We start from the raw sequence: 57,671 nt of genomic DNA, 5'->3' as shown, positions 1-57,671 counted from the left end.
GTCGCGGTGTCGTGGCGCAGGGCCCGTCCGAAGGCGAGGGCGGCACGCCGCACTGCCTCGGGATCGCTGCCGGGCGCCAGTGCCTCGACGGTGCGGTGCCACAGCCCGTCGGCGCCGGCGTCGGACGTACCCGCCGTGCCGTCGTCCGGTGGCCCGTACGGTGGCCCGGACGACCACTCCGGCGACGCCAGGGGCAGATCGCAGCACACCACTTCCGCGCCCCGCTCGCGTGCCCAGCGGACGGCGGCCAGTTCCGGCGAGAAGTCGGCGAGGGGGTAGAAGTGCAGCCGTCCGTCCTCGTACGCGCCGCTCAGGGCCACCGGCGCCACGGTCCGCGGATCGGCGAGGTACGGCAGCCACGGCTGGAAGTCGGCCGGCAGTTCCACGCAGACGACCTCGGCGTCCGCCGCGTCCAGCAGCCGGGGGACGGCGAGGGCCAGTGCCGGACTGTGGTGGCGTACGCCGATGAGGCAGGGCTTCGTGCGCGCTGCCGGTGCGGTCGGCCGGGTGGCGGTCTCTTCGTGTGCGGTCATGGGCCCAGGTGCGTGGGTGTACGGCGACGGGCGGCGCGGCCGGAGGGGGCGGCCGCGACGGGCGCCCCCTCCGGTGGCGGAAGTCAGCGGCGGCGCTTCCGCGGGCGCGGCACCTCCAGTTCCTCCAGGCGCGGTCCGTCCCCGTCCTGGACGCGCTGCCAGGCCGCGCGGTAGAGACCGGTGACGGGCCGGGTGGGCACGATCACTCCCATGACGGGCGCCTCGCCCTCCAGCAGGTCGTACATCGGCAGCTTCCACCGCTCCAGCGGGAGGTGCGGGTTCGGCGGCTGGGTCCAGCCGCCGGGCAGGAACAGCGAGCGCCCGGCCTTGGAGCGGCTGCCCTCGACGACGAGGTCGGTGGCGGCGAGTTCGGCGCGGGCGGCGCGGAGCCTGGCCGTTCCGCCGCGCTGCCCGCCCCAGCCGGTCCAGCGGGCGGTGTTGCGGTCGGTGGGGTCGGGCATGGCGAGCAGCATCAGGTAGAGGACGGCGGCGTCCTCGCCGATGCCGTACCGCTTGGCGGCCTCGCCGACCAGGTCGGGCACCGAACGGGCGGGGTCCTGGGGCCACCACAGGCCGTCCGCGTCACGCTCGCCGGCCAGCGGGTTGCCGGGGTCGGCGAGCAGCTCGGCGAACGGCCGGTCGTGGACCAGGCGCAGTGCCGTCTCCTGGGCGTTCGGCCGCTCTCCGGTGAACAGGGCCGCCAGGTGGGGGTCGTGACCGGCCGCGTCCAGCAGGGCGGGCCGGATGGCGGGGACCGGGTCCGTCCGCTCGGCGCCCAGGACGACCGCGCCGTGGCGTTCGTAGCCGTCGCCGGTCTCCGCGGGGTCTCCGGCGGCCCGCAGGAACGCCTCCCAGTCGATTCCCCGCCTCTCGAGGGCGAGCAGCAGGCCGGGGTGGGCCAGCCGCTCGCGCAGCGCGGTCAGCACGCCGGGCAGGGCGGCCCGGAGGGGATCGCCGGACGGAAGGCGGTGGGCGAGCCATGCGGCCAGGGCCACCGATCCCTTGAGGACCGAGCCGTCGAAGCCGGGGGTCTTCTCGGCGGTCTCCAGGTAGTAGCGGCCGAAGCTCCAGGTCCGGTCCTCGGTCAACCGCGGCTCGGTGGCGAGGTCCACGAAGCCTCGCAAGGCGTCGGCGGGAGCCCAGCCCACGGCTTCGACGGTGCGGACGGCGTCGTGGAGCACCTCCTCGGGCAGCGGGGTACGCCGGCCCAGCCGCTCGTTCCAGACCGCGGCCGCGCGGGCCGTGTCGGGGCCGTGCGTCCAGAGGCGGGACGGTTCGGCGGGCAGCAGAGCGGCCACGACGGCCCGCAGGGCTCCCGTGTCGAGGGACCTCAGCTCGTCCTTGGCCACGCGGGCGTCGGCCGACTTCACCCCGACGACCTTCATGGTCGCCGAGGGGACGCTCACGCGCTTGTCGTCGATCTGCGGCAGGCCGGCCAGCACCAGCCGGGCCGTGGTGGGGGTGATGCCGGTGAGCCGGGCGAACTCCTCGGCGGCCTCGGGACGCCAGGGCGCGGGGCCGCGCTCGGCCAGTTCGGCGCGGAAGGCGGCGACCCAGCCGGGCGCCCGGGTGGGGTCGGCCTGCGGCACGAAGGGCTCCTCGGACACCAGGGTGTACGGGGCCGGTGTCTCGAAGCGGCCGGACGGGTCGTAGTGGAGCGCGCCGTAGTGCCTGCCCTTGATCTCGTAGTGTCCGTACTCGCGGACGAACTGGTACCAGTCGTCGGGGAAGACGAGGAACGCGCCGCCGTCCAGGTCGAGCACGGTCCCTCTCCCGTATCCGGGCGTGCCGCCCGGCCCGTCGAACGTGTCGGGGTCGAAGGCCAGGTGGACCCGGCGCCAGTGGCCGGGGTCCAGCTCCGTCAGCCCCTGCGCGTCCACTTCGTCCAGGAAGGCGTCGAGGGCCTGCCGGTGCTCCTCCACGGTGGCCTGGGAGGCGGCCCTGAGCGCCAGGACGGCGGGCAGTTCGGGCAGGGCCAGCGCGTTCAGGTACTCCAACGGCCCCCGCTTGTCGAGCGACAGGTGCACGATGCCCGCGGGCGCGGGCTGGGCCAGGCCCTTCATCGACCGGGCGACGAGTCGGGGCAGTTCGAAGAGGTAGTGCTGGAAGTCGTAGTACGCACGCTCGTCGCGTTCCGTCAGGCCCACCCCGTTCAGCGCGGAGGCGAGCAGGCGGTCGCCGAGAGCCGGCCGCGGTTCCTCCGGGGCCTTGCCCTGGACCGCCGAGTCCAGCCGGGCGAGCGCGGCGTCCAGGACCAGTTGCTGCTCGGCGGCGTGCCGCGTCACGCCGGTGATGCCCTTGAGCAGCGCCTCGTGTCCGACCTGCGGCAGCAGGGTGCGGACGGGGGCGAGCACCGGGTCCCGGTCGTCGTCGCCGGGCGCCTCGGCGGCGGCCGCCGCCAGCAGGGCCGCCGCCGTGTCGTCGCCGACCTCGCGAAGCGCCGCGGAACCCTGGAGGTCGCGGGGCTGGAGCAGGGGCCAGTAGCGCAGGGGCGGCAGCAGGGGGGTGCCCGCGGAGAAGGCACCGGCCGTCTGACCGCGCCCGACCTCGGCGAGCAGCGCACCCTCGGCGTCGAGCAGTCGGATGTCGCTCGACGATCGCAGCACGGCGACGGGCCGGTCGGTGCTGGGGAACACCAGCGCGTGCTCCGGGTTCCCGATGGCCTCGTACGGTACGACGACCGAGCGGCCGGCCAGGTCCTCGCCCCGTCGCGTGCCGTCGGGCAGCGTGATCACACGCCAGCCGAGCACCCCGTCCACCGGTGCGCACAGCGGCCCGGAACCGGCGGAGGGTACGGGCAGCAGCCAGGCGGTGCCGAGGGTGCTGCCCTCCGGCGCGGCGCTCAGCCCCTCGCCGAACCAGTCCGGCACGCCGCGCTCCCGCTCCGTCGCGCCGGCCGGGTCGTAGGTGAACCACGCGCTGTTGCCCTCGTCGGACCAGTCCCTGACCCAGACCCAGTACGAGGTGCCGTCCCCGATCACCGGCCGCCGGTACGGGATGTGGGTGTCCCCGCGCCGCAGCACGCCCCCGCCGGTGGCCCGGCCGCCGCCGGGAAGCGGGAGGGAGGTGGGCGGCATGCCGTTGTTCCCGCCGCTCCCGTCGGCGTGGCAGGCGTACGGGGAGTGGACGTCGCCGTCCAGCTCCATGGGTGAGGAGGCGCCGTTGTCGGCGTCGTACCAGTAGCCGTGCGAGCCGTCCTGGTAGGAGTGCCCCTTCCAGAAGACGAGCAGTCCGCCGTCCACGAAGCGGGCGTCGGCGCCCCAGCGCTCCGACCGGGGCGGGAGGCGCATCTCGTGGTCGAGGACCGTGCCCTCGGGGCCGACCACCCGGGCTCGGCCGCCGCGGAAGACGATGAGGTGCGGCCATGCCTCGCCCACGAGTGTGCCCCGCGCGTCCTCGGACGACGCGGGCGAGCCGATCGCCTCGTCCCAGGCGGGCCAGCCGAGTTCGTCGATGATCCCGCTGCGCAGGCCCCTGGCGAGCCCCGGCGCCATGCCGGTGCCCAGTGCTTCCCGCACCTCGTGCTCGGCCGTCGCCAGGACCTCTCCGGGCAGCCACCTCAGCGACTCGAACACGTTTCTGAAGCCGGTGTACTCCCCCAGCCCGCTGGTGAGGTACCTGCGGGCTTCCCGGGCCACCCACTCGGCGAGCATCGGGCGTCCGCCCGGCGACTCGGCCAGCCGGGTCACGGTGCGCCGGTCGATGCCCTCGCGCTCGTAGGTGGGGCAACCGTCCAGGAAGACCCGGCGGAAGCGGGGGTCGGCCTCCAGGGCGACGAGGTCGCGCCGCTCGTCGCGGGCCGCCCAGCCCTGGAGGTTGAGCCACGGGCGTTCCGCGGGGTCGGCGACCGGGATGCGCAGGGCGAGGAGCTGGTCGAGGAGGTCGACGTCGCTGACGGGAGGCGGCAACGTAGCGCCCTCGGCCGTCAGTTCGGCGCGCAGGGTGTCGGCCATGCGGTCGAGGAGGGGGTACAGCCCGGGCGGTGCGAGGCGCCAGTCGTCGGTGCGGCACAGGGCGAGGAACCTGCGCGTCCAGCCGGCCGTGCCGTCGGGTGGGCGCACCTCGGCGGGCAGCGCCGCGTCGCAGAGTCCCTCGGTGGCGCCGGACTTCTCCAGCAGGTCGAGCCACTGGCCCAGCTCCTCCTGCTCCCAGCCCGAGGGCAGCAGTCCCAGCAGGGTGCCGCGGACGGCGGGTTCGCGCCGGGTCAGTTCGAGCAGGGCCGCCCGGTGGGCCTTCCACCAGCCGGGCGGGGCCTTGAGGGTGCCGGGCAGCGGGAGGACGTCGCGCAGGTAGGCCATCTCCTCGGCGAGCGCGTGCTTGCCCGCGACGGCCTTCGCCAGCCTGCGCAGATCGCTCGCGCCGGGGCTGGACGGGGCCACGCCGTGGGCGGCGAGCCGGACGAAGAGCCCGCGCAGGTGCCGGAAGGCGGTGGCGGCCGGCACGCGGGACGACAGCCCCTTGGCGTAACTGGACAGCACCTTGGTCGGCATGGCGTCGGCGAGGGCGAACTCCAGGAACACCGCGTCCATGCGGGCCTCGTCGAAGGGCAGGGCGTGGGCCGTCTCGGCCTTGCGGGCGTTGACGAACATCTGGGAGGCGTACGCCTGCTGCCCGGCGGCCAGGAACACCCGGCCGGCCTCCTCGTAGAAGGTGGGCAGGAAGTGCGGCACGGAGCCCGCGAGGCGCTCACCCATCGACTCGTAGGTGGCGCGGGCCTTCTTGGCCCGGGAGCGCACCGTCCGCGCGACCTTGTTCATCTCGTCGACCAGGGACATCGCGAGGTGGCCGTCGGACGGGTGCCGGACCAGCACCCATTCGGGGAAGCCCATGGCCCGGTGCTGTCCGACCCCGACCTCGACCGGCTCGCCCGCGGGCAGCAGCCCGAGGAATCCGCCCCCGGTGTCCCCGGCGGGCTCCGCCCCGGCCGGAGTGGCCGCGGTCGGGTCCGCGGGCGTCAGGCGTACGACGATCCGGCCGTCCAGGCCCGGATGCCGGTAGGCCCGGGTGAACACGGGCACCGCCCGTTCGCCTCCCCCGGTGGTGCCCGGCGGCAGTACCGCGCCGGCGCGCAGCAGCTCCTCCACCTCGGCCCTCGCCGCGTCCCGTGTCGTGCCGTCGCTCATGCTCGCGTGCCTTTCGTGGGTGTGCGTACCGTCGGCGTTCACTGGGCGTCGTCCTCGGGCACGGGGCGCCCGGCGTGCAGGGCCGCGGCCATGCGCATGCCCTCGGACCAGGCCACGGGGCCGACCTCGGTCAGCGGAAGAGTCCGCTGCTCGCCCTCGACGCTCCACGTCAGGCCGCCGGTCCAGGCCTTCTCCTCGGTGTACGGATCGCTCATGCCGACGACGGCGTTGACGATGCGTCCGGCGTCCCGGACCGGGCCGACGACACTGCTGCCGGAGATCCGGTAGCCGAGGGACGTGGCGCGGGCGGAGAGGTGGAACCACGAGCGGTACTCGGCGCCCTCGAACTCGGTGACCACGTCCTTGCCGCCGCCGTCGGTCTCCCCGGGCGTCGGCCAGGTCGCGCGGTGGATCTGCTCCACGCCCTGGACCACCCCCAGTTCGGCGGCGAAGGTGCGCAGTTCCTCCAGGCCGGGGAGGAGGACCGGGTGCGGCATGGTGATCGCAGGGGCGGTCAGGCGGACGGTCTCGCCGTCCAGGTTCACCACGCGCAGTCCGTCCGACGCGTCCGCGTCGCGCAGGAAGCCGACCTCGTCGGGGGCCTCGCCGACCACGACGATGTCGCGCAGCGCGGCCTGCCACGCCTCGTCGGGCCAGACCTGCGCGAGCAGCCCGGTCGGCACCGGCAGCGAGGACACCATCCAGTTGTCCACCTGCGCCGCGCACTCGGCGGCGTGCCGGTCCAGCCACTCGGCGAAGCGCTGGAGTTCGATCACCTCGGGACGGTCCCGTATCTCCGCGGGCAGGGAGCGCTCCCACTTCCCCTCCGCCGAGGCCGTCGCCGACCGCGCCACCACCCGGCCCTCCACCAGAGCGACTTCGTACCTGTCGCCCGCTGTCAGCCAACCCATCAGCTCTTCGCCTCTCTCACCATGAGGAACACACGGCACAGCACGCGACGCGCCCCGGATTCGGCACGCTCCGCTGTAGCGTTGGCCAAAGACTAGGGGCACCCACCGACAGGCCCGAGCGCCGCTCGGAACGGTACGTTTCGCGCCAGATTGGGCAGCGACGGTTTTCGGCCGGGCCCGACGGCGGCCGACGTGCCCCCCTGCCGGGCCCGGCACGCGGGCGCGGCCGGGCCCGGTGGGCGGAACCTGCGCTGGCCAGGACGCCAAGGGGCCGGGACGCGGAAACGGCTGCCGGTCGTCGCTTCCGCTCCGGACCGGAGGCGTCCGCGGATTGGTGGGTTATCCGCCCTCTTCACGTCGGTGCCGGGCCCCCGCCTCCCCCGGACGGAGCGCTGACGACGGCGAATTGCCTCCGGTGGGGTTCGCACGTGCGTACGCGTCGTGTTCCACCGGGCCGGATGGGGGCACATGGCCGGTGGCGAGGGGCGCGGGAGACCGGCTGTCCGAACGGGACCGCCGTCGGCAAGAGGGCTGACAAGAGGTGGGGGAGATGGTTCGCATTGTCGTGGTCCACGACGAGAAACTGCTGCGGTCGGCGCTGGTCGAGCTGCTGAGATCGGACGACACGCTGGACGTCTGCGCGCTGTGTCCCGATGCCGACGTCCCGGACCGCGAGGCGCCGTCGGCCGACGTCTGTGTCGTGGACGGCGAGTGCCTGACGGGAGGCGACGACGGACGCGGCGCGCGCCTGCGGGCCCGGTACGGAGACCGGCTCGTCGTCCTGACGACCGCCAAGCGGCCGGGGGTGCTGCGGCGGGCGTTCGACGGCGGCGCCCTCGGGCTGGTCGACAAGAACGCCCCGGCGAACCGGCTGATCACGGCGGTGCACACGGTCGCCAAGGGTGAGCGGTTCCTGGACGAGACGCTCACCGTGGCCCTGCTGAAGGGCGCGGAGATGCCACTGACCACCCGGGAACTGGGCGTCCTGACGCTGGCTTCCCAGGGGGCGCCGATCGCCGAGATCGCGGCCCGCCTGCACCTGTCCCGGGGGACGGTCCGCAACTACATGGCCACGGCGATCCGGAAGGTGGGCGCCCGCAACCGGGTCGACGCGATACGCATCCTCCAGAGCGCCGGCTGGACGTGACGAGGTCCCGCCCGAGGACGGCGGTCAGGGGCGCTGCCGTCGAGCCGGTGCGCCGTGCCAGTGCCCCGTCAGGTCCCGGTAGAGAGGGGAGCGCTCCAGCAGTTCGCCGTGCGTGCCGCACACCGCCCGCACGCCGTCCAGTACCAGGATCCGGTCGGCGCGTACGGCCGAGGACAGCCGGTGCGCCACCACGAGCAGCGTTCCGGGCCGCCGCGCGAGGGCGTGCTCCGCGCGGGCCTCGGACGCCGGGTCGAGGTGGCAGGTGGCCTCGTCGAGCAGCAGCAGCGGGGCGGGCGACAGGTACGCGCGGACCAGCGCGATCAACTGCCGCTCCCCCGGTGAGAGTTCGGCGGGCCGCACCGCGGCGTCGAGCCCGCCCAGGCGTCCGACCAGCGGCCCGAGTCCGAACACCGCGACGGCCGCGTCGAGTTCGCCCCGGGCCGCGTCGGGGCGCAGATACGCGAGGTTGTCACCGACGGTGCCGGAGAACACGTAGGCCTCCTGCGGGACCAGCACCCGCAGTGCGGCGAGTTCGGCGGGGGCGTGCCCCGCCACGGCGCGTCCGGCCACGCGGATGTCGCCGCGGGTCGGCGCGAGCGTTCCCGCGACGAGGCGGGTCAGGGTCGACTTGCCGATGCCGCTCGGGCCGACGACGGCGAGGTGTTCGCCCGGGGCGACGCGCAGGTCGAGCGAGTCGAGGACGGGTTCGGCGCGGACGCCGTAGGAGAGGGTGACGGAGCGCAGCTCCACCGCCGGGGCCGCCGGGGCCGCCTCGCGCGGTGCCGGGGGCGCCCGGTGGCCGTCTGGGGCGGTGTCCGCCTCGGAAGCCGCCGTCTGCGGCGGGTCGGCGGTGCTCGGTGCCGCTTCCGGTTGCGGGCCGAGGACCCGGTCGAGGACGACCAGCAGGCGGGCCCCGGCCGCGCCGAGCGCGGTCATCAGCGTGTGCAGGGCGGGCAGCAGGGACTGGACGAGGTAGGTGAACGCGCCGAGCAGCGCGCCCGCGCTCACTCCCCGCCCGCGCAGCCACGGCACCGCCGTCAGCAGCGCGAGGACGGGCAGGTGGCCGGCGATGCCGAGCGCGGCCGTGCGCACCGCCGCCCACCCGGCCAGCGTGCGGGCGTGAGCGGCGGCGTCGGCGACCAGGTCCGCGCCGCGCCGCTCCTCCTGCGGCCCGGTCCCGCAGGCGGTGAGGTCCCGCAACCGCGCCCGCGAGCGCGCCGCGTGGTCGCCCAGTGCCTCGTCGGCCGCCAGGGCGCGGCGCTGGGCGGCCGCCATGGGCCGCAGCGTCACCAGGAACAGGGCGAGACCGGCCGCCAGCGGCGGCAGGACCACCACGAGCAGCGCCGGATGCAGGGACAGCAGGCCGAGCAGTGCGCCGACGGCGGTGAAGACGAAGGACCGCAGGGTCAGGACGAGACCGGCGAAGCTGTCCCGGGCGATCTCGACCTGGTTCGTCAGCCGCGAGACGGCCGCCCGGTCCGTCCCGCCGGGCCCGCCCGCCGCCGCCCGGGCCATGGAACGGTCGACCGCACGGCGTACCAGGCCGTCGCGCAGCGGCTCCGTCAACCCGGCGAGCTGCGCGAACACCCCCCGGACGACGGGGGCGGCGGACAGTACGGCCACCAGGGCGACCGCGAGCCACAGCAGCCCCCGGCGCGGGTCACCGGCGAGGAACCCCTCGTCGACGGAGCGGGCGACCCCCTGGCCCACCAGGAAGGCCTGCGCCGACTCGGCCAGCGACCAGAGCGCGAGCCGCGCCAGGACGCCCTTGCGGTGGGCGAGGAAGCGACGCGCGGGCGGGGCGAGACGCCCCAGCGCGCCGGTTCCGTCGTCCCGGGGAGCGTCGTCCTCCCGGGGGGTGTCGTCCGGGGACCGGGCGGGGCGGGACGCGGCGGGCGTCACGGACGTACCTCTTCGGAATCGTGACGGCGTACGGGCACCTCGTCCGGCGCAGCCGCGCCGGTGCCGTCGGCGTCCGCGCCGAAGACCGCCCGGTAGTCGCCCGTGTTCCACAGTTCGCGGTGCGTCCCGACGGCGCGCACGCGTCCCTCCTCCAGCCAGAGCACCAGGTCCGCCCGGTCGGCGACCGACGGACGGTGTGCGACCACGACCCGGGTCCCGGGCCGCACCGAGCGCCGCAGTGCCAGGTTCACCTCGTGTTCCGTGGCCGTGTCGAGACTGGACGTCGCGTCGTCCATGACCAGCAGCCGTCCGGCGTGTGCGAAGGCCCGCGCCAGTCCGAGCCGCTGGTGTTCGCCGCCCGAGAGCGGAGCCCGCGGCAGCGGGGTGTCGTATCCGTAAGGCAACCGGCGTACGAAGCCGTCGGCGCCCGCCGCCCGGGCCGCCTGCCGTACGTGCTCGCGGGACGGCTGCCGCGACCCGGTGGCGACCGCTTCTGCGACCGTGCCCTCCCCCAGCGCGGGGCGTTCGAAGGCGTAGGCGACCTCGGTGCGCAGCGCCTCGCGGGTCAGCCGGTCGAGCCGGACGCCGTCCAGCAGTACGTGCCCCTCGTCCGGGTCGATCAGCCGCCCCGCGACGGCCGCCAGGACGGACTTCCCGGCACCGCTGCGGCCGACGACCGCGACCGTGCTGCCGCCGGGCACGCGCACGCCGTCGGCGCGCAGCACCTGCCTGCCGTCGCGGACCACGCGCACACCGCGCAGTTCCAGCTCCCCCGGGCCGTCCGGAGGCAGCCGCCGGGTGCCGTACGCCAACGGGGGCAGCCGTTCCAGCTCCAGGGTCCGGTGCCGGGCCTCGCGGGCGCGCACGATCGCGCCGAGCAGTGCGGCGGCGCCGCCGACCCCGGCGGTGAGCTGCGCGTACCGGCCGACGGCGAGCAGGTCCCCCACGCTCAGGTCGCCGGCCGCGAGGCGCAGTCCGCCGACGGCGGTGGCGGCCAGCATCAGCAGCGGGACGAGGACCCCGCTCCTGCCGAGCGCCCGTCCGTGCAGCGTCCACATGTGCCGGCCCTGCGCGGCCAGGTCCGCCAACGGTGCCAGGATGCGGGCGCGTTCCCGGTCGGCGGTCCCGGCGGCGCCGATCGTGGCCGTGCCCTCCAGGGCTTCGAGGAGCCGCGAGGCGATGAGGGACTGGGTGCGCTGGTAGGCGGCGACCGAGGAGCCCGTGTCGCGGGCGAAGGCCCGCAGCACCAGCGCCAGGGCGGGCAGGCCGGCCAGTACGCAGGCCGCGACCCACAGGTCGACGAAGACCAGCGCCACGAGTGCGCCGAGCGGCGTGATCAGTGAGGCCGCCAGCGCCGCCCGGGCCGCCGGGGCGCCGCCGGCGTCCGCGGCGTTGAGGGTCAGGCGGGTCCCGACGTCGCCCGGCGGGTGGGCCCGGACGTGGTCGGGGGTGGTGCGCAGCAGCCCGCGCAGGGCGCGGGAGCGGACGGACGCCGTCCACACGGCGTTGCAGCCTCCGGTGAACAGCGAGGTCAGGCTGTCCAGCAGCAGTTCGCCCAGGAGCAGTGCGGCGCTCAGCGGCAGCCACCGTCCGGCGTCGCCGTCGCGCAGCAGCAGGTCCAGTGTGCGGCCGAGGACGAAGGGCTGGGCCACCGCCGCGACGGCCGCCGCGACCGAGCACAGCAGCACGAGCGCTTCCCGTGCGCGCCCGGGTCCCGAGCCGTCGGTCCCGTCCCGCCTCCCGGGCGCCCGCGACCCGGAAGTCCGCTTCCCGGACGTCCGTGCCGCGGGTCTGCTCGTTCGCACCAGCGCAATCCTCCGTACGTAACCGAGCGGGCGGGCGCCGGCGCCCCGGGGGGTGGCCCGGGGCGCCGGTGTCCGGCGGGATGGCTCACCACGTCGCCGTGGCCGTCAACCCCTGCGTCAGTTACAGGTGGTGATGCTCAGGCTGCTGTCGCCGCAGAGCAGGAGGCTCGCGCGGCTCCCGGTCTCGACGTCCCCCATGGCCTCTTCCTTGGGGGTCTCCATCGACTGCAGGTCGAACAGGTTCATGACGTCTTCCTTTCGTACGGCAGCGGGTGTGCTCTTCTCACGACCCCGGGTGGGGCCGAGTCGGGGGCCGCCGCGCGGACGCGGCGGCGGCAGGAACGGCAGGTGGACGGGTACGTCGCCGAGGACGGAGGCGACGGCCAGCAGGCATCCGGCCGTTCCGGTGGAGAGGTCCATGGACAGGCGCATCATCTGCTCGCCGGGGAAGGCGAGCCGGCCGCGGTAGGACATGGCGTGCCAGGACAGGGCGTCGAGTTGGCGCCGCACGGCCTCCGGGCCGGTGCCGGGCGCCGTGGCCGTGGTGCGGCCCAGGTACAGGACCATTCCGGCCACGCCCCGGTAGAGGCCGGGCTGGGCGTAGAACATCGCCTGGGCGGCGGCCACGATCTCGGTCCTGGCCCGCGCGAACTCCTCGTCCTTTCGGTGCGCCAGGTAGTCGTCGAGGACCATGCCGATGCCCACGCTGCCCGCGCCCAGGTAGGGCATGGTGCGCCAGCCCTCGTCCACCTGCAGCGCGCCGCCCGCGCCGCGGACGCAGCGGGCGAGGTCCCGGCGCAGCGCGTCGCGGGCGAGGTCGAGGAGGGCGGAGTCCCGGGTGCGTTCGAAGAGCCGCAGGAAGAGGAGCGCGCGTCCGGCGCCGCCGTACAGCAGTCCGGCGCGGGTTCGGCCGCGGCCGGCGCGGTCGGCCGGCCCGCCGTCGGCGGTCAGTTCGGCGCAGCGCAGGGCGGCGGAGCGCGCCGCGGCCTCCCCGGTGGTGCCGGCCAGCGCGTCCAGGGCCAGGCCGATGCCCGCGGTGCCGCCGTGCAGGTCGGGACCGAGGTGGTCGAGGGGCTGGTCGAGGAGGAGTTCGGTGAGGTCGAGGGCGCGGTCGCGGTGCCCGAGGTGTTCCAGGGTCCAGGCGATTCCGGCGAGTCCGTCGTGGAAGCCGAGCGGCATGCCGGAGGGCGGCCGCTTGGTCCGTTCCAGCAGCCACTGCTCGCCGTCCTCGTCCCGTCCGGCCCCGCTGCGGGCCAGGGCGTACAGGACTCCCGCCGCTCCGTGGGCGAAGGCCAGCCCGCCGCCGGCGGTGGCGAACTGCGCGATGTCACCGGGGAAGAGCCGGTCCGTGCGGGTGGGCGTCGCGGAGGCCCGGATCGCCGCGGCCATGGAGTCCCGGCTGCGCGGCCAGTCGTCCGGCCGTACGGGCACCACCGGCCCGGGGGGCCGCCGGTCCGCGGGCCCGGCGGTCCGCCGCGCCGAGGGGGCGTCGTCGACGCGGGTGATCTCCTCGACCGCCGCGTCCAGGAAGGCCCGGTCCACCGGGAACCGGTCGGCCACCACGTCCGCGAGGTGCGCCGCCTTGTCCCGGTCGATCGCCAGCAGACTGGTGAGCGGGAGGAACAGCGCGAGCCGCAGACACGCCAGCGCGTACCGGTCCACCGCCACGCCCCGCCGGTCGGCGGGCGCCACGAACCCCGGGTTCGCGACGGTCTGCCGGCCCGCCTCGTCGACGTGGTGGGCGGCCTCGAAGTCCAGCAGGGCGACGCGGTCGTCGTCCCGGATCATGATGTTGAACAGGTGCAGGTCGTTGAAGACCACGCCCCGGGCGTGGACGTCCGCGACGGCGCGTTCCACCCGCGCGTGGACGTCGAGGGCCCAGGCGGTGTACTCGGCGAGTCTTCGCTCGCCCGGGTCGGCCTCGATGAGCGGGTGGCGGCGGGCGAAGAACGTGTTGAGCGGTTTGCCGTCGATGTGCTCGAGGACGAGGAAGTGGTGCTCCCCGACCGTGAGGTGGTCGAGCACCTCGGGCGTGCAGTCGAGGCCCGACAGCCGCTGCAGCGCCCGGCGTTCACGGTGCAGCCGGGTCACGGCGTCGGCGCCGTCGGCCGCCAGCCCGGCGTGGGGGCGGGCCTCCTTGAGGACGACCTGCTCACCGGTGCGGGTGTCGCGGGCGAGGTAGACGCCGCCGCCGTTGGAGAAGTGCAGCGCCTGCTCGACGGTGTACGGCAGGCCGGTCACGGTCACCGCGGAGCGGGCGTCGAGGTGCGGGCGCAGGAAGGCGGGCGGGGTCACCCAGTCCGGGACGCGGAAGACCGGGCCGCGCAGGTCGGGGACGAGTACGCCGTCGGGGCCGGTCACGGCCGGCCTCAGTTCCCCGTCCGCGTCGTAGCAGTCGCGGCGGGTGAAGCCGCCGTAGCGGACGTGCACGGGTCCCGCGCCGATTCTGAGGTCGCTCAGGATGTGCGGTCCGGGCTCGCCGGCCAGCAGCTCGGACAGCTCCCCCACGAGTCGCTCGAACTCCGCCTCGTTCGCGGGGTACACGGTGACGAACTTGCCGCTGCCGGCCCGGTCCGCGTACTTGGCGTTGCGCTGGTGCAGCAGGTAGCGGCCGGGCACGAACTTGAAGGCCGTACCACCGGCGACGCAGTGCCGCCACACGCGGTCGAGCACGGACTCGGCGTTGTCCAGGCAGGCGGAGACGTGGATCTTCCACCCCTGGTCGGGCAGGTCGGCGTCGACCGGGCGCAGCGCGAGCCAGTCCCCGCTCTCGTGGCGCTGCCATCCCGTCGGCACGGGCGAGGACGCCGCGGCGTACCGGGAGCGGGCGGCCCCGGTCCGGGGGGCCGTGCGGTGCGGGGCGTCGTAGAAGTACGGATCCGCGTCGCAGTACACGGCGTAGCCCTTGTTCACGCCTTCTCCCTCCCACGGTCGCTGACGGAGACGACGCTGTCACGCGGCGTACGGCCCCGCACAGTTGCCGCTGTCATCACTCCGACGTGCGGAACGCACGGGTAACTTCGCGTGGGAGGGAGTCGGAACGGGAGGATTCCCGCCGGGCGGAGGCCCGGTCACCGCCGGGCGCGGCCCGCCCGGTTCGGCGCGGCGCAGGGGTGCGCCGCCGCTCACGTCGTGGGCCCCGCCTCCTCTCCGGCCCCGGCCGCCCACAGTCCGCGTACGTGTCCCAGGTGCCGGGTCATCACCGCGCGCACGGCCTCCTCGTCGCGGCTCAGCAGCGCGTCGAGGATCTCCAGGTGTTCCCGCGCCGACGCCTTGAGCCGCCCCTGTTCCACCAGCGCGGTCAGCCCGTACAGCCGGGAGCGCCGGCGCAGGTCCCGTACGACCTCCACGAGGTGGGCGTTGCCCGCGAGTTCGAGCAGGCCGAGGTGGAAGCGGAGGTCGGCGTCGACGTACGCGATGAGGTCGCCCGCGGCCGCGGAGGTGACGATCTCCTCCGCGACGGGCCGCAGCGCCTCCAGGGCGACGGCGCCGGCGGTGGTGGCCAGTGCGGCGGTGGTCGGGATCTCGATGAGCGACCTGATGTGGGTGTACTCGTCGAGCTGCCGTTCGGAGACGGCGGTGACCCGGAAGCCCTTGTTGGGCACGGTGTCGACCAGCCCCTCCTTGGCCAGGTCGAGCATCGCCTCGCGGACCGGGGTCGCGGAGACGCCGAAGCGGGCGGCGAGGCCGGGCGCCGAGTGGACCTCGCCGGGCCGCAGTTCGCCCGCGATCAGGGCGGCGCGCAGCGCCTCGGCGACCCGCTCCCGGTGGCTGGGCCCGCGTCCGCCCAGGGCGGGCAGGCGGGGGCCGGGGGCGGTCACAGGACGAACCCGGCGGGGAAGGGGTCGTCGGGGTCCAGCAGGTACTGGGCGGTGCCGGTGATCCAGGCGCGTCCGGTGAAGCTGGGCAGGACGGCGGGCCGGCCGGCGACCTCCGTCGTGCCGAGCAGCCGCCCGGTGAACCGGGTGCCGATGAAGGACTCGTTCACGAACTCGGTGTCGAGGGGGAGTTCGCCCCGGGCGTGCAGCTGGGCCATGCGGGCGCTGGTGCCGGTGCCGCAGGGCGAGCGGTCGAACCAGCCGGGGTGGATGACCATGGCGTGCCGGGAGTGGCGGGCGGTGGCGTCGGGCGCGGTCACCTGCACGTGGTGGCAGCCGTGGATGGACGGGTCCTCCGGGTGGACCGGTTCGTCCTCCTTGTTGATGGCGGCCATCAGGGAGAGTCCGGCCGCGAGGATGTCGTCCTTGCGGGAGCGGTCGAAGGGCAGCCCGAGCCGCTCCAGCGGGAGCACGGCGTAGAAGTTGCCGCCGTAGGCGAGGTCGTACGTCACCGTCCGGCCGTCGGGCAGGGTGGCCTCGCGGTCGAGGCCGACGGCGAAGGAGGGCACGTTGCGCAGGGTCACCGCCCTGGCGGCGCCGTCCTCCACCGCCACCTCGGCGACGACGACTCCGGCGGGCGTGTCGAGGCGGATGGTGGTGACCGGTTCGACCACCTCGACCATGCCGGTCTCCACGAGGACGGTCGCGACGCCGATCGTGCCGTGGCCGCACATGGGGAGGTAGCCGGAGACCTCGATGTAGACGACGCCCCAGTCGCAGTCGGGCCGGGTCGGCGGCTGGAGGATCGCGCCGCTCATGGCGGCGTGGCCGCGCGGCTCGTTCATGAGCAGTTGCTTGACGTGGTCGCGGTGTTCGCGGAAGTACAGCCGCCGCTCGTTCATGGTCGCGCCGGGGATGGTACCGATCCCGCCGGTGACGACGCGGGTGGGCATGCCCTCGGTGTGCGAGTCGACGGCGTGCAGGACGAGTTTGCTCCGCACGGCGGTGTCCTCCTTACGCCAGTCCGGCCGCGAGGGCCTTCTCGGTGGCGGCGCGCACGGCGGCCTCCTGGGCGGGCAGCAGCGGTACGCGCGGCGGGCGGCAGGCTCCGCCGGGCCGTCCGGCGAGGTCCATGGACAACTTGATGGCCTGCACGAACTCGACCTTCGAGTCCCAGCGCAGCAGCGGGTGGAGCTGCCGGTACAGCGGCCCGGCCGTCTCCAGGTCCCCGGCGGCGGCCGCGCGGTACAGCTCGACGCAGGCGGCGGGCAGCGCGTTGGGGTAGCCGGCCACCCAGCCCTTCGCGCCCGCGACCGCCAGCTCCAGCAGGACGTCGTCGGCGCCGATCAACAGGTCCAGTTCGGGGGCGAGTTCGATGATCCGGTAGGCGCGGCGGACGTCGCCGGAGAACTCCTTCACGCCCTGGATGTGGCCCTCGCCGTGCAGCCGGGCGAGCAGTTCGGGGACCAGGTCGACCTTGGTGTCGATGGGGTTGTTGTAGGCGACGACCGGCAGGCCCGCCTTCGCGACCTCGGCGTAGTGGGCGAGGACGGAGCGTTCGTCGGCGCGGTAGGCGTTGGGCGGCAGCAGCATCACCGCGCCGCAGCCCGCCTCGCCCGCCTGCTCGGCCCAGCGGCGGGCCTCGGCCGACCCGTAGGCGGCGACGCCGGGCATGACCCGCTGCCCGCCGACGGCGGCGACGGCGGTCTCGACGACGCGGGTGCGCTCCTCGGGGGTGAGCACCTGGTACTCGCCGAGGGAGCCGTTGGGGACGACGCCGTCGCAGCCGTTCGCGACGAGCCAGGCGCAGTGCTCGGCGTAGGCGTCGTAGTCGACGGACAGGTCGTCGCTCAGCGGGAGAGCGGTGGCGACGAGGACGCCGCGCCAGGGGCGGTGATCGGTCATGAGTGTCCTTCCTCGGGGTGGTTGGCCGGGGGCTCGCGGTGGCCGGCCGGGGGCTTCGGCTGCTCGATCGGGGGCTCGGGGTGGCCGACTGGGGGCTCGGGGTGGCCGACTGGGGGCTTCGGCTGCCCGGTCGGGGGCTCGGGGTGGTCGGCCGGGGCCTGGGACTGGCCGGCCGAAGGCTCCGGCTGGTCGGCCGAGAGAGCCCGGCGGTCGACCGGGGGCTTCAGCGGCTCGGCCGAGAGCTCCAACTGATAGGCCGAGGGCCCGCGATGACCGGTCGAGGACTCCGGCTGCTCCACCGGGGACTCCAGCCGGTCCTCCGGGGGCTCGCGGCGGTCGACCGGGGACTCCAGCCGGTCCTCCGCCGGGAGCTCGCGGCGGTCGACCGGGGACTCCAACTGCCCAGCCAGGGACTCGCGATGGTCGGTCGAAGGCTCCGGCCGGTCCACCAGGGACTCCAGCCGGTCCTCCGGGAGCTCGCGGCGGTCGACCGGGGACTCCAGCGGCTCGACCGGGGACTCCAGCGGCTCGGCCGGGGACTCCGGCTGCCCGGCCGGGGAGCCCGCGAGGACGCCGAGCGGTACCGGGCGGGCGAGGGGGCGGCGGGACGGTACGGGGTCGCAGCCGGCCAGACCGGCGACGGCGGTGGCGCACATCCGGCCCTGGCACCAGCCCATCCCGGCGCGGGTCAGCAGCTTCACGGTGCGCACGTCGCCCGCGCCGAGGCTGCCGGCGGCCTCGCGGACGGCGCCCGCGGTGACCTCCTCGCAGCGGCAGACGACGGTGTCGTCGTCGACCTGTTCGGTCCAGTGGGCGGGCGGGGCGAAGGCGGTGGCGAGGGCGGCGGCGGTCTTCCGCAGCGCCTGGCGGGAGCGCGCGGCCGGTGCCCAGTCGTCCGGGTCGGGTTCGGTGCCGCGCAGCCGGGCGGCGATCGAGCGTCCGGCGATGTGCCCCTCGGCGAGGGCGAGGGCGGCTCCGCCGACGCCGGTGGCCTCTCCGGCCGCCCAGACGCCGGGGACGCTCGTGCGCTGCTCGGCGTCGACGGCCACCGTCGGCCCGTCCAGGCGGCAGCCGAGGCCGTCGGCGAGGTCGGTGTGCGGGAGCATGCCGTGGCCGACGGCCAGGGTGTCGCAGGGCAGGTACCGCCCGGTGCCGCGCCGGACGCGGCCGTCGGCGTCGAGGGCGGCGACGGTGACGCCGGTGAGGCGGTCGTCGCCGTGGGCGCGGACGACGGTGTGCCGGGTGAGGGTGCGGACGCCGTGGCGCAGGAGCCGGGCGGCGTATCCGGCGCCCTCAGGCATCTTGCCGGCCAGGGCCCGGGTGTGGCGGGCGACCTGCCTGGGGTCGGCGGACTCCACGAGCGCGGACACGCGTGTCCCGGCGGCCGCGAGTCCGGTCGCCACGGGCAGCAGCAGCGGGCCGGTCCCGGCGACGACCGCGGTCCGTCCGGGCACCACCAGGCCGCCCTTGAGCATGGCCTGGGCGCCCCCGGCGGTGACGACGCCGGGCAGCGTCCAGCCGGGGAAGGGCAGGACGTGCTCGTAGCCGCCGGTGGCGAGCAGCACGGCGCGGGCGTGCACGGCCGCCGGTTCGTCCTGCGCCGGTCCGAGCAGCGCGTGCACGGTGAACCCGTCGTCCGTCGTCTCGGCGAACCACACGTGATGGCCCGTCAAGACCTGTACGTGACCGGCGGCGAGGCCGTCCCGCAGGCGCTCCCAGGTGTGCCACTGGTGGTGGAGCGCGCGGGGGCGCCGGGCGCCCAGTTCGGCGGCGGGCTGCCGGTAGAACTGCCCGCCGGGCCCGTCCGCCGCGTCCACGAGCGTGACCCGCACCCCGCGCGCGGCCGCCGCGAGCGCCGCCGCGAGTCCGGCCGGGCCCGCCCCGACGACGGCCAGATCAGTCCTCATGACCGGTCCCCTCCTGGGTGCGGATCACGTCGCCCGGTCGGACGGGGACCAGGCAGGCGCGTTGGCCGGGGCGGTCGTTGACCGTGACGAGGCAGTCGAAGCAGACGCCGATCCCGCAGAACACCCCGCGCGGGCTGCCGCTGCCCCGGGTGGTGCGCCAGGAGGTGATGCCGGCCGCCCACAGCACGGCGGCGACCGTCCGGCCGGGCAGCGCCTCCACGGGCCGGCCGTCGACGGTGACCGTGACGGCGGGCGCGGGCCTCGCGCGTACCAGTCGCAGTGGGTTCACCGGTCCTCCTCGGGGAAGCGGTCGGGGCGGAAGGGGGCGAGGTCGAGGGCGGGCCGCTCGCCGGTCAGCAGCCGGGCGATCAGGTGTCCGGTGCCGGTGGACAGGCCGATGCCGGCGCCCTCGTGCCCGCAGGCGTGGAAGAGCCCGGGGGCCCTGGGGTCGGGGCCGATGGCCGGCAGGTGGTCGGGCAGATACGGCCGGAACCCGGCGTAGGTGCGCAGCGCCCGCACCCCGGAGAGGAACGGGAACAGGCGGGTGGCGCCCGCGGCCAGGGCCCGCAGGGCGGGCAGGGAGACCGAGCGGTCGAAGCCGACCCGCTCCCGGCTGGCCCCGACGAGGACCGGTCCGGCGGCCGTTCCCTCCACGACCGGGGAGGTCTGCAGGGCCGCCGAGTCGCTGGCGACGTCGGCGACGTAGTCCGCGGCGTACACCTTGTGCCGGATACGGGGCGGCAGCGGCTCGGTGACGAGGACGTAGCCGCGCCGGGGCAGCACCGGAAGCCGCACCCCGGCCAGGGCGGCCAGTTCGCCGCCCCACGGTCCGGCGGCGTTGACGACCGCCGGGGCGTGCACGTCGCCGCGGTCCGTTCGCACCCCGCGCACGGCTCCGCCGGGGTCGCGCAGCACACCGGTCACCGTACGGCCGGTGCGCAGCCGGGCCCCGGACGCGCGCAACAGGTGGGCGGCGGCCAGCGCGGGCATGACCTGCGCGTCCTGCGGGTAGCGCACGGCGCCCGCGAGGCCGGGGGCGAGGTGGGGTTCGAGGTCGTGGAGCCGGTCCGCGGGGACGGTCTCCGCCTCCACTCCGGCACCCCGTTGGCCGTCGGCGAAGGCCTCCAGGCCGGCCAGCGCCTCGGGGGTCTCGGCGACGACGACACCGCCCTTGGGCTCGTACTCGACGGCGCGGCCCAGTTCCGCGGCGAGCGCGGTCCACAGGCGGGCGGAGAGCAGCGCGAGTTCCAGTTCGGGGCCGGGTTCCTTGTCGGAGACGAGGAGGTTCCCCTCCCCCGCTCCGGTGGTGCCGCCGGCCACGTGGCCGCGGTCCAGCACGAGGACGTCGAACCCTTCGCGGGCGGCGTACAACGCGCAGGCCGCGCCCACCATCCCGGCCCCCACCACCACGACATCGCAGGTCAGAGACTCGATCACATCAGTACTATGTCACACACCACTGAACGTGGGAAGAGTCCCGGAACCGGTGCGGAGACGGTCTCGTGAACGGTCCCGTGAACGGGCACGGGCCCCGGTGGGCGGCTGCCGGCGCCGCCGGTCACTCGGCGGCGGGGACCACGCGCAGGTGGGAAGGAGTGCGGCGGGCACGCGGCGAGCGGTGCGCGGTGCGGCGCGGCTCCCGCAGGACCAGCGTGAGCCGGGTGTAGCCCAACTCCTCCAGCACTCTGGGCGTTTCGATCACGACCCGGCACTCGGTGGTGCCCCGGCGCGGGTCGGGGTGGTGCAGCGGCCGTACGGCTCCGTCGTGTTCGACGGCCCGGGCGCCGACGGCACGGATCCAGTGCGGCAGGCCCTGCCGGTAGGCGGCCTCCATGATCGGATCCTGGGCGATGTCCCGGCGGACGGCCTGCAGGGCGGGATCGTGGCCGTACCGCTCGAGGGCGGCGGCGAAGTGCGCCAGCATGGGCAGGCACCAGCTCGACTCGTGCTCGCCGAGGACCGCGGAGGCGTCGGGGTGGAAGAGGACGAACCGGAGGAAGTTGTCGTCCGGCATGGCCGTCGGGTGTGGTCCGGCGCCCTGGAAGAGTGTCCGGAAGGCGCCGTTGGCCAGCACCACGTCCCAGCGGTGGTCGACGACGAGGGAGGGGAAGGGGACGGCTTCCAGGAGCGCCGTGTAGTCCTGGAGGTAGGCCTGGGCCTCGGGGGTCGCGGGGGCGGGCCGCGGCGCCGGCCGCTGCCCTCCTGCCTGAAATGCCATCGGGAGGTCACCCCTCTTGCCTATGCGGCCTTCTCGCGGCGTCCCGCATCCTGCTGCCCCGACGCGAGGTGTGTCAACTATCGTGGCATTTCGTGCCTGTTGACGGCTGAAATAGGCCACAGTTGTGGCGATGCCTGGATGTGAGTTCGAGCGGCAGGCTACTCTCCGGGAAGTTCACGGCAACCGCTTGTGAGAAGCCTGTGAGGCCTGTGAGAGACGTGGGAGAGCTGTCGGTGACGGGTGGCTTCGAAGTTCCGGGTGCCATGCCGACCACCGCGCTGACCGCGGTCGTCGCCCGGGTCGCCGCACTCGCGGACCGCCTCGGCGTACCCCACACCGAGGTCTTCGACGTCGCCCGGCTCTCCGCCGCCTCCGGCGCCCCCGAGTCCGTCGTCGGGGCCCTGCTCGGCGGCCGGCCCGCGGGGGAACCCGATGTGCAGGCCCGTTTCGTGCAGCGTCTGGACCTGCTGCGCCGCACCCGGTTGAAGGCGAACGGGCGCAAGTACACCCAGCAGGAGATCGCCGACGGCGCCGGCATGTCGCGGCAGCAGGCCGGCGCGCTCATCAACGGTGACCGGCGCCCCACCATGGAGCACTGCGACGCCATTCAGCGCTTCTTCCGGGTGCACGCCGGTTTCCTCACCGCCGAGGACCCGGAGGCGCTCTCGGGCGCCCTCCAGCAGACGGAGCAGGAACTGCTCCAGCAACTCGCCGACCGGGAGCGGGAGGCGGCGGCCGACGACGACCCGCTGGAGCGGCTGTTGCAGGACCACGGTGTGCGGGGCATCGCCTGGCGGGCCGCTCAACTGCCCACCGACAAGCACCGCGACAAGGTCGCCGAATGGCTGGACATGCTCCTGGAGAGCGTCAAACCGCCCGAGTCCTGAACCCGAGTCCTGAAGGAGACGCGCCGGCCGCGCGGCGGTCCGGCCGCTGACCCGATCGGGCCGGGCCGGACGGGGCACGGAGCGCGGCTGGGCGGGATTGTCAGTGGGGGACGGCAAGGTGGAAGTGTGCCGCCGCTGTGCGGGGCGCGTGACCGCTGACGTCGTTGTGGGGAGAGCCGACCGATGACCACCGCCGTACTGACCGACCACGAACGCACCGCCGTCCAGGCTTATCTGCGGCTCCTGCAGACCGTGCGGGCCGGCTTCGACACGGGGTCGGATCCCGGCGGTCCTGCCCGGCCTCCCGTCGTCCCGCCCTCCGTGCTGGCCGAGGCGGAGCGTGCGCTGGAGGCCGCGGGGCTGGCAGGTAACGAGGAGGCGTTCTTCCGGCTGCTGCGAAGCTGGTGCCCGCGCCCATGACGCCCTGGGGGCGGCGCGGTTCACCTCGGTCCCGGCCGTGCCGGGCCGGGTCGCCGTTCAGGTGTGCGGGACCGTGACGGCCGTGGCGACCAGGCCGTCCCGGGCGGTCCAGCGGCCGTCGAAGTGGCCCACACGCCTGCCGGACACGGTCGGTCCCGGCACCAGGAGGGTGGCGTGCAGGGTGCCGCGGCGCCGGTCGTGCGGGTCCGCGGTGATCTCGATGTCCGCCTCCGCGAAGTCCAGCCACTGCCCGGTGAGGGGGAACCACGCCTTGTAGACCGACTCCTTGGCGCTGAACAGCAGCCGGTCCCAGTGGACGCCGGGATGCTCCTCGTCCAGTCGCCGCAGGCGTGCCGCCTCGGCGGGCAGGGCGATGCCGTCCTGGACGCCCTCCGGGAGCGGCCCGTCCGGTTCGGCGTCGATGCCGAGGGAGGCCAGGTCCGTCAGGCGCACCAGGGCGGCGGCGCAGTAGCCGTCGCAGTGGGTCAGGCTGCCCGCCAGACCGGCCGGCCAGCGCGGGGCCCCCCGTTCACCGGCCGGCACGGCCTGCGCGGGCACGCCGAGCTTCTCCATGGCCCGGCGGGCGCAGGACCGGGCTGCGGTGAACTCCCGGCGCCGCTTGGCGACCGCCCGCGCGACGACCGCCTCCTCCTCCGGGTAGAGGGGCAGGTGTCCTGCGTCCTCGTCACCGTGTGCCTCCACGGTGACGACGGTCTCGGGCAGCAGTTCCCCGATCAACGGGCCGCCTCCGGTCGCGAGGGCGCCGGCGACGGCAGGATGCGGCGCAGCCGTGCGGGCGGCCCGGGCCGCTTGCGCCACTCGCGGGGGTAGCCCACCGACACCTCCTCGAAGCGGACCCCCTCGTGCCAGGTGGTGCGCGGGATGTGCAGGTGTCCGTAGACCATGGTGTCGACCCGGAACCGGCGGTGCCAGTCGGCGGTCGACGCGGTGCCGCACCACATGGCGAACTCCGGGTACCACAGGACGTCGGTGGGATGACGGTCCAGGGGGTAGTGGTTGACGAGGACCGTCGGCAGCCCCGCGGGGAGCGCGGCGAGCCGGCGTTCGGTCTCGGCGACCCGCGCCCGGCACCAGGCCTCGCGGCTGGGGTACGGGTCGGGGTGGAGCAGATGCTCGTCGGTGCACACGACGCCGGTGGTGCGGGCGTGGGCGAGACCCTCGTCCTTGGTCGCGCAGCCCGCGGGCAGGAACGAGTAGTCGTAGAGCAGGAAGAGCGGTGCGACGACCACCGGGCCGCCCGCGCCCTGCCACACCGGGTAGGGGTCCTCGGGCGTGGTCACGCCCAGCTCGCGGCACATCTCGACGAGGTGGGCGTACCGGGCGGCTCCGCGCAGGGTGACCGGATCCCTGGGGTGCGTCCACAGTTCGTGGTTGCCGGGGACCCACACGACCCGGCGGAACCGGTCCGCGAGGGTGCCGAGGGCCCAGCGGATGTCGGCGACGGTCTCGGCCACGTCGCCGGCCACCAGGAGCCAGTCGCCGTCGGACCCGGGGCGCATCTCCTCCACCAGGGCCCGGTTCTCCGCGTATCCGATGTGCAGGTCACTGATGGCCCACAGCTGCCCCGGAGCATCGGCCGCCGACGTCATCCTCCACCCCTTTCCGGGCGCGCGCTCGAACGCCACGAGATCACATCCCCCTCCCCGCCACAAGGAGCGGCCGGTCGCGCCGGAGCGGGGCCGAAGGGCCCGCGCACGGCTGGGCCGGCGCATCCGTGTGACGCGCGTTGCGCTCGGGGGCACGCCTACCCCTATGATCGCCCCAACACCACCGCCACGACTCTCCTTTCGCGCAGAGCGGCCCGGTGTCCCTCCAAACCCCTGGCCGGGCACGGCCCGCTTCGCCCTGCCCGCGAACCCCGGAAGGCGGCTTGCATGGCTTCTCCCGTACGCGTATGGCTCAACCGCACGTACGCGGAGAACGTCTTCTTCATGGATCAGCTGCGGAGAAATCCCGCCGACCGGGCCGTCGAGATCCATGCCACGCACGGCGACCCCGACTCCCCGGTGCTGGCCGCGGCCGACACCGCCGACCTGGAGCCCGAGGGCCTCTCCCCGGCCGGTTATGTCGAGTACGCGCTGGCCCAGTGCGCGCGGCGCGGCATCGACGTGTTCGTGCCCCGGCTGCACCAGTCGGCCGTCGTCGCCCACCACGCCGAGTTCGAGGCGGCGGGCACGGCCCTGCTCGCGCCGCCGCCGGAGGCGGTGGCCCTCTTCCGGGACAAGGTGATCGCCTACGAGGCGGTCCGGGCGATCGGCGTGCCGGTGCCGCCCTGGTGGCGGGTCCGCACGGCCGACGAACTCGTCCTCGCGGTGGAGGAGCTGGAGGCGGGCGGTCACCGGGCGTGCTTCAAGCCGGCGTCCGGCGCGGGCGGCGTGGGCTTCCGGATGGTCACCCGGGACCCCTTCTCGCTCGCGCACCTGAACGGTTTCCCGAGCCCGTCCGTGCCGCTGCCGCTGGTCGTCGAGGCGTTGCGGGCCGCCGAGGAGCCGGTGGACTGGCTGGTGATGCCGCGTCTGGAGCAGCCGGAGGTCTCGGTGGACTGCCTCACCGGGCCCGACAGCCGGGTGCGGCTGGCCGTGGGCCGCACCAAGAACGGCCGCCGGCGGGGCTTCACCCTGCACGAGCAGTGGCTGGCGCCGGCGCGGCGGATCGCCGAGGCGTTCGGGCTGCACCACCTGTCCAACGTGCAGTTCCGGATGTTCGGCGACCGGCCCGTCCTGATGGACGTCAACACCCGACCGGCGGGCGGGCTGCACCAGCTGGCGCTGTGCGGGATCAACGTGCCGTGGGCGGCGGTCCGGCTGGCCCTCGGCGACGACCCGGGCGAGCTGGAGCCGCCGTTCCTGGGCCAGGACTACGCGGTGGTGTCCGGGCCGCGCCCCCTGCGCCCGGTCTCCCTGCCCCACCAGCGCCCGGAACCGGCCGCCGTCACGACACCGACACCGACAGCCGCGCAGGCACCGGCCACCGCTCACACACCGGCACCGGCTGCGGCTCATGCACCGGCGACGTCCGCGCCGGTGGGGCTCACCTGAGGTAGGCAAGCCCCGGATGCACCGCCCGGTAGCCGTCGACGAGACGGCGGGCGACGTCGACCGAGTCGACGAGGGGGTGCAGGGCGAAGGCGCGTACCGCGGCGGTGCGGGAGCCGGTCTCGGCGGCGGTCAGGATCTCGCGTTCGACGGCCTTGACGGCGCAGACCAGTGCGGTGGCGTGGCCGGGCAGCGGGTCGACGGCCACCGGGTGGGCACCGTTCGCGTCGACCAGGCAGGGGACCTCGATCACGGCGTCGCGGTCGAGGACGGACAGCGTGCCGCGGTTGCGGACGTTGAGGATCAGGGTGGCGCGTTCGTCGCGGGCGACGGCCCGCATCAGCGCCAGCGCCACCTTCTCGTAGCCGCCGGACAGGTCGTCGGCCTCGCGCTCGCCCGCGCCCGCCGTCTCACGGTTCTCCGCCATGTAGGTGGCCTCGCGCTCGGCGCGGGTACGGTCCCACGTCGCCAGGGCCGGGGCGTCGGGGCGCCGCATCTCGTCGTAGAACCCGGACTGCTGGTCGCGCAGGAACGCGCCGCGGGTGCGGTCGGCCTCCTGGTAGGCGCGGACGGTCTCCCGGTTGAAGTAGTAGTAGTGCAGGTACTCGTTGGGGATCGCGCCGAGGGACGTGAGCCACTCGGGTCCGAAGAGGCGGCCCTCCTCGAAGGAGCCGAGCAGCGCCGGGTCGGCGAGCAGCCGCGGCAGTTCGTCGCGTCCGGCGACGCGCAGGCCGCGCAGCCAGCCGAGGTGGTTGAGGCCGACGTAGTCGACGAAGGCGCGGTCCGGGTCGGCGCCCAGCACCCGGGCGACCCGGCGGCCGAGGCCGACCGGCGAGTCGCAGATGCCGATGACGCGGTCGCCGAGGTGCCGGGACATGGCCTCGGTGACCAGGCCCGCCGGATTGGTGAAGTTGATGACCCAGGCGTCCGGTGCCAGCCGGGCCACGCGGCGTGCGAGGTCGACGGCGACCGGGACGGTCCGCAGCCCGTAGGCGATACCGCCCGCGCCGACCGTCTCCTGCCCGAGGACGCCCTCGGCGAGCGCCACCCGTTCGTCGTCGGCCCGCCCCTGGAGACCGCCGACGCGGATCGCGCAGAACACGAAGTCGGCACCGTGCAGCGCCTCGTCGAGGTCGGTCGTCGCGCTCACCGCGGGCGCGTCGGGCACGCCGGACGCCTGTTCGGCCAGTACCCGGGTCACCGCCGTCAGCCGGGCCGGGTCCGTGTCGTGCAGGACGACGTCGGTCACACGCCCCTCGGCGCGGTCCCCGAGGAGCGCCCCGTACACGAGCGGCACGCGGAATCCGCCGCCGCCCACGATCGTCAGCCTCACGTCCGCACCCTTCCGTCGCCGAACCGTGCCTCACGTCCGGCGCCGATCATGGCACGGCCGGACCCCCGCCCGCGTGCTCCTCCCTCCCCCGCCCCTGCCCGAGGGCCGGGCCAGGCCCCACTCACCCGCACCCGGCACTTTGGTGACGTTCGAGACGTTCACGGGGTGAACTCCCCATCCCTACAAGGGGTTTGTCGGCTTCACCTCTTGACGGCGACGGCGACCGGGAGCACATTGGCCGCACTCTGAGAGCGCTCTCAACGGTCCCCCCGGGAAGCGCGCTCGGAGCGCACCGCTCCCGCTTCCCACTCCCGCATCCGAGAGGCGACCCCCACATGACAGAGACATCCGGCAACCCGTCCAGACGCAGGCCGCTGCGCCGGGCGCTGGTGGCCGTCGTCGGCACGCTCGGTCTCGCCGCCGCGGCGACGGCCGTGACGGGACCGCCGGCGGGCGCGACCGTACCGCCGCCCCCGTCCGGCTGGACACAGGTCTTCGCCGACGACTTCGACGGCGCGGCCGGCTCCGGCGTGAACACCGCGAACTGGCAGTACGACACCGGCACCTCGTACCCCGGCGGCCCCGCCAACTGGGGCACCGGCGAGATCGAGACGATGACGTCGTCCCCGGAGAACGTCTCCCTGGACGGCAGCGGCAACCTGCGCATCACCCCGCGGCGCGACGGTGCCGGCAACTGGACCTCGGGCCGCGTCGAGACCAAGCGGGCCGACTTCGAGCCCCCGGCCGGCGGCAAGCTGCGCGTGGAGGCGCGCATCCAGGTTCCGAACGTCACCGGGGCCGCGGCCAAGGGCTACTGGCCGGCGTTCTGGATGCTCGGCTCGCCCTACCGGGGCAACTACTGGAACTGGCCCGGGGTCGGCGAGATCGACATCATGGAGAACACCCAGGGCCTCAACACGGTCTGGTCCACGCTGCACTGCGGAACCTCGCCCGGCGGCCCCTGCAACGAGACCAGCGGCATCGGCGGCAACACCCCGTGCCCCGGCGCCACCTGCCAGGCCGGCTTCCACACCTACCGGGTGGAGTGGGACCGTTCGACGAGCGTGGAGGAGATCCGCTTCTCCGTCGACGGCAACACCTTCCACACCGTCCGCGCCGATCAGGTCGACGCGACGACGTGGGCGAACGCCACGAACCACGGGTACTTCGTCATCCTCAACGTCGCGATGGGCGGCGGCTTCCCGGACGCCTTCGGCGGCGGCCCGGACGGCGGCACCCAGCCGGGGCACTCCATGCTGGTGGACTACGTCCAGGTGCTGTCGGCCGGTGGGAGCGGTACCACTCCCCCGCCGACCGGCGGTGACCGCGACGCGTACGGCACTCTCCAGGCCGAGTCCTACGACGCCCAGTCCGGCACGATGACCGAGGCCACCTCGGACTCGGGCGGCGGGAGCAACCTCGGGGCGCTCGCGAACGGCGACTGGGCCCAGTACAAGGGCGTGAAGTTCGGCTCCAGCGCGGCGACGCAGTTCAAGGCCCGGGTGGCGAGCGGTGCGGCGGCGGGCGTCAGCGGTCTGGTCGAGGTGCGCCTGGACAGCCGTACCAGCGCGCCGATCGGCAGCTTCGCCGTGGGCAACACGGGCGGCTGGCAGTCGTGGCGCACGATCCCGGCGAACATCGCCTCGGTGACGGGCACCCACGACGTCTACCTCACCTTCACCAGCGGCCAGGGCGCCGACTTCGTGAACGTGAACTGGTTCGGCTTCGGCCACTGAGGAACCGACCGGCACCCCCGCAGGGGGGCGAAGGGGCGCCACTCTCCGTGGGGCCCCTTCGCCGCTCCCGGGGCCGGTCCGCTCAGCGCAGCTCGGTGCGGAACGCCGCCGGGGTCTGGTCCGTGTGCTGCTGGAAGAACTTGGAGAAGTTGGCGGCGTCCGGGAAGCCGACCGCCGCGCCGACCCGGCCGATCGGCAGCTCGGTGTGGGCGAGGAGCCGCTTGGCCTCCAGGACGACCCGCTTGTCGATGAACCCCTTGGGCGTCTCGCCGGTGGCGGCGCGCACCGCGCGCACCAGGGTGCGGCGCGAGTAACCGAGCGCGTCGGCGTAGGCGCTGACGCTGTGATTGGTGGCGAAGCCCCGCTCGACCGCCTCCCGGAAGAGGACGAAGGTGCTGTCCCCCGGCGCCTCCTCCCGCCCCGCTCTCCCCTCCCGGGCCTCCCGGGCCGAACCGGCGGCCAGGTGCGCCAGCCGCAGCAGGAACGCGGACAGGGTGTGACGCAGTACGGCGGTGTGCAGGCTCAGCGGCAGCGTGGTCGCGTCCTCGTACTCGCGCCGCAGTTGGTCGAGCGCCGCCGTCAGCGCCGCGAGCCGCGCCTCGTCGGGGTGGAGCAGGGGCGGCAGGTCGTAGCGGTAGAGGCCGGTGGCCTCGACGGTGGCGCGGGGCAGGAAGCCGGGCTGCATGGTGAGCACCGTTCCGCGGTACTCGCTGTCCGGGGAGAAGCGGTGGACCTGTCCGGGACGGATCCACAGCAGATCGCCGGCCGTCGCCTCGTACTCGGCGAAGTCGATCATGTGCCGGACCGGGCCGCCGCCCGTGAACAGCATGACGACGTGGAAGTCGATGCGGTGCACGCGGTGGAGCGGGACCTGCGCGTGCCAGGTGCGGCCGGCTCCCATGGGACCGACCTGCATGCCGACACCGAGGAGGCTGAGATCGACCGGGAAGGGGAACGTTCTGATCCCGTCGCCGCCGTGGCCGCTGCCGCCGTCTTGAGTGCTTTCGTCCGCCATGTCGTTCTCGTGCCGTCCCGCCCGTGCGCCCCGGAGCCGGGGCGTGTCCCAGTTTCACCACAGGCTGGCACACCGCGACCTTCACTCTCAAAAGTCAGACTTTTAAGTTTGAACACGTCAGACCAGTTCTCTCGCTCCGATCGAGGATTTCTTGAAGATGAGCACGCACACAGTGGACAGCGCGGACCGCTTCGAATGGACCGAACTCGACCGGCGTGCCGTCGACACCGCCCGGGTCCTCGCGGCCGATGCCGTGCAGAAGGTCGGGAACGGCCACCCGGGCACGGCGATGGCCCTCGCGCCGGCGGCGTACACGATCTTTCAGAAGGTGATGCGGCACGATCCCGCAGATCCGGAGTGGACCGGCCGTGACCGCTTCGTCCTCTCCCCCGGCCACACCTCGCTGACCCTGTACACCCAGCTGTACCTCGCCGGGTACGAGGTGGAGCTGGACGACCTCAAGGCGTTCCGCACGCACGGCTCGAAGACGCCGGGCCATCCCGAGTACGGGCACACGGCGGGTGTGGAGACCACCACGGGTCCGCTGGGCCAGGGTGTGGCCAACGCGGTGGGCATGGCGATGGCCGCCCGCTACGAGCGCGGCCTGTTCGACCCCGAGGCACCCGAGGGCGCCTCGCCCTTCGACCACACCGTCTGGGCGATCGTCTCCGACGGCGACCTCCAGGAGGGCGTCTCCGCCGAGGCGTCGTCGCTGGCCGGCCACCAGAGGCTCGGCAACCTGGTCTTCCTCTACGACGACAACCACATCTCCATCGAGGGCGACACCGCCACCGCGTTCTCCGAGGACGTGCTGAAGCGGTACGAGGCGTACGGCTGGCACACGCAGCGCGTCGAGCCCGCCGAGAGCGGCGACGTCGACGTGCACGCGCTGTACGCGGCGCTGACGGCGGCGAAGGCCGAGACCGGGCGGCCCTCCATCATCGCCATGCGCACGATCATCGCCTGGCCCGCGCCGAACGCCCGGAACACCGAGGCGTCCCACGGCTCCGCCCTCGGCGCGGAGGAGGTCGCCGCCACCAAGCGCCTCCTCGGCTTCGACCCGGAGCGGTCCTTCGCGGTCGAGGACGAGGTCCTCGGCCGTACCCGCGCCGCCCTGGACCGGGGCGCCGAGGCGCACGCCGCCTGGGACAAGCGGATCGCCGCCTGGCGTGACACGGCGCCCGAGCGCGCGGCGCTGTTCGACCGCGTGGTCGCCGGCCGGCTGCCCGAGGGCTGGGAGGACTCCCTGCCGGTGTTCGAGACCGGCAGGGCCGTCGCCACCCGCGCCGCCTCCGGCAAGGTCCTCCAGGCGCTCGGCGCGGTGCTGCCCGAGCTGTGGGGCGGCTCGGCCGACCTGGCGGGCTCGAACAACACCACCATCGACAAGAGCAGCTCCTTCCTGCCCGCCGGGAACCCGCTGCCGGAGGCCGACCCGTACGGCCGCACCCTCCACTTCGGCATCCGCGAGTTCTCCATGGCCGCGGAGATGAACGGCATCGCCCTGCACGGCAACACCCGCATCTACGGCGGCACGTTCCTGGTCTTCTCCGACTACATGCGCAACGCCGTGCGCATGTCCGCGCTGATGCAGCTGCCGGTGACGTACGTGTGGACGCACGACTCCGTCGGCCTCGGCGAGGACGGCCCGACCCACCAGCCGGTCGAGCACCTCGCCGCCCTGCGCGCCATCCCCGGCCTCAACGTCGTCCGCCCGGCCGACGCCAACGAGACCGCGACCGTGTGGGCCGAGATCCTCAGGCGTCACTCCACCCACCCGGCACCGCACGGCCTCGCCCTCACCCGCCAGGGTGTGCCGACCTACGCGCCGAACCCGGACGCGGCGCGCGGCGGGTACGTCCTCGCCGACGCCTCCACCGGCACCCCGGACGTCGTCCTGATCGCCACCGGCTCCGAGGTGCGGCTCGCGGTGGCCGCGCGGGAGGCGCTGGAGGCCGAGGGCACCGCCACGCGCGTGGTGTCGATGCCGTCGGTGGAGTGGTTCGAGGAGCAGCCGAACGCGTACCGCGAGAGCGTACTGCCGCCCTCCGTGCGGGCCCGGGTGGCCGTGGAGGCCGGGATCGGCCTGACCTGGCACCGGTTCGTCGGGGACGCGGGCCGCATCGTCTCCCTGGAGCACTTCGGCGCCTCCGCCGACGCCAAGACCCTGTTCGCCGAGTTCGGCCTCACCGCCGAGCACGTCGCGGCCGCCGCCCGGGAATCCCTGACCGCCTCCCGCGGCTGAGCCGACGGCACACCATCACCGGACACACCACCGGACACCACCGCAGAAAGAGAAGATGATCACTGTGACCGAAGCAACCGCGACCGCGGGAGCGCTGAGGCGCCTGACCGACCAGGGCGTCTCGATCTGGCTGGACGACCTGTCGCGGCGGCGGATCGAGTCCGGCAACCTCGCCGAACTGGTCCGGACGAAGAACGTCGTCGGCGTCACCACCAACCCCTCGATATTCCAGGCCGCCATCGGCTCCGGCGAGGGGTACGAGGAGCAGCTCGCCGACCTCGCCACCCGGGGCGTGACCGTGGACGAGGCGGTCCGCATGATGACCACCGCCGACGTCCGCGCCGCCGCCGACGTGCTGCGCGAGGTGTACGACACGACCGGCGGGCGGGACGGCCGGGTCTCCATCGAGGTCGACCCCCGTCTCGCCCACGACACGCGGGCCACCGTCGCCGAGGCGCGTCAGCTGGCCTGGCTGGTCGACCGCCCCAACGTGATGATCAAGATCCCGGCGACGAAGGCCGGCCTTCCGGCGATCACCGAGGTCGTCGGCGCCGGCATCAGCGTCAACGTCACGCTGATCTTCTCCCTGGAGCGCTACCGCGAGGTCATGGACGCCTACCTTGCCGGCCTGGAGCGGGCGCGGGCGGCCGGGGCCGACCTGGCCGGCATCCACTCGGTCGCCTCCTTCTTCGTCTCCCGCGTCGACAGCGAGATCGACAAGCGCCTGACGCTGCTGGGCACCGACGAGGCGCTCGCGCTGCGCGGCAAGGCGGCCCTGGCCAACGCGCGCCTGGCCTACGAGGCGTACGAGGACGTCTTCGCGGGCGACCGCTTCACCGCCCTGTCGGGGGCCCGCGCCAACCCGCAGCGCCCCCTGTGGGCGTCCACCGGTGTGAAGGACCCGGCATTCCGGGACACCCTGTACGTGGAGGAGCTGGTCGCTCCCGGCACCGTGAACACGATGCCGGAGGCCACCCTGGACGCCGCCGCCGATCACGGCGACGTACGGGGCGACACGGTCACCGGCGGGTATGCGCAGGCCAGGGCCGACCTCGCGGCCGTGGAGCGGCTCGGCATCTCCTACGACGAGGTGGTGGAGCAGTTGGAGCAGGAGGGCGTGGCGAAGTTCGAGGCGGCCTGGGACGACCTGCTCGCCGCCGTGACGAAGTCCCTCGACAGCAAGGGAGTTGACGGGGAATGAGCGAGGAGCTTCCCGCTACGACGGTCCGGGAGACCAAGGCGACGAAGGAAGCCAAGGAGGCGCGGACGGCCCGGGAGGCCGCGGGGCCGCTGCACGCCGAGGAGGCCGAGGAGAGCCGGGCCGCGGAGGCGGCGGAGGCAGCCGAGCCGTCGAAGGCGTCCCGGAGCGCGAAGAAGACCGGGACGGCCCGTGCCGCCAAGGGGACGAAGGGCGGGGACGGGGCCGGGAAGGCCGTCGAGCCGGTGGCACCGCTCGACTGGAGCAACCCCCTGCGCGATCCCCAGGACCGCCGTCTGCCCCGTATCGCGGGCCCCTCCGGGCTGGTCATCTTCGGCGTCACCGGCGACCTGTCGCGGCGCAAGCTGATGCCGGCCGTGTACGACCTGGCCAACCGGGGTCTGCTGCCGCCGGGCTTCTCACTGGTCGGCTTCGCCCGCCGGGACTGGGAGGACCAGGACTTCGCCCAGGTGGTGCACGACGCGGTCAGGGAGCACGCGCGCACGCCGTTTCGCGAGGAGGTCTGGCAGCAGCTCTCCGAGGGCATGCGGTTCATCCCCGGCGACTTCGACGACGACGACGCGTTCGAACAGCTGCGCAAGGCCGTGGAGGAGCTGGACGCCTCCCGCGGCACCAGCGGCAACTACGCCTTCTACCTCTCCGTGCCGCCGAGGTTCTTCCCGAAGGTCGTGCAGCAGCTCAAGAAGCACGGGCTGACCGACGCACCCGAGGGCTCCTGGCGCCGCGCGGTGATCGAGAAGCCGTTCGGGCACGACCTCGGCAGCGCCCGCGACCTGAACGCGCTGGTCCACGAGGTCTTCGATCCGGACCAGGTCTTCCGCATCGACCACTACCTGGGCAAGGAGACGGTCCAGAACATCCTGGCGCTGCGCTTCGCCAACCAGATGTACGAGCCGATCTGGAACCGGTCCTACGTCGACCACGTGCAGATCACGATGGCCGAGGACATCGGCATCGGCGGCCGGGCCGGCTACTACGACGGCATCGGCGCGGCCCGCGACGTCATCCAGAATCACCTGCTCCAGCTGATGGCCCTGACCGCGATGGAGGAGCCCGCCTCCTTCGACGCGTCCTCGCTGCTCACCGAGAAGCTGAAGGTGCTGCGGGCCGTGCGGCTGCCGGAGGAGCTGGGCGAGCACACCGTGCGCGGCCAGTACGCGGGCGGCTGGCAGGGCGGCGCGCGGGTCCCCGGCTACCTGGAGGAGGAGGGCATCGACCCGGCCTCCACCACCGACACCTACGCGGCGATCAAGCTGGGCGTCGACAACCGCCGCTGGGCCGGGGTGCCCTTCTACCTGCGCACCGGCAAGCGGCTCGGTCGCCGGGTCACGGAGATCGCGGTGGTCTTCCAGCGGGCCCCGCACTCCCCCTTCGACTCGACGGCGACGGAGGAGCTGGGCGAGAACGCGATCGTCATCCGCGTCCAGCCGGACGAGGGCATGACGGTGCGGTTCGGCTCCAAGGTGCCGGGCACGTCGATGGAGATCCGGGACGTGTCCATGGACTTCGCCTACGGCGAGTCGTTCACGGAGTCCAGCCCGGAGGCGTACGAACGGCTGATCCTGGACGTCCTTCTGGGTGACGCCAACCTGTTCCCGCGCCACCAGGAGGTGGAAGAGTCCTGGCGGATCCTCGACCCGATCGAGGAGTACTGGGCCTCGCACGCCAAGCCGGCGCAGTACGCGTCGGGCGGCTGGGGGCCGCGGGAAGCCGACGAGATGCTCGCACGAGACGGACGGAGCTGGCGCAGGCCATGAGGATCGACCTGACCGACACCACGGCAAGCAAGATCAACAAGGCGTTGGTGCAGGGCCGCCGGGCCATCGGCACCCCGGCCGTGGGCATGGTGCTCACGCTGGTCATCGTCACGGACGAGGAGAACGCCTACGACGCGATCAAGGCCGCCGAGGAGGCCTCGCACGAGCACCCCTCGCGCACCCTGGTCGTCATCAAGCGCCACCCCCGCAACCTGCGGGACCGCACCCGCTCGCACCTCGACGCCGAGGTCCGGGTCGGCTCGGAGGCCGGGACCGGCGAGACCGTCGTCCTGCGCATGTACGGCGAGGTGTCCGAGCACGCCGACTCGGTGGTGCTGCCGCTGCTGCTGCCGGACGCGCCGGTCGTCGTGTGGTGGCCGGTGGAGGCGCCGGACAACCCCGCGAAGGACCCGCTGGGCGCGCTGGCCCAGCGCCGGATCACCGACCTGTACACGGTCGAGCGGCCGATGGAGGTGCTGGAGCGCCGGGTCCGCGCCTACGCGCCCGGCGACACCGACCTCGCCTGGACCCGGCTGACGCTGTGGCGCTCGATGCTGGCCGCGGCCCTGGACCAGGCGCGGGTGCCGGTGACCTCGGCGGTGGTGGAGGCGGAGGCGGACAATCCGGCCGCCGAGCTGCTGGCCCGCTGGCTGGAGGCCCGCCTGGCCGTCCGCGTGGACCGCGTGGTCACCGACGGTCCGGTGGTGACCGCCGTCCGTCTCGGCACCGCGAACGGCGAGATCGTCATCGACCGGCCGGACGGCCCGCTCGCCACGATGACCCTGCCGGGTCAGCCGCCGCGCTCCCTCGCGCTGAAGGTGCGCCCCACCTCCGAACTCATCGCCGAGGAGCTCAGGCGCCTCGACGCCGACGAGATGTACGCCATCGCCCTGCGCGGCGAGGCCGACAAGGAGACCCCTGTCCATGTCTGACACCCCGAAGCTCAACCGGCGGCCGGAGTGGACCGCGCTCGCGGACCACGCCAAGGGCACGCTGCCCCACCCCGACCTGCGCGAGCTGTTCGCCCAGGACCCGGGTCGGGCGGAGCGGTACGTCGTGCGCGTCGGCGACCTGCGCATCGACTACTCGAAGAACCTCGTCACCGACGAGACGCTGGCCCTGCTCCAGGAGCTGGCCGCCGCCACCGACGTGTTCGGGCTGCGCGACGCCATGTTCCGCGGCGAGCGGATCAACATCACCGAGGACCGGGCCGTCCTGCACACCGCGCTGCGTGCCCCGCGGGACGCGGTGATCGAGGTCGACGGCGAGAACGTCGTCCCCGAGGTGCACGCGGTCCTCGACAGGATGGCCGGCTTCGCCGACCGGATCCGCTCCGGCGAGTGGACCGGCCACACCGGCAGGCGCATCAGGAACGTCGTCAACATCGGCATCGGCGGCTCGGACCTCGGCCCGGCGATGGCCTACGAGGCACTGCGCGCCTTCACCGACCGCTCGCTCACGTTCCGCTTCGTCTCCAACGTCGACGGCGCCGACCTGCACGAGGCCACCCGCGACCTGGACCCGGCCGAGACGCTGTTCGTCATCGCCTCGAAGACCTTCACCACCATCGAGACGATCACGAACGCCACGTCGGCGCGCTCGTGGCTGCTGGCCGGGCTGGGCGGCGACGAGAAGGCGGTCGCCAAGCACTTCGTGGCCCTGTCGACGAACGCCGAGAAGGTCTCCGGCTTCGGCATCGACACGGCCAACATGTTCGAGTTCTGGGACTGGGTCGGCGGCCGCTACTCCTTCGACTCGGCGATCGGGCTCTCCCTGATGATCGCCATCGGCCCGGACCGCTTCCGCGAGATGCTCGACGGCTTCCGCATCGTCGACGAGCACTTCCGCAACACCGAGGCCCCGGCCAACGCGCCGCTGCTCCTCGGTCTGCTGGGCGTCTGGTACGGCGACTTCCTGGGCGCCCAGTCGCACGCGGTGCTGCCGTACTCGCACTACCTGTCGAAGTTCACGGCCTACCTCCAGCAGCTCGACATGGAGTCCAACGGCAAGTCCGTCGACCGTGACGGCGACCCGGTGGAGTGGCAGACCGGGCCGGTGGTCTGGGGCACGCCGGGCACCAACGGGCAGCACGCGTACTACCAGTTGATCCACCAGGGCACCAAGCTGATCCCGGCCGACTTCATCGGCTTCGCCCGGCCCGCGGCCGAACTGAGCGACGAGCTCAAGGCCCAGCACGACCTGCTGATGGCCAACTTCTTCGCCCAGACCCAGGCACTCGCCTTCGGCAAGACCCCCGACGAGGTACGCGCCGAAGGGGTGCCCGAGGAACTCGTCCCGCACAAGACGTTCCAGGGCAACCACCCGACCACGACCGTCCTGGCCGCCGAACTGACCCCCTCCGTCCTCGGCCAGCTGATCGCGCTGTACGAGCACAAGGTGTTCGTCCAGGGCGCGATCTGGAACATCGACTCCTTCGACCAGTGGGGCGTCGAGCTCGGCAAGGTGCTCGCCAAGCGCGTCGAGCCGGCCCTCACCGAAGGGGCGGACGTGCCCGGCCTCGATCCGTCCACGGCCGCGCTGGTGGCCGCCTACCGTGAACTGAAGGAAGTGCACTGACATGCAGATCGGTCTTGTGGGTCTCGGCAAGATGGGCGGCAACATGCGCGAGCGTCTGCGCAACGCCGGCCACACCGTCGTCGGATACGACACCAATCCCGAGCGGGCCGACGTCGACAGCCTGGTCGAACTCGTCGACCAGCTGGAGAGGCCCCGCGCGGTCTGGGTCATGGTCCCGGCCGGCGGCGCCACCCAGCACGTCATCGACCAGCTGGCGGCGCTGCTCAAGCCCGGCGACACCGTCATCGACGGCGGCAACTCCCGCTGGACGGACGACGAGAGGCACGCCGAGGACCTCGGCAAGCGCGGCATCAACTTCGTCGACGCGGGCGTCTCGGGCGGCGTGTGGGGGCTGAAGAACGGCTACGCCCTGATGGTCGGCGGCGACAAGGAGACCGTCGAAGACCTCGAGCCGATCTTCGACGCGCTCAAGCCGGACGGCCCCTACGGCTACGTCCACGCGGGCCGGGTCGGCGCCGGGCACTTCTCCAAGATGGTCCACAACGGCATCGAGTACGCCATGATGCAGGCGTACGCCGAGGGCTGGGAGCTGCTGGAGAAGGTCGACTCCGTGGACAACGTCCGCGAGGTCTTCCGCTCCTGGCAGCAGGGCACCGTCATCCGTTCCTGGCTCCTGGACCTGGCCGTCAACGCCCTCGACGACGACCACCACCTGGAGAAGCTGCGCGGCTACGCGGAGGACTCCGGTGAGGGCCGCTGGACCGTCGAGGCGGCCATCGACAACGCCGTGCCGATGCCCGCGATCACGGCCTCCCTCTTCGCGCGGTTCGCGTCCCGGCAGGACGACTCCCCGCAGATGAAGATGATCGCCGCGCTGCGCAACCAGTTCGGCGGCCACGCCGTGGAGTCGGCCGAGAAGTAGGCGGCGACGAAGCAGGCGGCTCCGCAAGCGCGTTGACGTGATCGGCCGGTTCGGGTCAGAGTCCCTCCCTGATGGAGATCAACGACCTGACACCGGCCGAGTCGCGCGTCCGGCGGGCGTTCGCCTCGGGCACGGCGGTGGACTTCCGGACCGCCGACCCGAACGCCGCGACCGCCGACGATCCCGCCGACGGCGGCACCTGGGGCCCCGAGCGGACCGTACGCGCGCGGGTCCTGCGGTCCCTGCTCCTGGACGGCCCCCGGGAGGACGGCGAGGTGCCCGTGCTCAGCCTGTCCGGGGCACGCGTCACCGGGCGGCTGGAGTTGCAGAACGCCACGGTCGACCACCCGGTGCGGCTGCGGCACTGCCACTTCGAGGAGACGCCGACCTTCCACGCGGCGAGGCTGCGCGAGCTGAACCTGAGCGAGTCCGTACTGCCCGGTCTGATCTCGCACGCGGTCCGGGTGGACGGCGTACTGCGGCTGACCCGGACCCGGTTCGCCGGGACGGTGCGGCTCTCGGGCGCGGAGGTCACCGGCAGCCTGTACCTGGAGAGCGCCCGCGTCGAGGCGCCGGACACCGAGGGGCCGGTGCTCCAGCTCAACCAGGCGGTGCTGGGCGCCGACCTGTGGGCGCCGGGGCTGCGTGCGGTCGGCGAGGTCCGGCTCACCGGCGCCCGCGTGGCCGGCACGGTCAATCTCAACGACGCCGTCCTCGACCGGCCGGGCGGCACCGCCCTGAACGCCGAGACGCTCGCGGCCGAGGCGGACGTGGTGATGCGGCGCGCGGACGTCCGGGGCCGGCTGGAGCTGCGCGGCGCCCGGATACCCGGCCGACTGGACCTGTCGCACGCCCGGCTGGCCAACGCCGGGGACACCGCGCTGCGTGCCAGCAGTTGCGTGATCGGCGAACTCTGGCTGCGGGAGGGCCCGGTGGTGCGGGGCTCGCTCAACCTGCGCCGCACCCAGGTGGACGTGCTGTTCCTCCAGCCCGAGGTGGTACCGGCCCGGGTCCAGCTCAACGACCTGACCTACACGTCGCTCATTCCGCACGAACCCGCCGAGCGGCGGCTGCCGATGCTGGAGAGGGGCAACGGCTACCTCCCCTTCACCTACGAGCAGTTGACGGCCTCCTACCGGCGGATCGGCGACGACGACGCGGCCCGCCTGGTACAGCTCGCCAAGCAGCGGCGGCGCCGGCGCACCCTGCCCTGGTACGGCCGCCTGTGGGGGCACCTCCAGGACCTCACGGTCGGCTACGGCTTCCGGCCGGTGCGGGCGGGCGGCTGGCTGGTGTCGCTGCTGGCGGTCGGCTCGGTCGCGTACGGACTGCATCACCCGCCGGCACTCAAGCCGGAGGAGGCCCCCGACTTCGACCCGGTGTTCTACACCCTCGACCTGCTGCTGCCGGTGATCTCCTTCGGCCAGGAGACCGCCTTCTCGCCCGGGGGCTGGTACCAGACCCTCGCCCACGTCCTGATCATCACGGGCTGGCTGCTGGCCACCACGGTGATCACCGGCCTGACCCGCACGGTCAGCCGCCAGTGAAGGCATCCGTACGGAGGCAGGAGTTCCGAGAAGGCGGGTACGGGGTATGCCGCACGCGTCCCGGACGAACGATCAAGGAGAGCGATGGCGATGCCACCCCTGCGGCATGAGGTCGAAGCGGGCTTGGCCGGGCTGGACCCCGAGGCCCTCGACCGGCTCGACCGGCACTTCGCGCGGCAGGTCGAGGAGGGCGGGCTGCCCGGCTTCCTGGTGGCCGTCGCGCGCGGCGGGCGCGTCGCGCACCTGACCGTGCACGGGCTGCGGGACGTCGCGGCCGGGCTCCCGGTGACGGCCGACACGCTGTGGCGGATCTACTCCATGACCAAGCCCGTCACGTCCGTGGCCGTGCTGACCCTGGTGGAGGAGGGCCTGCTGTCGCTGGACGACCCCGTGGACCGGTACCTGCCTGCCTTCGCGGAGCCCCGGGTGTACGTGGAGGGGACCGGGGAGGACGTCGTCACCCGGCCGGCCTCCGGTCCGGTGCGCGTCCGGCACCTGATGACCCACACGGCGGGGCTGACGTTCGGCTTCTACCACTCCCACCCCGTCGACGGGCTGTACCGGGCGGCCGGTGTCGAGTCGTCGGTGCGGCCGGGCGCGGACCTGGCCGAGACGGTCGACCTGTACGCGCGCCTGCCCCTGCAGTTCGAGCCCGGCACCGAGTGGAACTACTCGGTGGCCAGCAACGTGCTCGGACGACTGGTGGAGGTGGTCTCGGGGCAGCCGCTCGACGTGTTCTGCGCCGAGCGGATCTTCGGGCCGCTCGGCATGACGGACACCGGGTTCCAGGTGACCGACGAACAGGCGGACCGACTGGCCGAGTTGTACGGCGAGACGGACGACGGCGGCATCGCACCGGTCCCCGGGCTGCCGCTGCGGGGGCGGCCCCGGTTCCTGTCGGGCAGCGGCGGCCTGGTCTCGTCCGCGTACGACGTGCACCGCTTCGCGGAACTGCTGCGGCGCCGCGGCGCACTCGACGGCGTCCGGCTGCTCGCCCCGGCGACCGTGGACCTCATGACCCGCAACCACCTCTCCGGCGGCGCCGACCTGCGTGCCTTCGGCAGCCGCCCGGCGCACGACGAACCCGGCAACGACGGCGTCGGATTCGGCCTCGGCGTCTCCGTGGTGACCGACCCCGGCCGCACCCGGTCGCCCTCCGGGCTCGGCACGTACGGCTGGAGCGGAGTGGCGACCACCACCTTCTGGGTCGACCCGGGCCGGGACCTGACGGTGCAGTTCATGACCCAGGTGCGGCCCCGTGCCTCGCACACGGTCTACCCGGACCTGAAGCGGCTGGTGCACGAGGCCCTCACGGACTGACACCGTCCGCCTTGGCCGGTCACGACGGCACGTGCGCCATCGCGTCCAGGTGCGGCAGGTGGTGGTCGAGCCGTTCCCGCTTGGTGCGCAGATACGTGATGTTGGACTCGCACGGCGGTATCAGCAGCGGCACCTGCTCGGCGACCTGGATGCCGTGCCGCACCAACGCCTCCCGTTTGCGCGGGTTGTTGGACATCAATCGCACGGACCGTACCCCGAGGTCGTCGAGGATGCGGGCGGCGACGCCGTAGTCGCGGGCGTCCACGGGCAGGCCGAGGGCGAGGTTCGCCTCGACCGTGTCCAGCCCTTCGGCCTGCAACGCCATCGCGCGCAGCTTGGCGAGCAGCCCGATGCCGCGCCCCTCGTGACCGCGCAGGTAGACGACGACACCGCTGCCCGCGTCGGCCACCTGACGCAGGGCGGTGACGAGTTGGGCACCGCACTCGCAGTGCTGGGAACCGAACGCGTCGCCGGTGAGGCACTCGGAGTGGAGCCGGGTGAGCACGCCTTCTGCCCCCGGGTCGCCGTGGACGAGGGCCACTTGCTCGTCGCCGCGCTCGTGGTCGAGATAGCCGTACGCCCGGAATTTCCCGTACACGGTGGGCAGCGGGGTCACCACGATCCGCTCCACGTCCGTGCGCTGTGCGGTCTTCTCGCCGAGTACACCGAATGCCTCTGTCATGATTCTCGCGTTCCTCGAAGAATTACTCAACCGAGCTGAAAGGCCGTGCGGGAATGGATGCTTCACTGGTGCCGGCGGACACGAGCGAAGACGTGCGCGAACGCGGCTCCAGGGTCGCGGTGCTGCCGGTCGGGAGTTACGAACAGCACGGCCCGCACCTGCCGCTGGCGACCGACACGCTCGTCGCGTGCGCCGTCGCCCGGGAGATCGCCGCCGCGTATCCGGTGCACCTGCTGCCGCCGGTCACGATCGGCTGCTCGCACGAGCACGCGGCCTGGCCCGGCACCGTCAGCATCTCCTCGGTGACCCTGCACGCGGTGGTGCGGGACATAGCGGACTCCCTGCGCCGCTCGGGTGTCGAGGCCCTGGTCGTGGTCAACGGGCACGGCGGGAACTACGTGCTGGGCAACGTCGTTCAGGAGGCCTCCGCGCGCGGTGAGCGGATGGCGCTGTTCCCGGCCGCGGAGGACTGGGAGACGGCGCGGCAGCGAGCGGGGGTGACCACGTCGCTGCTCACCGACATGCACGCGGGGGAAATCGAGACCTCCATTCTGCTGCACACCCATCCCGAAACGGTCCGGCCCGGATACGAGGCCGCCGATTTCGTCGCTGACGACCGGCGTCATCTGCTCTCCCTCGGTATGTCCGCCTATACCGCTTCCGGTGTCATCGGGCGTCCTTCACTGGGGACGGCGGAAAAGGGGAAGGAACTGCTGGCGGGCTTCGCGGATTCCTTCGCGGAATGCTTCGCGCTGCTGACGGCGGTGACGGTCGCCGTGTCGGAGGAATCCGACGATGCCGGCGACTCCGGCGACGGGCGCGCGTAGCGCACGGTGTTCCGGCGGGCGACGAGGACGACGGCGCCGGGCAGGCTCGCCACGAGGCTGAGCACGCCGTACACCACCGCCGCACCGAGGCCGGTGCCCGCGCCCAGCCCCGCCGCGCCGAACGCCCAGGCGGTGACGCCCTCCCTGGGCCCCCAGCCGCCGACGTTCAGCGGCAGCCCCATGGCGAGCAGGGCCAGCACGGCCAGCGGCGTGAGCACGACGACGGAGGCTCCGCTGCCGGCGACCCGGGCGGCGAGCACGAACATCGTGAGGTGCCCGGCGAGTACGACGACGGAGGAGACCGCGACACCCGGCAGGTTCCGCCGGGACAGCAACCCGTCACGGGCCTCGCCGAGGACCGCCCGCAGGGCTCGCCCCCGGCGTGCGGGCGTCCGGTTCATGCGCAGGGCGAGCACGACGGCGACCGCCCCGAGCAGGGCCGGGGCCAGGAACGGGGCGAGGTGCCGGGCGTGGGCCAGCACCGGCGAGGGCATGGTGAGCAGCACGGCGACACCGACGCCGATCAACGCGAGCTGTCCGGCGACCCGTTCGATGACGACGGCGCGCACGCCGCGCCCGAGGTCTCCGGCGCCCTGCCCGTGCCGCACCGCCCGGTGCACGTCGCCGAGGACGCCGCCGGGGAGGGCCGCGTTGAGGAACAGGGCGCGGTAGTAGTCGGCGACGGCCGGTCCGAGCGGCAGCCGGATGCGCAACCCCCGGGCCACCAGGGCCCAGCGCCAGGCGCTGAGCACGGTGGTGACCAGCCCGATCCCGAGTCCCGCCAGCACCGTTGGCCCGTCGATCCGGCGCAGCCCGTCCAGCAACGCGCCGGTGCCCAGCCGCCACAGGAGTACGGCGAGGACGGCGGTGCCGGCGAGGGCACCGAGGCGGGTGCGCAGGGCGCTCACGAGTCCCCGCCCGTCGGCCGGCACAACGCCAGCAGGTCGGTGTGGTGGACGACCACGCGCAACTCCCCGGCCGCGCAGGCCGCGAGGCGCTCGTCCAGGTACCGGTCGGCCCGCGTGCGCAGTTCCGGGCGCTGTTCGACGGCCGCTCCGACCCAGCCCCGCAGCCACGGGGCGGTGAGTCCGGCCTCGTCGGGGCCCAGCCGCCAGGGGCTGGGGTGCAGGCGTACGGAGGCGCCGTGCCCGGTGAAGGCGTCGGCCGCGGCGGCGACCGCGTCCGGGCCGAGCATGCCGGTGCGCCGCTGGTGGTCGTTGAACGCCTCGGTGATCTCGGCGTCCAGGGGGTGTGCGGGGGTGAGGTCGACGCGTCCGGCGACGGAGAGGGTCAGCAGCGCCGGGCAGCCGGCCGCGGCACAGGCGGCGGCGAGTCTGCCGACCTCCTCTCCGGTGAGGACGTCGAGCAGCGCGGACGCCGTCACCAGCACGGCCCCGGTCAACGCGTCCGGGGTGAGGCGGGCGAGGTCCCCGCGCCGCGTCTCGATGGTGACGCGACTGCCGTCGGCGGCGGTGCGCGGAGCGGCGACGGCGGCGAAGTGCAGGAGGTAGGGGTCGCGGTCGTGCAGCACCCAGTGCTGGGCACCGTCGAGGAGCGGGGCGAGCCAGCGTCCCATCGACCCGGTGCCGCAGCCCACGTCGTGCACCACGAGCCCGTCCGCCCGCCCCGGCAGGTCGGCGAGCCGGCCCCGCAACGGGTCGAGCAACTCTCGCGCCCGCGCGGCTGCGTCGACCGGCTCCCGAAGACGCAGCCACTCAGGGGCGTAACGCGGAGGACCGTCGGGGCGCTCCCCCGCCGGGGCCTGGCGGAGTGGGACGACGGCACACTCGGCGTAGGCCGCCCCGGAAGGACCGGTGGACTGCACGGCGGACGACTGGACGCCCGCGGAGTCGGGGGCGGCCGTGGAGTCGGGGGCGGCCGTGGAGTCGGGGGCTTCGGTGAAGTCGGGGGCTTCGGTGGAGTCGGAGACCTCCGTGGAGTCGGGGGCTTCGGTGGAGTCCGAGACGCCCGCAGAGTCGGGGGCGTCCTGCGGGCCGAGGTCGGCCACCGGGCCGGGGCCATCCTGCGAGCTGAGGTCGCCCTGCGAGCCGGGGGCGTCCAGCAGGTCACGGGCGGCCTGCGAGCCGAGGGCCCCCATCCGGCCGGAGGCGCGCTGCGAGCCAGGGTCAGCCAGCATGCCGCGGGTGGCCCCCGGCCGGGGGCGCTCTGCGGCCCGGGGGCGTCCTGCGGGCCGAGGGCGTCCTGCGGGCCGAGGGCGCCCACCCGACCTGAGGCGCCCTGCGGCCCGGGGCTGGCCGGTGTGACGGCATCGGCCGGTGTGGGCGGGTGGCTCTTGCTCATGCCGGCCTCCTCGTTTCGCCCGGGAGCCGGTGCAGTACTCCGGCGAGGCTCTGGGCCGTGCTCGCCCAGCCGTTCAGGGCGGCGCGACGGCCGCGGGCGGCGGACTTCAACCGGCGTCGCACGTCCACCTCGCCGAACCAGCCGCGCAGTTCAGAGGCGAGGGCGGCGGGGTCCTCGGGCGGGACGAGGATGCCGGGCACCCCTCCGTCCGGCGCGCGTCCGACCGCCTCCGGGAGGCCGCCGACATCCGTGGCCAGCACGGGGATGCCGCGCGCCAGGGCCTCCGTCACCGCCATGCCGTACGTCTCGGCGTACGAGGTGAGGACCATCAGGTCGGCGGTGGCGTAGGTGGCGTCCAGCTCGGCGCCCGTCCGGGGTCCGGTGAGCACCAGCCGGTCCTCCAGACCGTGCCGCGCGATCAGCGACCGCAGCCGGCCGACGTAGCGCGGGTCCTGTCCGAGTCCGCCGACGCACACACAGCTCCACGGCAGGTCGGCCACGGCCGCCAGCGCCTCCACCAGCCGGTGCTGGCCCTTGCGGGGAGTGACCGCGGCGACGCACACCAGCCGGGAGACGCCGTCGGTGCCGGGCGCGAGGGGCGAGATGTCGGCGCCGGGCGCGGCGACGTGGACGCGGGCCGGGTCGAGACCGTGGTGGGAGACGAGGCGCCGCACCGCCCAGTCGCTGGTGGCGACGACCGCCGGAACGGCACGCAGCACCGTGCGCTCGCGGGCGTCCAGGTCGGCCGCCACGGCGGCGTCGAGCCCGGTCTCGTCGCCGAGCGGGAGGTGGACGAGGACGGCCATGCGCAGCCGCCCGGCCTCCGGCACGGCGATGTCCGGCACGCCGCAGGCGACGAGGCCGTCCAGGAGGACGACGGCGCCGTCCGGCAACCGCCGCAGGACGCGGGCGAGTTCCGCGCGGGCGGCGGCGTTCGGCCGGGGCCAGTCACCGGGCACGGGCAGGCCCCGTACCCGCCAGCCGAAGCCGGGCAGGTCGAGCCGTACCCGCCGGTCGTACGCGTTGCCGCCGCTGGGCGCGGCCGGGTCGTCGACGCCGCCCGGCATGACGAAGTGCACGGGGCGCAGGGACATGGGGACGGTCCCGCCGTTCCTCGGGGAGGGCCGCAGGGCGGAGGTCTGGGCCGGGACATGGGTGAGCCGGGTCCGCCCGGCGGCGGTCGTGCCGGTCACAGCGCCCGCTCGTAACTCGCCCAGGCGACGTGCGACTCGTGCAGGGTCACGGCGAGACCGGCCAGCCCCCGGGCACCCTCACCGAGCGCCCCCTTGTGCACGCGCTCGGCGAGCCGGTCGGCGACGACCTTGGCCAGGAACTCCGTGGACGTGTTGACGCCGGCGAAGTCGGGTTCGTTGTCGAGGTTGCGGTAGTTCAACTCGGCGACGACGGCGCCCAGTTCCCGGGTGGCCAGACCGATGTCGACGACGATGTCGTCCTCGTCCAGCTGCTCGCGCCGGAAGGTGGCGTCCACGAGGAACGTGGCTCCGTGCAGGCGTTGCGCGGGCCCGAAGACGTCGCCGCGGAAACTGTGGGCGACCATGATGTGATCGCGGACGGTGATGCTGAACAACGGACGACCCTCCAGGTGTGGCGCGTCTGGTCCCCCGCCGGTCGCTGCGCGGGGTGCCGTCCAGTACGGCTGGAGGTCTTCCCTTGTTCAGCGTCCCGGGCGTCTTTCCTCAAGGTCAGGCGCCACGGCCGCCACCGGTGCCGTTGCCGATGTCGATGCCGCTCCGGTCGTACCGGATGCGGTGGCACAGTGCGGGGATCTCGCCGGAGGTCAACCGTGGCAGCAGGTCCGGAAGTTCGGCGAACGCGGACTCGCCGGTGACGAGTGCGTCGAGTGCCGGTTCGGCGAGCAGTTCGAGGGCCAGGGCGAGCCGGTCGGCGTAGGTGCGGGTGGCGGCGCGGGCCGGGGAGACGGTGCCGACCTGGCTGCCGCGCAGGGTCAGGCGCCGGGAGTGGAAGGCCTCGCCGAGCGGCAGGCGGACGCCCCGGTCGCCGTACCAGCTCAGTTCGACGACGGTGCCCTCGGGGCGCAGCAGCTCCAGCGACCGGGCGAGCCCCGCCTCCGTCGCGCTGGCGTGCACGACGAGGTCGCGGTCGCCGGCGGCGTCGGCCGGGGAGGCGAAGCCGACGCCGAGCGCCTCGGCGACGCCGGCACGGGCCGGGTCGGCGTCGACCAACTCGACGCGGACGCCCGGGAAGCGGGACAGCAGGGCGGCCACCGAGCAGCCGACCATGCCTCCGCCGACGACGGTGATCCGGTCGCCGACCAGCGGCGCCGCGTCCCACAGGGCGTTGACGGCGGTCTCGACCGTACCGGCGAGCACGGCCCGCCCGGCGGGGACCGAGGGCGGCACCGGGGTCACGGCGGCGGCGGGGACGACGTACCGCGTCTGGTGCGGGTAGAGGCAGAACACGGTGCGCCCGACGAGACGCTCGGGCCCCTCCTCCACCACGCCCACGTTGAGGTAGCCGTACTTGACCGGCCCGGGGAAGTCGCCGTCCTGGAAGGGCGCGCGCATGGCCGCGTACTGGTTGGCGGGCACCCGGCCGCCGAAGACGAGGGTCTCCGTGCCCCGGCTCACGCCGCTGAACAGCGTACGCACGAGCACCTCGTCCGGGCCCGGTACCGGCAGCTCCACCTCACGGATGCCGCCCCGGCCCGGCGCTTCGAGCCAGAACGCTCGCGCCGTGCGTGCTCTGCGTGTCATCAGAACTCCTCCTGAACGATCGGGAAGCCACCCACGTACCGAGGGATGCACGAGCCGCGGACAAGGTAGCGGCGTTGATCGACTCTGTCACACGGCCGGAGGGTGTTCGGTGGCCCTGAACAACACGTACGACGCACACGATTCGTACGACGCGAGGCCCGTTCAGCAGGAGACCGCGGTGGGGGCGGGCGCGCAGGTCCTGCTCCTGGTGCTGCTCGGACCCGCGACCGGGATGGGCACGGCGGGCTGGCTGACCGGCCTCGCGTTCGCGTTGGCGAGCTGGGCCGTGCTCTCCCGCGCCCTGCACCGTTCCCGCCTGCCGGTGTTCGGCCCGGCCAACCGGGTCACGCTCGGCCGGGCCACCCTGGTCGGCGGGGTCACCGCCCTGGTCGCGGACTCCTTCCGGAGCGCGCCGCCCGCCGCCCTCCTGGTCGGCCTGACGGCCGCGGCCCTGATCCTGGACGGTGTGGACGGCCGGGTCGCCCGCCGCACCGGCACGTCGACCGCCCTGGGCGCCCGCTTCGACATGGAGGTCGACGCGTTCCTCATCCTGGTGCTCAGCGTGTACGTCGCGACGGACCTGGGCCCGTGGGTGCTCCTGATCGGCGGCATGCGGTACGTGTTCGTGGCCGCGGCCCGGGCGTGGCCGTGGCTGACCGCCTCGTTGCCGCCGAGCACGGCCCGCAAGACGGTGGCCGCGCTGCAGGGCGTCCTGCTCCTCCTGGCGGGTGCCGACCTGCTGCCGCGTGGGGCGAACGCCGGGGCGGTGGCGCTGGCGCTGGCACTGCTGGTGTGGTCGTTCGGGCGGGACGTGGTGTGGCTGTGGCGGCGGTCGCGGGTGGTCGCCGCTCCTGTCCGGGCGGTGCCTGAGCTCGTCGCCCGCTGAGCCGCCGGGGCGGGGCGCGTCGCGACGGTGAGCGCGGCTACGCCGCAGCACCGACCCCTGCCGAGGAGCGGGCCGAGACGCGCCCACTGATCAGGACGGTGCGGCGGCGGGTGAAGAGACGGGGCAGGGAGACCATGACCGCGTTGCGGCGGCCCGACTGCACGCTCGGCCGCCGTCCGCGGTCCAGGGTGCGCATCGCGGTCGCGACCACCTGTTCGGGGGTCTCGTAGCTGCCCTGGTAGGCGCCGCCCTCGAAACGGTCGAAGAACTCGGTGCGGGTGAGGCCCGGGGCGAGCGAGAGCACGCGCAGGCCGGTACCGCGGGACTCGTACCACAGGGCTTCGGTGAAACTGAGGACGAACGCCTTGCAGGCGGCGTAGACCGCCATGTCGGGGCTGGGCGTGTAGGCCGCCGCGCTCGCGACGTTGACGAGGACGCCCCGGCCGGAGTCGCGGAGCGGCTCGATGAACGCCCGGGTGAGGTCGACGAGGTTGGCCACGTCGACGTTGATCTCGTCGGTGAGGCGGTCGGGGTCCTCCTGGTGGAAGGCGCCGTTGGTGCCGAAACCGGCGTTGTTCACCAGGCCGTCGACGCGGATGCCCCGCCCGGCCAGGTCGGCGGCCAGCCGGCGTCCCGCGCCCGGTTCGCTCAGGTCGAGCGGCGCGGCCGTGACCCGCACGCCGTGCCGCGCCCGCAGCTCCGAGGCGAGGTCCTCCAAACGGTCGCGCCGCCGTGCGACGAGGACGACGTCACTGCCACGGCGTGCCAGTTCGCGGGCGAAGGCGGCACCGATGCCGGAGCTGGCGCCGGTGACGACGGTGGTCTGGCCGGAGAAATCGATAGATCCCATACGTTGCACTGTACGCAGCACGTTGCACTGAGTGCAAGAAGTGCATGGGATGCAAGCTATAGGCTGGGCGCATGGCCGAGACCCCCACGCTTCGAGAGCGCGCACGCCGCGCCGCACGCGCGGAGATCGCCGACACCGCCATGCGGCTCTTCGCGGAGAAGGGCTTCGAGGCGACGACCATCGACCAGATCACCAGCGCCGTGGGCATCTCGCGCCGCTCCTTCTTCCACTACTTCGGCAGCAAGGAGGACCTCGTCCTCGGCGACACCGAGGCGCTGGGCGAGGCGGTACGGGCCGCGCTGGAGGCACGCCCGGACGACGAGTCGGCCTGGACGGCCATCCGGGCGGCCTTCCTGGCCATCCGGCCGGCGGACAGGACCCCGGAGCAGCAGCTCATCCTCGCCCGCATCCACCACGAGGCGCCCTCCATACGCGCCCGGCACCTGGAGAAGCACCTGCGCTGGCAGGAACTGCTCGCCCCCGACATCCAGCGCCGCCTCGGCCTTCCCCCGACCACGACCCCGGACCCCCGGGCCCTGGCTTTCGTCGCCGCCGCCCTGGCCTGCTTGGACGCGGCCGTCGACGCCTGGTACCGCTCCGGCGGCGCGGAGGACCCGGAGCACCTCTTCGACGAGGCGGTGGCGACGCTGCGCCGCTAGGAACCGCTCGTCCCGGGCGGGGGCGCGGGCGAGGGCGTGGGCGTGGGCGTGGGCAGCGTGGACGCCGGCGTCGCGGCCGTGGGCTCCCGGCGCGACCGCCGCGGCAGCACCCCCACCGCCGCCAGTGGCACGGCGGCCAGCACCAGCCACGGCACGGCGACGGGCAGTCCCGTGTCCAGCAGCAGCCCGGTCGCGGAACTGCCGGCCAGCACGATCACCCCCGACACGGAGGACAGCGCTCCCGTGTACAGCCCGAGCCGCCCGTCCTCGGCGAGGTCCGGCACCCAGGCGCGGGCGACGGGCGCGACCAGCATCTGCCCGAGGGTGAGCAGGACGACGAACCCGGCGGCGGGCACCAGCCCACCCGTCCCCGTCCACCCGGCGGGCCGCGCCAGCCCGACGACGGTGAACCCGGCGGCGATCAGCGCCAGCCCCGCCACCATCGACCGGCGCGGAGTCAGCCGCTCCCCCGCCCACCGGGTCACCGGCAACTGCGCGGTCACCACCAGCAGCGACGACAGGGCGAACAGCCAGGCCAGCGGCGCCTGCGAACCGGCCGCCCGCTCCACCTCGGCGGGCAGGGCGAGGTAGAGCTGGTTGTAGGCGAGGAGGTAGGCACCGTAGGCGCAGCACAGCGCGAGGAAGCGCCGGTTGCGCAGGACGAGCCGGGCTCCGCCCTTCATCGGGACCTGGACCCGCCCGGGGACGCGCTGCGGCAGCAGCCACGCGTGCCCGGCGAGGACGAGCACGAAGACCCCGGCCCCGGCGAGGCACACCGTGCGGAAGTCGACGGCGAGCAGCAGCGCGCCCAGCAGCGGCCCGACGAAGGCGCCCGCCTGACCGGCGACGGTGAACAGCGCGAGCACCCGCGTCCGGTCCCCGCCTCCTCCTTCCTCCCACCCGACCGCCTGGCGGGCGACCTCCGACTCGACGGCCGGTGAGAACAGCGCGGCGGCGAACCCGATCAGCAGTACGGCACCGACGACGGCCCAGGTCCGCTCGGCGAATCCGAGCCAGGCGAACCCGGCGATCCGCAGCGCGCAGCCGGCGAGCACGACGGGCCGGATGCCGTACCGGTCGGCGAGCGCCCCGCCGACCACGAACAGCCCCTGCTGGCTGAAGGTCCGCAGCCCGAGCACGAATCCGACCAGCCACCCCGCCATGCCGACGGACTGCCCCAGATGCTCGGAGAGGAAGGGCAGCACGGCGAAGAAGCCGATGTTGAAGGCGAGTTGGGTGAGGATCAGCAGCCGGAGCAGCGGCGAGAGGGTGGCGAGCGGGGCGGTGCGGCGGCCGGATGCCTTTCCGGGCCGCCCGGTGGAGGTGGAGGTGGAGGTGGATGCGAGGGCCGGGGTCATGTCATCGGGCTCCGGCAGGTTCCTTCTCCGACTCCGCGACGGCCCGCCGTTCGACCGCCCCCGCTGCACGAGGGGACGGCCGCCGGGGCAGACGCAGGCCGCCCGCGGCGCTGACGGCCAGCGCGCCGAGCAGGGCGAGTACGGCGGCGGGGGCGAGGACGGCCCAGGGGGCGCGCTCGGCGTAGGGCTGGTTCTCGGCGAGGAGCAGGCCCCACTCGGGGGACGGCGGCTGGGCACCGAGCCCGAGGAACCCGAGGGAGGCGAGCGCGAGGGCGACTCCCGGAAGCCGCAGCAGGGCGTGCCGCAGGACCGGCGGCAGTACGGCGGGCAGCAACTCGCTTCGCAGCAGCCGCACCCGCCCCGCACCCAGCCCCCTGGTGGCGGTGATGTGCAGGGTGGCGCGCTCCTGGCGCAGCAGGGAGGAGGTGTGTGCGGCGAGCGGCGCCCAGGCCACGGCCCCCACGGCGAGCGCGGGCGTGGCCGTTCCGCTCCCGGCGACGGCGGTGACGAGGAGGGCGACGAGTACGGGCGGTACGGCGTTGACGGTGTCGACGAGCGGCGCGGAGACCCGGGGCAGGAGCCCGAGCAGCACGCCCACCAGCAGGGCGGCGGCACTGATGGCGGCGGCGAGGAGCAGGGTGTCCAGCGCCCCGTGGCCGACGCGGGCGAGGAGGTCGCGGCCGAGGGAGTCGGTGCCGAAGGGATGGTCGAGGGAGGGCGCCCGCAGCCGCTCCCCCGTGTCCAGGGCGAGCGGATCACGGGCCAGCCCGAACCCGACGACGGTGAACAGGACGGCGCCGTAGAGGAGCGGCAGCAGCCCTCCGGCGGGCGGTGCGGGCCGGTGCAGCGAGGACAGGGCGCCGTCCCGCAGCGCGGGCCCGGTGAGCAGGCGGGCGGCGAGGCGGGTGGCCCCGGTCGCGAGCGCGGCGAGGAGGACGAGGGCGAGGGTGCCGGTCTGGAGGACGGGCAGGTCCTGGGCGAGGGCGGCCTGGAGGGTGGTGCGCCCGAGCCCCGGGATGTCGAAGACCTGCTCGACGGCGACGGCCCCGCCGGTCAGCCCGACGACGAACAGCCCGAGGTTGGGCAGCAGCGCGGGCACGCAACGCCGCACGGCCTGACGGGCGATGGACCGCCCGGTCAGTCCACGCGCCGCGGCGGCCAGCGCCCACGGCTCGCCGAAGGCACCGGGCAGCAGATCGTCGAGCAGCCGCCCGAGCACGGCCCCGGCGGGCAGTCCGAGGGCGAGCGCGGGCAGCAGCGTCCACTGGGGCCCGTACCACCCCAGTGCGGGCAGCCACCCCAGCTGCACCCCGACGACGGTGGCGAGCACGGACGCGACGAGGAACTCGGGCAGCGAGGCGAGCACCGCGGACACGCTCCCGCCTCCGCGCCGCCCACCGAGCCGCCGCCGGGCGCCCAGCCGCAGGGTGCGTACGCAGATCAGCCCGGCGGTGACGACGGCGACGAGCAGCGCGACGCCCATGAGGAGGAGGGAGGCGCCGAGGGCCTGGAGCACGTCGGGCAGCACGTCGCCGCCGGAGATCCACGACTGCCCGGCGTCCCCGCGTACCAGCCCGCCCAGCCAATGGCCGAGGGTGTGCCAGGGACCGCCGTCGATCCCGAGCTGCCGCCGGATGTCGGCGAGCACCTCGGGCGTGGGCTCACGTTCGGCGGACCGTGCCTTGAGGACCGTGTACGCGGGGTCGGTGTGCGTGAGTCGGGGCAGCAGCCCGATCCCGCACACCAGCCCAGCCGCGAGCACGATCCGCCAGGCCGCGCCGGCCACCCGCTGCCGCACGGTTCAGCGCCGGGTGCCGGTGCCGACGAGGGTGCGCTCGTACGGGTCGAGGATCACACCCTGCACGGAGTCGGCGACGCCGGTGATGACGCGCTGGTGCACGAGCGGCAGCACGGCGTCGCTGCCGAGGATGCGCGCCTCGGCGGCCATGGCGGCGTCCTGTCGCTTCCCGGTGTCGGCGATCTTCTCGGCGTCGGCGACGGCTCGGTCGACGCCCCGGTCGCAGAGCTGGGCGATGTTGAACCCGCCGTCGCAGGTGTAGTCGCCGGCGAGGACGGCGACGGGGTCACCGGTGTCGAGGAGTGTGTTCCGGGCGAGCACGAAGGCGTCGAACTTCCCGTCCAGCGCGTCCCCTTCGAGCCGCGAGTACTCCCGCACGGTGAGTTTGACGGTGAACCCGGCCTTCTCCAGCTGCTGTTTGACCACCTGGGCGACCTCGGGCAGCTCGGGCCGGTTGTCGTAGGTGGCGAGGGTGATGGTGTCACCCTCGCCGGGTTTCCTCGCCGCCGCCCGCCCGACGGGCGCGGTGCGCTTGCCTTCCGCCCAGGTGACGGCGGGCCCGTAGACACCGGCACCGGGATCGGCGTACCCCTCGTACACGTCCTCGGCGAACACGGAGGTGTCGAGGGCGGAACGGGCCGCGGCCCGCAGACCGGCGTCCTCGAAGGGACCGGAGGAGGCGTTGAGGAGCAGGCTGGTGGTCCGGGTGGTCGCGGTGTCGCGCCGGGTCTTCTCGTCGAGCGAAGCGGCCTGGGCGACGGGAACGGCCTCGGCGATGTCGAGCTCGCCGGTCCGCAGGGCGTTGGCGCGTGCGGTGCCGTCGGCGATGAAGCGGGCGTCGATGCCGGAGGCCTGGGCGCGGCCGCCCCAGTAGTCGTCGAACCGGTCGAGGGAGGCGGAGGTGGCGCCGTTCACCTTGGTCAGCTCGAAGGGGCCGGTGGCGTGGCCGACGGGATCGACACGGCCGTTCCCCTTCTCGTAGGCCTTCGCGGAGAGGATGGCGAGGCTCGGGCTGGAGAGCCGCAGGGGCAGTACGGGGTCGGGCTCGGCGGTGGTGATCCGGACGACCCGGTCGCCGCTCGCCTTGGCACCGAGGGTGACGCCGGAGAGGGCGGCGGGCGCGGGCTTGGCGTCGGTGGCGCGGGTGAGGGATGCGGCGACCGCGGCGGGGGTCACCTCGCCGCCGTCCTGGAAGTCGGCGTCGCGAAGGGTGAACTCCCAGACCTTGTCCCCGTCCCGGCGCCAGGACTCCGCGAGCGCGGGCGCGGCGGAGCCGTTGGCGTCCAGCGCGGTGAGCCCCTCGGTGACTCCGAGCCGGCTGAGCAGGGTGGCGTCGGCGCCGTACGGGGAGAGGTTCTCGGCGGGCGGGAAGGCGAGGGCGACACGGAGACGAGCGCCGTCGCCGTCCTTCCCGTCACCGGACGCGGAGTCGCCGCCGCCTCCGGAGGCGAAGCAGCTGGATATCAACGGGATGAGCAGGAGCGGGGCGAGCAGCCGGGGGCGGCGGTGGGAGCGCATGGTCCTCGGATCGATCGGGTGTGCGGGAGTGGTTCGGGCGATGGCGGCAGCGAAGAGGAGCCTACATGGCAACCGTTTCCATTACCTGGCTGCCCTTCGCTCCATCGGCACGTCGAAGTGCACGATCCCCTGCCCGCCCCCGGCGTCCTCCCGCTCGTCGTGCACGACCTTGGCGAGCGACCGCCAGAACGGCTCGGCCCCGGTGACGGCGGGGTCGGTGTGCAGGTACACGGCGCGATACCCCCCGTCCGCGGCGGCGAACGCCAGCAACTCGTCGACAAGCCGACGCGCGAGCCCCCGCCGCCGGTGCTCCGGCCGGACGTACACCCGCCGCAGTTGCGCGGTCACACCGGAGGGGTACCGCTCGGCGACATGCGCGGGGTTCGGCGGGTGCGCGGGCCCCCGGGAGTCGAGGGCCCCGGTGGCGACGACCTCACCGTCCGCGTCCACGGCTACGAGGAGGGTGTGCCGGGCGGGGGCCAGGTAGGCCCCGGCCGGGTCGATGACGTCGCCGTGCCAGCGGGGGACGTAGCCGGTGCCGAAGTCGCGGTAGACGGTGTCGAGCATGACGGCGCGGGCGGCGTCCACGTCGGCAAGGGTGGCGGGCCTGAGGGTGTAGTCATTGGTGCGCACTTGCACATCATATGCAGCAAGGTGCCGTGTGCTGGTCACATCCCCACGGCCCCCCGGTCGGTTGATACGCGCCTGGTGACGAGCGAGCCGTCGCCCGGCCGTCCAGGGCGCCGCGCCGACGAACTGGACGATCAGCGGTGCCGCCAGAGCGGGTAGAGCTGGAAGGCCTATGTCCGCCAGTCCGTCTCCGGGGACTCCTCTGCTGCACGCCGCCAGGACGGGGATCTCACCCCTCCCCCGGAGGCGCGCGAGTGGGCGCAGCGCTTTGCGGCACCCGGCCGTCGTTGGCGGCTTCCGCGAACGGACGATCTCCGTGCCGCGGAAGGAGACACGGCGGAACTGCCGCGGGGGATCGGTCATCGCCCGCGGCAGTCCGGCCTGACGTGCGGCCGCGCGGCAGCCGAGACGTCGTCGGCTGCCGCGCGGGCGGGCGTGGAGCTGCTACTTGAGCTTGACGTCCGTGCAGTTGACGTCCTCGTCCGGCAGACGGCCGGTGGTCAGGAAGTCGACGGTGGCCTTGTCGGCGCATTCGGAGCCCGCGTCGTAGACGTAGTGCCCACCGTTGTCGACGCCGAGGAAGGCCGCACTCTCACCGAGGGCCTTGTGCAGGCCGACGCCGCCCTCCCACGGGGTGGCGTTGTCCCGGCGGTTCTGGAGGATCAGGACGTTGCGGGGGCCCTTGCCGGTCACGGTGACGGGCTCCTCCACCGGCTTCTCCCAGTAGGCGCAGGTCCAGATGTTCGCCGGCATGCCCGCGGTGAGGGGCCATGCCTTGCGGTCGGCGGCGACGCGGTCGGCGTAGCCGGCGACGTCGTCCGGCCATTCGGCGTCGCCGCAGGTGAGTGCCAGGAACAGGGTGGCCTGGTTGTCCGCGGGGACGCCCGGGGACGTCGGGGTGTCGGCGAAGACCTGCTCGAGAACCGCCTTGTCCTCCTTGGTGACCTTGCCGTCGGCCAGGTCGGCTGCGGCCTTCCAGAAGGCGGTCAGCGGCGGGAGGGAGTCGTTGTGCAGGAGCATGCTGTACGTGACGTTGCGCAGGAGCGGCCCGTCCAGTGAGAGCGGGGTGCCGGGTACGGGGGCGGGCTTGCGGTCGAGCCGGTCGGCGAGGTCGAGGTAGGTCTGGGTCACCTTCTCGACGCTGTCGCCCAGTCCCAGGGTGCTGTTCTGCGCGGCGGCGACGGCGGCCGCGTCGGGGAACCGGTCGGCCATTCCCTTGCCCCAGGTGTCCGCCACCTCGTCGGCCCACACCTTGGCGGGATCGACGTTGCCCTCAAGGATCATCCGGTCGGTCCGGTCGGGAAACAGGGACCGGTAGACGGCGCCGAGGTACGTACCGTAGGACTGGCCCCAGTAGGAGATCTTCTGCTCGCCGAGCGCCTCGCGTACGCGGTCCATGTCGCGGGCCGTGTTGGCGGTCGTGAAGTGCTTCAGCTTGTCGCCTGCCGATTCGGCACACTTGTCGGCGTTGGTCTTGGCCAGGGTCACGTTCTTCGCGATCGAGCCGTCCGCGGCGGGGTAGGGGAAGAGCGAGGCCACACTGGGGTCTTCGAGACCGCAGCTCTGCGGGGTGCTGTGTTCGACACCGCGTGGATCGAAGCCGATCAGGTCGTAGCCGTCCAGGACGGACTTCGGCAGGGTGGACGCCATGGTCGCGGGCATGTCGAGACCGCCCAGGGCCGGTCCGCCGGGGTTCAGCAGCATGACGCCGCGCCGCTTGTCCTTCTTCGCGGTGGCCAGCCGTGAGACCATCACGTCGATCTTCGTGCCCTCCGGGTTCCGGTAGTCCAAAGGAACCTTGAGGGACCCGCACTTCAGGTCGGAAGCTCGGCTCGCGCCCTTGGCGGGCTCGGGGCACTTGCCCCAGGCGATCTTGGCGATGCTCTCGCCCCGAGATGCCTCCTCGCTCTTCGTGGCGGTCGTGCCCTGCGCCGACGACGTGTCCTCGGTGTCTCCGTCGCATGCGGTCAGCGTGGCTCCCGTCAGCGTCGCCATGGCCAGTGCCGCGACGAGCCGGTGGCGACCTCCTCGGAACCCGGCCGGTCCGGAACTGCGCGTCGTACCCATGGTGTTGCCCCTCTGCTGCTCTGCTCGGACGGACCTGCGGTCCGCCGCTGTGCTGACAGTCAGTGAGCCAACCGGACTTCACCCGTGCGGCGCTTCACC

General features: G+C 74.0%; 43 protein-coding genes and 3 pseudogenes (1 of these 46 running past the window's edge). 16 read left to right on the top strand and 30 right to left on the bottom strand.

What is annotated here, in order from left to right; genetic code table 11:
* The 3 genes from BJ961_RS13060 to BJ961_RS13050 all read right to left on the bottom strand — a co-directional run.
* Positions 1-533 carry the start of a DUF5682 family protein gene (locus tag BJ961_RS13060; RefSeq protein ID WP_271321474.1) on the bottom strand. Its footprint begins 3,169 nt before the window's first position, so only the first 533 of its 3,702 coding nucleotides appear in the window; it begins with the start codon at positions 531-533; its stop codon lies off the left edge, out of view.
* Between the two features lie 83 nt (positions 534-616).
* Positions 617-5,656: a DNA-binding protein gene (locus BJ961_RS13055; RefSeq protein WP_271321473.1), complete on the bottom strand. Its 5,040-nt coding sequence runs from the start codon at positions 5,654-5,656 to the stop codon at positions 617-619.
* A 38-nt stretch (positions 5,657-5,694) separates the two neighbouring features.
* Positions 5,695-6,567: a DUF4132 domain-containing protein gene (locus BJ961_RS13050; protein ID WP_271321472.1), complete on the bottom strand. Its 873-nt coding sequence runs from the start codon at positions 6,565-6,567 to the stop codon at positions 5,695-5,697.
* Positions 6,568-7,108: 541 nt separating this feature from the next.
* On the opposite strand from BJ961_RS13050, the gene BJ961_RS13045 reads away from it, so the two are divergent.
* Positions 7,109-7,714 carry a response regulator transcription factor gene (locus BJ961_RS13045; protein ID WP_271321471.1) on the top strand — a complete coding sequence of 202 codons (606 nt, stop codon included), beginning with the start codon at positions 7,109-7,111 and terminating at the stop codon, positions 7,712-7,714.
* A 24-nt stretch (positions 7,715-7,738) separates the two neighbouring features.
* Here the strand turns inward: BJ961_RS13045 and BJ961_RS13040 are convergent, their stop codons facing one another.
* From BJ961_RS13040 to BJ961_RS12995, 11 genes and pseudogenes are all read right to left on the bottom strand, one after another.
* Positions 7,739-9,529 (bottom strand): ABC transporter ATP-binding protein, encoded by a 1,791-nt coding sequence (locus BJ961_RS13040; RefSeq protein ID WP_271417031.1) that lies wholly within the window; start codon positions 9,527-9,529, stop codon positions 7,739-7,741.
* 83 nt (positions 9,530-9,612) lie between these two features.
* Positions 9,613-11,304, bottom strand: coding sequence for an ABC transporter ATP-binding protein (locus BJ961_RS13035; RefSeq protein WP_271321470.1), 1,692 nt, complete (start codon positions 11,302-11,304; stop codon positions 9,613-9,615).
* Between the two features lie 234 nt (positions 11,305-11,538).
* On the bottom strand, positions 11,539-11,667 hold the full coding sequence (ramS, locus tag BJ961_RS36280; protein ID WP_003972313.1) for a mycelium formation morphogenetic lantipeptide SapB: 129 nt from the start codon (positions 11,665-11,667) through the stop codon (positions 11,539-11,541).
* A gap of 192 nt (positions 11,668-11,859) precedes the next feature.
* A pseudogene (lanKC, locus tag BJ961_RS13030) lies at positions 11,860-14,316 on the bottom strand (class III lanthionine synthetase LanKC); the annotation flags it as partial.
* A 230-nt stretch (positions 14,317-14,546) separates the two neighbouring features.
* Complete coding sequence (locus BJ961_RS13025) at positions 14,547-15,242, bottom strand: GntR family transcriptional regulator (RefSeq protein ID WP_271321468.1); 696 nt, start codon at positions 15,240-15,242, stop codon at positions 14,547-14,549.
* A complete protein-coding gene (locus tag BJ961_RS13020) occupies positions 15,239-16,240 on the bottom strand; it encodes a proline racemase family protein (RefSeq protein ID WP_271321467.1) in 1,002 nt (333 codons plus the stop codon). Before BJ961_RS13020 ends, BJ961_RS13025 begins: the two co-directional genes overlap by 4 nt.
* A gap of 13 nt (positions 16,241-16,253) precedes the next feature.
* Complete coding sequence (locus BJ961_RS13015; RefSeq protein WP_271321466.1) at positions 16,254-17,144, bottom strand: dihydrodipicolinate synthase family protein; 891 nt, start codon at positions 17,142-17,144, stop codon at positions 16,254-16,256.
* Positions 17,145-17,680: 536 nt separating this feature from the next.
* Positions 17,681-19,051, bottom strand: a pseudogene (locus BJ961_RS13010) (FAD-dependent oxidoreductase); the annotation flags it as partial.
* Positions 19,041-19,340, bottom strand: a complete 300-nt coding sequence (locus tag BJ961_RS13005) for a (2Fe-2S)-binding protein (RefSeq protein ID WP_271321465.1) — start codon at positions 19,338-19,340, stop codon at positions 19,041-19,043. The pseudogene BJ961_RS13010 and the gene BJ961_RS13005, both read right to left, overlap by 11 nt.
* Positions 19,337-20,488 (bottom strand): NAD(P)/FAD-dependent oxidoreductase, encoded by a 1,152-nt coding sequence (locus BJ961_RS13000; protein WP_271321464.1) that lies wholly within the window; start codon positions 20,486-20,488, stop codon positions 19,337-19,339. Before BJ961_RS13000 ends, BJ961_RS13005 begins: the two co-directional genes overlap by 4 nt.
* A 121-nt stretch (positions 20,489-20,609) precedes the next feature.
* Positions 20,610-21,269: an MmyB family transcriptional regulator gene (locus tag BJ961_RS12995; RefSeq protein WP_271321463.1), complete on the bottom strand. Its 660-nt coding sequence runs from the start codon at positions 21,267-21,269 to the stop codon at positions 20,610-20,612.
* A 233-nt stretch (positions 21,270-21,502) separates the two neighbouring features.
* Between BJ961_RS12995 and BJ961_RS12990 the strand changes: the two genes are divergently transcribed.
* Both BJ961_RS12990 and BJ961_RS12985 read left to right on the top strand, forming a co-directional pair.
* Positions 21,503-22,156 carry a helix-turn-helix domain-containing protein gene (locus tag BJ961_RS12990; protein WP_271417030.1) on the top strand — a complete coding sequence of 218 codons (654 nt, stop codon included), beginning with the start codon at positions 21,503-21,505 and terminating at the stop codon, positions 22,154-22,156.
* A 183-nt stretch (positions 22,157-22,339) separates the two neighbouring features.
* Positions 22,340-22,576, top strand: coding sequence for a hypothetical protein (locus tag BJ961_RS12985; RefSeq protein WP_271321462.1), 237 nt, complete (start codon positions 22,340-22,342; stop codon positions 22,574-22,576).
* 57 nt (positions 22,577-22,633) lie between these two features.
* On the opposite strand, the gene BJ961_RS12980 is transcribed toward BJ961_RS12985, so the two are convergent.
* Both BJ961_RS12980 and BJ961_RS12975 read right to left on the bottom strand, forming a co-directional pair.
* Positions 22,634-23,314 carry a 4'-phosphopantetheinyl transferase family protein gene (locus BJ961_RS12980; protein WP_271321461.1) on the bottom strand — a complete coding sequence of 227 codons (681 nt, stop codon included), beginning with the start codon at positions 23,312-23,314 and terminating at the stop codon, positions 22,634-22,636.
* Positions 23,311-24,186: a metallophosphoesterase family protein gene (locus tag BJ961_RS12975; protein WP_271321460.1), complete on the bottom strand. Its 876-nt coding sequence runs from the start codon at positions 24,184-24,186 to the stop codon at positions 23,311-23,313. Before BJ961_RS12975 ends, BJ961_RS12980 begins: the two co-directional genes overlap by 4 nt.
* A 285-nt stretch (positions 24,187-24,471) precedes the next feature.
* Between BJ961_RS12975 and BJ961_RS12970 the strand changes: the two genes are divergently transcribed.
* A complete protein-coding gene (locus tag BJ961_RS12970) occupies positions 24,472-25,635 on the top strand; it encodes an ATP-grasp domain-containing protein (protein ID WP_271321459.1) in 1,164 nt (387 codons plus the stop codon).
* Here BJ961_RS12970 and BJ961_RS12965 read toward each other — a convergent pair.
* A complete protein-coding gene (locus BJ961_RS12965) occupies positions 25,628-26,965 on the bottom strand; it encodes a 6-phospho-beta-glucosidase (protein ID WP_271321458.1) in 1,338 nt (445 codons plus the stop codon). The genes BJ961_RS12970 and BJ961_RS12965 overlap by 8 nt on opposite strands.
* 335 nt (positions 26,966-27,300) lie before the next feature.
* Here BJ961_RS12965 and BJ961_RS12960 point away from each other — a divergent pair, with 335 nt between their 5' ends.
* Entirely contained in the window at positions 27,301-28,701 is a 1,401-nt protein-coding gene (locus BJ961_RS12960; RefSeq protein WP_271321457.1) for a glycoside hydrolase family 16 protein, read from the top strand.
* Between the two features lie 82 nt (positions 28,702-28,783).
* On the opposite strand, the gene BJ961_RS12955 is transcribed toward BJ961_RS12960, so the two are convergent.
* The gene (locus BJ961_RS12955) at positions 28,784-29,716 is read right to left on the bottom strand and encodes a helix-turn-helix transcriptional regulator (RefSeq protein ID WP_271321456.1); all 933 of its coding nucleotides are present in this window, start codon (positions 29,714-29,716) and stop codon (positions 28,784-28,786) included.
* A 157-nt stretch (positions 29,717-29,873) separates the two neighbouring features.
* Between BJ961_RS12955 and tkt the strand changes: the two genes are divergently transcribed.
* The 8 genes from tkt (at position 29,874) to BJ961_RS12915 (ending at position 41,261) form a co-directional block, all read left to right on the top strand.
* Positions 29,874-31,958, top strand: coding sequence for a transketolase (gene tkt, locus BJ961_RS12950; RefSeq protein ID WP_271321455.1), 2,085 nt, complete (start codon positions 29,874-29,876; stop codon positions 31,956-31,958).
* A gap of 55 nt (positions 31,959-32,013) precedes the next feature.
* On the top strand, positions 32,014-33,159 hold the full coding sequence (gene tal, locus BJ961_RS12945) for a transaldolase (RefSeq protein ID WP_271321454.1): 1,146 nt from the start codon (positions 32,014-32,016) through the stop codon (positions 33,157-33,159).
* Complete coding sequence (gene zwf / locus BJ961_RS12940; RefSeq protein ID WP_271321453.1) at positions 33,156-34,934, top strand: glucose-6-phosphate dehydrogenase; 1,779 nt, start codon at positions 33,156-33,158, stop codon at positions 34,932-34,934. Before tal ends, zwf begins: the two co-directional genes overlap by 4 nt.
* Positions 34,931-35,866 carry a glucose-6-phosphate dehydrogenase assembly protein OpcA gene (opcA, locus tag BJ961_RS12935; RefSeq protein WP_271321452.1) on the top strand — a complete coding sequence of 312 codons (936 nt, stop codon included), beginning with the start codon at positions 34,931-34,933 and terminating at the stop codon, positions 35,864-35,866. The genes zwf and opcA overlap by 4 nt, the downstream gene beginning before the upstream one ends.
* The gene (gene pgi / locus BJ961_RS12930; protein WP_271321451.1) at positions 35,859-37,511 is read left to right on the top strand and encodes a glucose-6-phosphate isomerase; all 1,653 of its coding nucleotides are present in this window, start codon (positions 35,859-35,861) and stop codon (positions 37,509-37,511) included. The genes opcA and pgi overlap by 8 nt, the downstream gene beginning before the upstream one ends.
* Before the next feature lies 1 nt (position 37,512).
* Positions 37,513-38,394, top strand: coding sequence for a phosphogluconate dehydrogenase (NAD(+)-dependent, decarboxylating) (gene gnd, locus BJ961_RS12925; RefSeq protein ID WP_271321450.1), 882 nt, complete (start codon positions 37,513-37,515; stop codon positions 38,392-38,394).
* Between the two features lie 71 nt (positions 38,395-38,465).
* Positions 38,466-39,941, top strand: coding sequence for a membrane-associated oxidoreductase (locus BJ961_RS12920; protein WP_271321449.1), 1,476 nt, complete (start codon positions 38,466-38,468; stop codon positions 39,939-39,941).
* A 90-nt stretch (positions 39,942-40,031) separates the two neighbouring features.
* The gene (locus tag BJ961_RS12915) at positions 40,032-41,261 is read left to right on the top strand and encodes a serine hydrolase domain-containing protein (RefSeq protein ID WP_271417029.1); all 1,230 of its coding nucleotides are present in this window, start codon (positions 40,032-40,034) and stop codon (positions 41,259-41,261) included.
* A gap of 19 nt (positions 41,262-41,280) precedes the next feature.
* On the opposite strand, the gene ribA is transcribed toward BJ961_RS12915, so the two are convergent.
* A complete protein-coding gene (gene ribA / locus BJ961_RS12910; protein WP_271321448.1) occupies positions 41,281-41,943 on the bottom strand; it encodes a GTP cyclohydrolase II in 663 nt (220 codons plus the stop codon).
* A gap of 53 nt (positions 41,944-41,996) precedes the next feature.
* On the opposite strand from ribA, the gene BJ961_RS12905 reads away from it, so the two are divergent.
* Entirely contained in the window at positions 41,997-42,770 is a 774-nt protein-coding gene (locus BJ961_RS12905; RefSeq protein WP_333782081.1) for a creatininase family protein, read from the top strand.
* Positions 42,771-42,817: 47 nt separating this feature from the next.
* Here BJ961_RS12905 and BJ961_RS12900 read toward each other — a convergent pair.
* From BJ961_RS12900 to BJ961_RS12880, 5 genes and pseudogenes are all read right to left on the bottom strand, one after another.
* A pseudogene (locus tag BJ961_RS12900) lies at positions 42,818-43,678 on the bottom strand (lysylphosphatidylglycerol synthase transmembrane domain-containing protein); the annotation flags it as partial.
* Entirely contained in the window at positions 43,675-44,595 is a 921-nt protein-coding gene (locus tag BJ961_RS12895) for an SAM-dependent methyltransferase (protein ID WP_271417028.1), read from the bottom strand. The gene BJ961_RS12895 and the pseudogene BJ961_RS12900, both read right to left, overlap by 4 nt.
* 472 nt (positions 44,596-45,067) lie before the next feature.
* Entirely contained in the window at positions 45,068-46,264 is a 1,197-nt protein-coding gene (locus BJ961_RS12890; RefSeq protein WP_271321446.1) for a glycosyltransferase family 4 protein, read from the bottom strand.
* Positions 46,261-46,659, bottom strand: coding sequence for a 6-pyruvoyl trahydropterin synthase family protein (locus BJ961_RS12885; protein WP_271321445.1), 399 nt, complete (start codon positions 46,657-46,659; stop codon positions 46,261-46,263). The genes BJ961_RS12890 and BJ961_RS12885 overlap by 4 nt, the downstream gene beginning before the upstream one ends.
* Positions 46,660-46,774: 115 nt before the next feature.
* Positions 46,775-47,806 carry a zinc-dependent alcohol dehydrogenase gene (locus tag BJ961_RS12880; protein ID WP_271321444.1) on the bottom strand — a complete coding sequence of 344 codons (1,032 nt, stop codon included), beginning with the start codon at positions 47,804-47,806 and terminating at the stop codon, positions 46,775-46,777.
* A gap of 109 nt (positions 47,807-47,915) precedes the next feature.
* On the opposite strand from BJ961_RS12880, the gene BJ961_RS12875 reads away from it, so the two are divergent.
* On the top strand, positions 47,916-48,692 hold the full coding sequence (locus tag BJ961_RS12875) for a CDP-alcohol phosphatidyltransferase family protein (RefSeq protein ID WP_271321443.1): 777 nt from the start codon (positions 47,916-47,918) through the stop codon (positions 48,690-48,692).
* 37 nt (positions 48,693-48,729) lie between these two features.
* Here the strand turns inward: BJ961_RS12875 and BJ961_RS12870 are convergent, their stop codons facing one another.
* Positions 48,730-49,542, bottom strand: a complete 813-nt coding sequence (locus BJ961_RS12870; RefSeq protein WP_271321442.1) for an SDR family NAD(P)-dependent oxidoreductase — start codon at positions 49,540-49,542, stop codon at positions 48,730-48,732.
* Between the two features lie 71 nt (positions 49,543-49,613).
* On the opposite strand from BJ961_RS12870, the gene BJ961_RS12865 reads away from it, so the two are divergent.
* Positions 49,614-50,201, top strand: coding sequence for a TetR/AcrR family transcriptional regulator (locus BJ961_RS12865; RefSeq protein WP_271321441.1), 588 nt, complete (start codon positions 49,614-49,616; stop codon positions 50,199-50,201).
* Here the strand turns inward: BJ961_RS12865 and BJ961_RS12860 are convergent.
* From BJ961_RS12860 to BJ961_RS12840, 5 genes are all read right to left on the bottom strand, one after another.
* Positions 50,198-51,559 carry an MDR family MFS transporter gene (locus BJ961_RS12860; RefSeq protein WP_271321440.1) on the bottom strand — a complete coding sequence of 454 codons (1,362 nt, stop codon included), beginning with the start codon at positions 51,557-51,559 and terminating at the stop codon, positions 50,198-50,200. The genes BJ961_RS12865 and BJ961_RS12860 overlap by 4 nt on opposite strands.
* Before the next feature lies 1 nt (position 51,560).
* Positions 51,561-53,357: an ABC transporter permease subunit gene (locus BJ961_RS12855; RefSeq protein ID WP_271321439.1), complete on the bottom strand. Its 1,797-nt coding sequence runs from the start codon at positions 53,355-53,357 to the stop codon at positions 51,561-51,563.
* Between the two features lie 3 nt (positions 53,358-53,360).
* Positions 53,361-54,875 carry an ABC transporter substrate-binding protein gene (locus BJ961_RS12850; protein WP_271321438.1) on the bottom strand — a complete coding sequence of 505 codons (1,515 nt, stop codon included), beginning with the start codon at positions 54,873-54,875 and terminating at the stop codon, positions 53,361-53,363.
* 81 nt (positions 54,876-54,956) lie between these two features.
* Positions 54,957-55,508, bottom strand: coding sequence for a GNAT family N-acetyltransferase (locus BJ961_RS12845; RefSeq protein WP_271321437.1), 552 nt, complete (start codon positions 55,506-55,508; stop codon positions 54,957-54,959).
* 441 nt (positions 55,509-55,949) lie between these two features.
* Positions 55,950-57,572, bottom strand: coding sequence for an alpha/beta hydrolase (locus tag BJ961_RS12840; protein ID WP_271321436.1), 1,623 nt, complete (start codon positions 57,570-57,572; stop codon positions 55,950-55,952).
* Positions 57,573-57,671 lie beyond the last annotated feature (99 nt).

This window comes from Streptomyces lienomycini (assembly GCF_027947595.1).
Lineage (GTDB): Bacteria > Actinomycetota > Actinomycetes > Streptomycetales > Streptomycetaceae > Streptomyces > Streptomyces lienomycini.
The sequence above is the reverse complement of the archived record's forward strand: the minus strand, read 5'-3'. Positions and strand labels throughout refer to the sequence as shown.

What these genes read in the sequence shown, in the direction of transcription:
- BJ961_RS12915 (WP_271417029.1), top strand. Translation starts at nt 40,032, where the DNA reads ATGCCACCCCTGCGGCATGAGGTCGAAGCGGGCTTGGCCGGGCTGGAC.
- BJ961_RS12905 (WP_333782081.1), top strand. Translation starts at nt 41,997, where the DNA reads ATGGATGCTTCACTGGTGCCGGCGGACACGAGCGAAGACGTGCGCGAA.
- opcA (WP_271321452.1), top strand. Translation starts at nt 34,931, where the DNA reads ATGAGGATCGACCTGACCGACACCACGGCAAGCAAGATCAACAAGGCG.
- BJ961_RS12870 (WP_271321442.1), bottom strand. Translation starts at nt 49,542, where the DNA reads ATGGGATCTATCGATTTCTCCGGCCAGACCACCGTCGTCACCGGCGCC.
- BJ961_RS12970 (WP_271321459.1), top strand. Translation starts at nt 24,472, where the DNA reads ATGGCTTCTCCCGTACGCGTATGGCTCAACCGCACGTACGCGGAGAAC.
- BJ961_RS12880 (WP_271321444.1), bottom strand. Translation starts at nt 47,806, where the DNA reads ATGACACGCAGAGCACGCACGGCGCGAGCGTTCTGGCTCGAAGCGCCG.
- BJ961_RS12995 (WP_271321463.1), bottom strand. Translation starts at nt 21,269, where the DNA reads ATGGCATTTCAGGCAGGAGGGCAGCGGCCGGCGCCGCGGCCCGCCCCC.
- zwf (WP_271321453.1), top strand. Translation starts at nt 33,156, where the DNA reads ATGAGCGAGGAGCTTCCCGCTACGACGGTCCGGGAGACCAAGGCGACG.
- BJ961_RS12860 (WP_271321440.1), bottom strand. Translation starts at nt 51,559, where the DNA reads ATGACCCCGGCCCTCGCATCCACCTCCACCTCCACCTCCACCGGGCGG.
- gnd (WP_271321450.1), top strand. Translation starts at nt 37,513, where the DNA reads ATGCAGATCGGTCTTGTGGGTCTCGGCAAGATGGGCGGCAACATGCGC.
- tal (WP_271321454.1), top strand. Translation starts at nt 32,014, where the DNA reads ATGATCACTGTGACCGAAGCAACCGCGACCGCGGGAGCGCTGAGGCGC.
- tkt (WP_271321455.1), top strand. Translation starts at nt 29,874, where the DNA reads ATGAGCACGCACACAGTGGACAGCGCGGACCGCTTCGAATGGACCGAA.
- BJ961_RS12920 (WP_271321449.1), top strand. Translation starts at nt 38,466, where the DNA reads ATGGAGATCAACGACCTGACACCGGCCGAGTCGCGCGTCCGGCGGGCG.
- BJ961_RS12985 (WP_271321462.1), top strand. Translation starts at nt 22,340, where the DNA reads ATGACCACCGCCGTACTGACCGACCACGAACGCACCGCCGTCCAGGCT.
- ramS (WP_003972313.1), bottom strand. Translation starts at nt 11,667, where the DNA reads ATGAACCTGTTCGACCTGCAGTCGATGGAGACCCCCAAGGAAGAGGCC.
- BJ961_RS13050 (WP_271321472.1), bottom strand. Translation starts at nt 6,567, where the DNA reads ATGGGTTGGCTGACAGCGGGCGACAGGTACGAAGTCGCTCTGGTGGAG.
- BJ961_RS12975 (WP_271321460.1), bottom strand. Translation starts at nt 24,186, where the DNA reads ATGACGTCGGCGGCCGATGCTCCGGGGCAGCTGTGGGCCATCAGTGAC.
- BJ961_RS13015 (WP_271321466.1), bottom strand. Translation starts at nt 17,144, where the DNA reads ATGACCGATCACCGCCCCTGGCGCGGCGTCCTCGTCGCCACCGCTCTC.
- BJ961_RS12865 (WP_271321441.1), top strand. Translation starts at nt 49,614, where the DNA reads ATGGCCGAGACCCCCACGCTTCGAGAGCGCGCACGCCGCGCCGCACGC.
- ribA (WP_271321448.1), bottom strand. Translation starts at nt 41,943, where the DNA reads ATGACAGAGGCATTCGGTGTACTCGGCGAGAAGACCGCACAGCGCACG.
- pgi (WP_271321451.1), top strand. Translation starts at nt 35,859, where the DNA reads ATGTCTGACACCCCGAAGCTCAACCGGCGGCCGGAGTGGACCGCGCTC.
- BJ961_RS12960 (WP_271321457.1), top strand. Translation starts at nt 27,301, where the DNA reads ATGACAGAGACATCCGGCAACCCGTCCAGACGCAGGCCGCTGCGCCGG.
- BJ961_RS12850 (WP_271321438.1), bottom strand. Translation starts at nt 54,875, where the DNA reads ATGCGCTCCCACCGCCGCCCCCGGCTGCTCGCCCCGCTCCTGCTCATC.
- BJ961_RS12840 (WP_271321436.1), bottom strand. Translation starts at nt 57,572, where the DNA reads ATGGGTACGACGCGCAGTTCCGGACCGGCCGGGTTCCGAGGAGGTCGC.
- BJ961_RS13055 (WP_271321473.1), bottom strand. Translation starts at nt 5,656, where the DNA reads ATGAGCGACGGCACGACACGGGACGCGGCGAGGGCCGAGGTGGAGGAG.
- BJ961_RS12955 (WP_271321456.1), bottom strand. Translation starts at nt 29,716, where the DNA reads ATGGCGGACGAAAGCACTCAAGACGGCGGCAGCGGCCACGGCGGCGAC.